The following is a 56,933-nucleotide window of genomic DNA, read 5'->3' as shown; positions in this document are numbered from 1 at the left end:
GTTTTCGACGTGACGGGAGCCGGGGACACGGTCATCGCCACCATCGCCCTGGGCCTCAGTTCCGGGCTCGATCTGCTGAGCGCAAGCATCCTGGCCAACTGCGCCGCAGGCTTGGTCGTGGGACAGGTGGGAGCCGTCGGCGTGAGCCAGGAGGAACTGACCGAGGCACTCGGCGCCTGGACTTCGGTCCACCACGAAAAATGGTGCGACCTCGCGGCCGCACCACCTTCGGAATAAAAACCACCAGGGGGGTTACAGGCTGCACGCTCCGCCACAGCATGGCCCCCCCAGGCCCGTGTAGGCAGTCAGTATCCTTCGCTCCTTGAGCAGACGTTCCTCGCCGAATGGAGGACATGCGTGCTCCCCGGCCAAGGGCGCTAAATCCCACCACAGGGGTATGGCGTAAAAACCCGAGGCAATGGCGTCGCCAGTTCTGGACTCGACGAGAACAAGTTCCATGGAATCCGTCACGGCGACAAGAGGAAACGGGGCAGGAAGATGGATACGGGCCGCGGCCACGCTTTCGCGGATAAAGGTGCCAACCTCGCCCGGACAGAAGAAAAGGGCCAGCAAAGGCTCTCCGGCGGGACCGAAAACCGCGAGGTCGACAACAGCCGACTGGCTCTCGCCGCCGACTTCGTAAACAAGCTCATATTTGGGCAGGACACTCTCACGCGGGTATTTCCTGTCTTCGACCAGCATGCGCGCCAAGGCCTGACGCAGGTCCTCGTAGGTCGTGTCCATGATTTCCCTGCCCGTGAGGTAGTCCGTGATGACACGGTTCAGGCTGACTTCATGCATGTGTACCTCCGGTATTTCATGTCACAACATAAGCCTTCCGACTCGACACGCAAGCCATCGCGACGGGTACGCGTTGACCCGTTGCCAGGCGTGGGGTAGTAACGCCGCAAACCTCTGGAAGGTAGTCATGCAGGACCTGTTCTTCCTCAAATGCGTCGATCACATCCACGGCGGCCTGGCCAACGGGCTGACGCGTTTTTCTGGTCCGAGCCGGGCGGCGATCGTGTATGCCATGCGCAAGGACGGACCTGTACATGTCTACGATCCGCACGACCTGCTGCGGGGCCACGAGCCGCGGCTGCGGGAGCTGTATCTCAAGGACGGGTTCTGGAAGCAGTGCACGAGAGCCGAGACGCGTGAGGAAGCAGTGCACTGCAGGAGCCTCGACCTGACCGGTCTGGTCTCCTATGGCGGCAACTACCGCAACATTTTCCACCAGATGTGGTTCACGGAGCAACACCCGGACATGTGCTCGACCGGGCCCACGCAGTGCTGGCTGGAATACGCCTGCCGACTGCTGTCCCAGGACCTCGGCACGCGCAGCATCCTGGACCTGGAGACCTCAAGCTACGTCTTGCAGGATTTCGCCACACACGCCGTGCGCGACCACATCGTCGACATCCGCAACCTGAGCGTCGGTCCGGACACCGGACTTCGCATTTACCCCCTCCTCGAAGCGATCCTGAGCATTTCCAAGACCCAGGAAGAAGGCAAATGGCCCCACGGGGACCTCATCTTCGTGGAGCCAAGCCACATCGACCGGGTGCACTACCTGGCCACCTTCGGGGAATTCGAGCGGCCGGCCATGAAGGACATCAAACACATCAGAAAGCTGCTGCAGTCCGTGGAAGGGAACCGGCACAAACTGGTCAGCGACGGGCAGCAGATCGTCGGCATCGGCACCGGCCGCATGCCCGACTTTTCCGTGATGGCGGAATTCAGGGGCCGACACGGCTTCATCCGCCTGCAAGACGAGACGGTGTGCAGCTTCGCCGACGGCAGCTACCACTCCTCCACCCGTAAGGCCAACCTGGTGCAATTGGAAGAAGCGCTGCTGGAATTGAACCTCGATTCGAACAAGACGTACTCCATCATGAAGGTCGTCGGCGTGCTGGTCAGCAGCGCCCAGGAAAGAAAACACGGCTGCGCGCTGGTCCTGGACTACGGGAGCCCCCTGGCCAGCATTTCCGGGCAGCACCTGGAATCCCCCCTGGATTTGAAGCGGCACATGGACCTGGAGCTGGCCACGGCGCTGGCCAAGGTCGACGGCGCCCTGCACATCGACATGATGTACCTGAAGCTGAACGCCTTCGCCACGCTTCTCGACGGCCGGGCCGTAGCCGGGGAGAACAGGTCCCGCGGCGCGCGCTTCAACTCGGCCCTCAGGTTCACGGCTGACCACGATCAGGTCATCGTGGTGGTGGTCAGCTCCGACCGCCCCATCTCCGTCATCCAGCACGGAACGGAACTCAAGGCCGCCTGCGATTGGATTCCCAGGTATCAATGCCTCTCCACCCCACCCACTCTCGAAAAGTGGATCGAGGACGCCGTTTCCTGAAACCGGCGTTTCACGCGTACAGGCTGCAGATCAGCAGGCGCAGGGAGCGCGCCAGAGCTTCACATTCAACGGCTGGAATCTTCTCACCGCCTTCGCGGATGTGCAGGATGTCCATGGCCTTGTCCTTCTGCGTGGCAATTTTGGCAAAAATGAGATCAATACCGAGCCGGTAGAGGGAAAGGGACACCGTAGCCAGCAATCCGGGTACGTCCGGTGCCTGGATGGAAAGGACGGTGTGGAAGTCCGAAGCGTCGTTGTCGAAGTCGACGCGCACCAGTTCCGGGTCCAGGGCGAAGACCTTCTTCAGGCGTGGCGGAACCTGCACGGGCAGCCGGTCGAGTTCGGTTTCGTCGCGAAAGAGCCGTTCGAGGGTTGAACGGCAGGCCTGCACGGTTTCGTCGGCATAAAGCGGATCAAGGGGCTCCGTGACCCAAAAAACGTCGACGACGGTCCTGTCGTCCCAGACGCAGAGCTCGGCCGCCAGGACGGACAAGCCGTGCCGGGACAGGGCGGAACAGACGCGGGCGAAAAGTCCGGGCCTGTCCGTGGAGACGAGGGTCAGGCGCAGGGCTTTCGTGCTGGTCTTGTGCTCCCAGGCGAATTGGAACGGCGGGGCATCCTGGCGCCGGGCGAAACTGCGGACGAGTTCAATGTGCTCGACGATGCGCCGGGGACTTGTCTGCATCAGATAGCGTGGGGGCATGAGGCCGAGATAGCGCTCGAACTCGGCAACGGAGAGGTGCCCCGGCCGCTGGGCGCGCAAGGAATCGCGAAGGCGGCTCAGTCGGTGGACGCGGTTGTCCTCGGACAGGAAACCGTATTCGAGCACGCGGCGGGTCTTGAAATACGTTTCGCGCAGCAGGTTCTCGATCCAGGGAGTCCAGGCCTTGGGTCCCGTGGCCATGGAGTCGGCCCAGGTCAGCAGGGTCAGCAGGCGCAGGAGCCGCACATCGCCGAGTTTGGCGGCCAAGCCGTGAATGACGGACTCCTCGCCCAGGTCGCGCCGCGTTGCCGTATGCACAAGCAGCAGATGGTGTTCGACGAGAAAGGCGCACTCTGCGGCAAATGCGGCGTCAAAGCCGAGACGGGCCAGAATGATGCGGGTCATTTCAGCGCCCTTACGGGCGTGGTCGTCGTCCCCCTTGGCGATGTCGTGGAGCAGGGCCGCCCAGCGCAGGCAGGGGGCATCGCCCAAGTCGGCCAGATCGTCGCCGAGGAATTCGTGCCCGGCGTCGAAAGATGCGAGCTGCCTGACTGTTTCGACCAGATGCGGCCCGGCCGGCAGCTTGTGGTATGCGTCGAACTGGACGAGATTTTCGATGCCGCCGAACTCGGGCAGGAAGCTGCGCAGAAAACCCACTTCAAGCATCTGTTCCAACGCACTGGCTGCGGTCGTTCCGCCCAGGATTTCCCCAAAGCGTCCGGCAATGCCCCGTGGCCACCCGGTATCGGGAGCCAACTCGGCCAGGCGGTCCTGAATGATGCGCCGGGTCTGCCAGCCGATGGGCACGCCCGTCTGGGCACTGTGCCGAAAGAGTTCCAGAATGTTGGCCGGGTCGGCCACCAGTACGGAAAAATCGAGCCCCACGTCCCCACTGGCAACCGCGCTTCCGGCGCACAGTGCTTGGGCCTTGCCCAGACAGAGGCGGCAGAGCAGGCTGATTTCGGACATGGCCCTGTGCAGGTCCGACAGGAAACGCTCGACCGCGCACCTGCCGCTGCTCGGGCCATAGCCGAGGGCGCTGGCCAATTCGGGCTGAATCTCCAGGTGCAAGGCGTCGTTCTTGCGCCGGGACAGGCGATGCAGAGCGCTCCTGACACGCGAGAGAAACGCGGCGTCCTGAGCCAGCGCACGACTTTCGGACTCCGACAGAAAGGGCGGATGCTCCCCGTTGCCGCGCCAAACGGCTTCGAGCCAGTGCATGGTCTGCAGGTCCCGTTGCCCTCCCCTGCCCTCTTTGAGATTCGGGGACAGGAGTTGGGAGGTGTCGCCGAAGCGCTGGTGACGCTCCTCGTGCCGCCTGGACAGCCAGTGGACCAACGCGGGACGAACCGGCCGAACCAGATCGCGCTGCACTCGCCGCTGGAACCGCTCGAAATCCTCCGCAACGCCGTAAAGCAGCCGCGCGTCAAGAAGGGAACAGAGCACCTCGTAGTCCGACCCGGCCAGGGAGATGGTTTCGGACACGGTCCTGATGCCATGCCCCACGTCAAAGCCGCTGTCCCAAAGGGGAAGGAATATGGCGGAGGCCAGGGCTTCGGAATCCGCCGCGCCTGGCCCCTTTTCATGGGCTTCAGGCAGGCAGACGAGTACGTCTATGTCCGAAAAGGGATAGAGTTCCCCGCGACCATACCCCCCGACAGCGAGGAGCAAGAAGGGGCCGGCGTCGGGCGCGATAGTCTCGCAGACCCCGCGAATCCAGGCGTCGACCTGAAGGGAAAACCACGCAGGGGAATGCGTATGGTCTGCTTCCCCTGCGCGGTAGGCATCGCGGGCCTGTCGCAATGATTCGATGGTCATGGGGTGAAGGGGCGGGAGGTCGTCCCGCCCCTGCGGCTAGAGGGCCGAAGCGCCGGACTCGCCGGTGCGGATGCGGATGGCGTTGTCGATGGTCGAGACGAAGATCTTGCCGTCGCCGATCTTGCCGGTCTTGGCCGCGGTCTGGATGACGTCGAGGGCCTGGTCGAGGATCTCGTCGTCGATGACGATCTCGATCTTGACCTTGGACACGAAGTCGACCTGATACTCGGCTCCGCGGTACACTTCCTTGTGGCCGCGCTGGCGGCCGAAGCCCTTGACCTCCGTCACGGTCATGCCCTGGATGCCCATGCCCGTCAGGGCTTCCTTGATCTCGTCAAGCTTGTACGGCCTGGTGATTATTTCCACTCGTTTCATGATTCCTCCAAAAGGTTGCCCGTTAGGCCTGATAGGCGGATTCGCTGTGCAGAGCCACGTCCAGACCGGCTTCTTCCTCTTCCTCGGTCACGCGCAGCGACGTGATGGCGCTGACAATTTTCAGCAGAGCATAGGTCACGATGAAAGAAAAGGCCAAGGTCGCCACCACGGACACGAACTGAATCCAGAGCTGGCCGGGGTTGCCGTAGAAAAGGCCGTCTGCGCCGGCGGCGTTGACCGCCTTGGTGGCGAAGAGGCCCGTGGCCAGTGCGCCCCAGATGCCGCCGATGCCGTGAATGCCGACCACGTCGAGACTGTCGTCGAACCCGAAGCGGGATTTGAGGCTCACGCCAAAGTAGCAGAAGATGCCCGCGCCAAGGCCGATGAGCACCGAGGGGATGACGCCGACAAAACCGGCCGCCGGAGTGATGGCCACCAAACCGGCCACGGCGCCAGAGGCCGCGCCCAGGGTCGTGGGCTTGCCGTGAAGCTTCCACTCCACGAAGAGCCAGGCCAGCATGGCCGTGGCCGCCGCCATGTGCGTGGTCACGAAGGCGCTACCGGCCAGCTCGTTGGCGGCCAGGGCGCTGCCGGCGTTGAAGCCGAACCAGCCGAACCACAGCAGGGCCGTTCCGATCATGGTCATGGGCAGGTTGTGCGGCAGGAAGGAGCGCTTACCCCAGCCCTTGCGCTTGCCGATGACCAAGGCCGCGGCCAGGGCGGCGCTGGCGGAACTCATGTGCACGACGGCCCCGCCGGCGAAGTCCAGGGCGCCCATCTTGAACATCCAGCCCCCGCCCCAGACCCAGTGGCACAGCGGGGCGTACACGAACGTGCACCACAGGACGATGAAGATGAGGAAGGCCGAGAAGCGCATGCGCTCGGCAAAGGCGCCGGTGATGAGCGCCGGCGTGATGATGGCGAACATGCACTGGAAGATCATGAAGACCATGTGCGGCAGGTTGGTGGCAATGGACTCGTGAGGCTGCATGCCCACGCCGGACAGGGCCAGGAAGTCCAGCCCGCCGATGAGCCCGTTCAGGTCCGTGCCGAAGGACAGGGAATAGCCCCAGAACATCCAGACCAGAGAAATGACGCCGATGGCGGCGAAACTCTGCATCATGGTGCCAAGGGCGTTCTTGGAACGGGTCATGCCCGCATAGAACAGGGCCAGCCCGGGGGTCATGAACATGACCAGGGCGGAGCAAACGATTATAAAAGCGGTATCGGTCGGATTCACAAAGCACCTCCATTTTTGTCGATACTGAGCAAGGCCGATGCCAACGAAAAAACATATTCAATTACAGCATGATGCCGTTGCTCGGGCTGACCGCGGCCACACGAGAAGATACAATTTCGTGCAGCGATACACAGCAATTTTCCTTTTTTGCAAAACAAACTCCTGGACATGACATCAATCAATGTAACAATGCACATTTTCGTAGCCGAACACGAACTCAAAATTCGACAATACGCATTTCACGCGGGCAGAACACGGAGCGACAACTGCCCACACGAAATAGGGCACCTCGAAATCGTGAAATTCAGAAAGAACGAGTCGGAAAGCTGGAAGATAATGACGAAAGGACAAGCCAAATGTGAACAATTATGTAATACAAAAATGAAAATTTAAATAACATTCTGATCTTATGTAAATAATTATTCTAGACGAAAATGACGTGGCCTAAAATCGCCCAAGAACGAGCCGACAATTACGAATTAAACATTATTGTGAATTACGACTGAATAAACTGGCAATTTCATCGAAAAAAATAACAAATACCGCAGACAAGACCGAGCCAGTGCAAAAAATATCCATAAAAACAAGGAGATAAAAACCTGGCATCCTCCGTGCTTTGTGTGGGTATCAACACTCACCACCACGGAGGACATCATGTACGCGGCAACCAGACAAACATCGACCCTGCTCAGACCAAAAGTCTGGGCTATGACCCTACTCCTGGCAACCATTACCCCGACCCTGGCATTCGCCGAAGGCGAGGCCCTGTCCCAGTCCAACGCAAACCTGCTGTGGACTCTGGTGGCGGCCATCCTGGTCATGTTCATGCAGGCCGGATTCGCGCTGGTGGAGATGGGCTTCGCACGCGCCAAGAACGCCGGCAACATCCTGATGAAGAACCTGCTCGACTTTGCGGCCGGGCAGCCCGCCTTCTTCCTGCTTGGTTTTGGCCTGATGTTCGGGCAGGACATCGGCGGCTTCATCGGATCGAGCGGATTCTTCCTGGCCGGCAACGACCCGACCAGCGACGCGGGGATGTGGAACCTGACCTTCTGGTTTTTCCAGTCCGTGTTCGCGGCCACATCGGCGACCATCATCTCCGGCGGCATCGCCGAGCGCACGAAATTTTCAGCCTACATCATCGTCAGCGTCGTGGTCTCGGCCGTCATCTACCCCATCTCGGGGCACTGGGCCTGGGGCTCCCTGTGGGGCGCGGGCGAGCTCGGCAAGGGCTGGCTTGAAACCATGGGCTTCATCGACTTCGCCGGCTCCACCGTGGTCCACTCGGTTGGCGGCTGGATGGCCCTGGCAGGCGCTCTGGTCCTCGGCCCGCGCATCGGCAAGTACTCCCCCGACGGCAAGGCCAAGGCCATCCCCGGCCACAACATCCCCATGGCCGGCCTGGGCGTGTTCATCCTCTGGTTCGGCTGGTTCGGCTTCAACCCCGGCAGCACCACGGCCGTCAACGGCGCCATCGGCTACATCGCGGTCAACACCAGCCTGGCCGGTTGCATGGGCACTCTAGGCGCCATGATCTACGCGTGGATCAAGCACGGCAAGCCTGACACCTCCATGGCCCTGAACGGCGCCCTGGCCGGGCTGGTGGCCATCACCGCCGGCTGCTACGAAGTCTCCCCCGTCGGATCGCTGGTCATCGGCTTCCTGGCTGGCATCCTGGTCGTCGTGTCCCTGGAATTCATCGACCAGGTCCTGAAGATCGACGACCCGGTCGGCGCATCGTCCGTGCACGGCGTGTGCGGCATGTTCGGCACGATCATGGTCGGCTTCTTCGCGGCCCCCGGCTACGGCTCAAGCATCGGCCTGCTCTACGGCGGCGGCACGGACCTCATCGTCACCCAGATCATCGGCGCGGCGGCGGTCTTCGCCTGGGCGTTCGGCGCAGGCCTGATCCTCTTCTACCTCCTGAAAGTGACCATCGGCATCCGCGTCACGCAGGAAGAGGAACTCAAAGGCCTGGATATCACCGAACACGGCATGGAATCCTACAACGGCTTCCAGATCTTCACCAACGAATAAGGGAGAAACGACCATGAAACTCGTCATCGCATACATCCGGCCCGAGTGCCTGAACGCGGTCAAGCAAGAGCTGTATTCCAGGAAGATCTACAACATGTCCGTGACCAACGTGCTCGGCAGCGGCCGCCAGAAGGGCTTCACCGAAACCTACCGCGGCGTGGTCATGGAAGTGAACCTGCTGAAGAAGGTCCGCCTGGAGATCGGCGTCAACGACGACTTCGCCGAACAGGCCGTGGAAGCCATCAACGCGGGCGCCCGCACCGGCAAGGAAGGGGACGGCGTGATCTTCGTCCTCGAATGCGGCGCCGCCATCCGCATCCGCACCCAGGAGACGGGCCCGGCCGCCATGGGCTAGATCACCATCCGGCATACCAATGAAAAAGGGGAGGCCCAAGACCTCCCCTTTTTCATTGCAGGCAGGCGAAGCCCCCGCCGGACCAGGGGCAGATGCCGCAGGGCACGGTCTGCCCGTAGCAATCCTTCTCGAACGGTCCCGGAAAGCCCTGCACGTGGTCGCACGGGGCCACGCTGCAATCGCCGCAGCGGGCAAATTCCTCTTTGCGGGCCTCGTCGCGAAAACGCGCGAACGCCTCCCCATTCCAAACCGCCACGGGGTCGTCCTGCGGGACCGATCCGAATCGGCGCTGCCGCACGCGGATCTCCTGTCCGGCGGGCCAGGCCGAATAGCTGTGCCAGAGAAAATAGCACGGAGCCAGGGCCCCGTCGCAGGCCACGAACATGCTCGGCTCGCTGACGAAGGGACACTCGCGCGGCTCGCGGGCCGCAATCTCCGGCAGATCCAGACGCACGCCCCTCTCCCGGGCCACCTCGGCTGCGCGGGCAAAGGATGCACGCACCCGCTCCATCCTGTCGAAATCAACGCGCATGACATTGGGCAGACTGAACTGCAGCCCCCGGCGCAGGGCTTCCTCCTTCATGGCCAGGATGATGTCCACCTGGCGCTGCTGCTGCGGCGTGCGGAAGACGGCATAGAAGGCCTGGTACGAATGCGAGACGTCAAGCCCTTCGGCATCGAAGGTTTTTTCCCATTCGCGGTAAAAATCCAGGCACCGCTGGGAAACGGAAACGTAAAGGCTCTGGTCCGCATCGGCCGCGTTGTAGGGCAGGACATGGGAGACGATGACAAATTCGGCAGCGCGATCGGCGCACCAGGCCACCATGTCCGGCAGCGCCGCATGGGTCTGGGCGTTGACCACGGTCTGGGCGCCCAGGGACAGGGGGCGGGAGCCCGGACGCACGGCGGCTTCGTGCATCATGTCGAAAGCGCGGGCCACGCGGCCAAGCTCCGAACCGGCCCTGAAGCGCCCGAGTTCGTCAGGGTCCGGCGAGTCCACGGAAAAGCAGATGCGGTCGAGTCCTGCGCCCATGAGTCGGTCGGCCAGAAGCGGCGTCAGCAGCATCCCGTTGGACTGGAATCCAATGGAACAATCCTGCGGCACCCTGGCCCTGGCGAAGGCGATGAACGACGCCAGTTCCGGGTGGAGCATGGATTCGCCCACGCCGTTCAGGTTCAGTGTATCGAGATGCGGAAAAACCGGGGTCAGGGCCGCGAAAGCCCGACGATCCATGAGGGCGTCGGCGCACTCCCAGCCGGTGGAGTGCTTGACGCACATGGCGCAGCGCAAATTGCACAGGGTGGCAAGCTCCACGTAGAGCTTGCGGGGGGCGGATAACGTCGGTTGCATGGGAGCTTCATTGAACACCGCCGGGGCAGCGTCAATAGCCCAAAATGACACAGAGGCTCACGCGCCGCCGGACACCATCCCATGCACCAGCCCTCCAAGCCGCTCGATCCCGCGGGCCACCTCCTCGGACCACGGGTTGCCGCAGTTGAGGCGCACGTGGCCGGCGAAGCGGTCCTGGGTGGCGAAGATGGTGCCCGGCGCGATGCCGATGCCCTCCTCCCGGGCCCGGTACATGAGTTCGACGGAGTCCACGCCGCGCGGCAACTCGACCCACAGCACGCCGCCGCCCTCGGGCCTGGCCACGCGGGTGCCTTCAGGGAAGGTGCGGCCCACGTGCAGCTGCATGGCCTGGGTCTGCTCGCGCAGGGTCCGGCGCAAGGCGCGCAGGTGGCGGTCGTAGCGACCCTCGCGCAGGTAGGCGGCCACGGTCTCCTGGGTCACGGTGGCCGAGCAGACGTTGGTCGTGGCCTTGACCTCGTAGGCCTCGCGGTAGAAGCGGCCGGGCATGATCCAGCCGATGCGGTAGCCCGGGCACAGCGTCTTGGAAAAGGACGAGCACAGGACCACGAGCCCGTCCTGGTCGTACATCTTGAAAACCGAGGGGCGGGTCGGCCCGAAGTGCAGGTCCCCGGCCACGTCGTCCTCGATGAGGGGAATGCCGCGAGCCGCCAGGAGCCTGACAATCTCGGCCTTGGCATCGTCGGGGGTCAGGGAACCGTCGGGGTTGTTGAAATTGGGCGTGAAGATGCAGGCCCGGATGTCGAAGCGCCCCAGGGCCCGCTCCACGTCGGCGGGCTGCACGCCGTGGCGGGGGTGCGACGGGATCTCGATGGAACGCACGCCCTGGTTCTCCAGGAGCTGCTGGAAGCAGAAGTAGGACGGAGCCTGGATGAGCACGTTGTCGCCGGGCCGGACCAGGCTGCGCACGGCCACATGCAGGGCCTCCAGGGCGCCGCAGGTGATGATGATCTCCTCGGGCCGCACGTCCAGGCCGGCCTGGGCCGCGCGCAGGGACAGCTGGCGGCGCAGCTCCGGGCTGCCCTCCACGGGCAGGTAGGCCACCTGCCGCTTGGGATCCTCCCGCGACAGCCGCGCCGCGACCTTGGCCAACTCGCGGTACGGCAGCAACTCCTCGGACGGGCAGTTGATGCCCAGGGGCAGAAGTTCCCGGTCGCCCACGGTCTCCAGCACCGAGGATATGAGCTCGCTGCGGTTGATGGTGTGGGGCCGCAGCACGGGCCGCGGCGGCCGCGGGGTGGGGGGAAGCTCCTGCACGTCGCGGCGCACGAAGAACCCGGACCGCGGCCGCGACTCGATGACCCCCTTGCGCTCCAGCTCGGCGTAGGCCTGCAGCACCGTGCTGACGGCCACCCGGCTGCGCAGGCTGACATGACGCAACGAGGGCAGCCGCGCCCCCGGCCCGAGGGTGCCCGAGGCGATCTGCTGCATGAGGTTCTGTTCGATCTGACGGTACCTGAAATCTTCCATGGCCGTGTCCTCGTGAGTGACTCGCTTTCTGCCTCCGACGAGGCCGTCTTTCAGCGCAGTGTCCGAATCTTTGGAATAGAAAATCGTTGACGAGATTCAATCAAAGGCATGGATTCCCGCCTTCGCGGGAATGACACCGATTCAGTGCCTTAAGCCACCCCCTGAGCGGAAAAAATACAACATGGCGCCCTGCTTGGACGTCATTCCCGCGAAGGCGGGAATCCATGGCCCTTGCCATCCAGCCGACATCAGGAGCCACGGTCATTCCCGCGAAGGCGGGAATCCATGCCTTTCCATCTTCCCTTCCACCCACCTTGCCGCAGGGTTTGGCTGGTGTCGGGGGCGGCGGCCCGTCGGCTGTCCGACCGAGCCAGGCATCGTTTGACGAACCATTGCTCACCGGACGAAGCTCCGGCGCGTGGACGTGCACGCAATGGTTCGTCTCTACGAGGCCGGCGAGGGAGTTCCGACGGGCCGCCGCCCCCGACACCAGCCAAACCCCCGCTCGATCCCGCGCCCAAGCGCCTCTTCTCTTCATCTCATCTATCCGCTTCTTCGCTTCCCTGCACGTCTCTCAGCCGATCCACCCCCAATCTGTTATGGTCGAAATTTATGCAAACTGTATCTGTACCGCAAACAGTTTTTGGCTAGGTTGGAGCCAAGAGGATAATCGATTATGAACAGCGCCACCCTTTCCACCACCGAACCCGCCGAATCCCCCCTGGCTTCGGCCTTCCGGCAGGCCCTGCCCATCATCCTGGGCTACGTGCCCGTGGGCTTCGCCTACGGCGTGCTGGCCCAGAAATCCGGCCTCTCGGGTCTGAACACCATTCTCATGAGCGTCCTGGTCTTCGCCGGCTCGGCCCAGCTCATCGCCGTAGGCCTCTTCGCCTCAGGCGCCGCGCCCCTGGCCGTGGTGGCCACGACCTTCGTCGTCAACCTGCGCCACCTGCTCATGTCCGCGGCCCTGGCCCCGTTCCTGCGCGCCTGGAGCAAGACCCGCCTGGCCCTCTTCGCCTACCAGATGACGGACGAGACCTTCGCCCTGCACGCGAACCGCTTCGCCAAGGGCGAGACCGGACCGGCCGAAACGTACGGCATCAACGTCATCGCCCAGAGCGCCTGGGTTGGCGGCACGGTCCTGGGGCTGGCGGCCAGCACCCTCATCACCGACATCCGGCCCATCGGCCTGGACTACGCCCTGCCGGCCATGTTCATCGCACTGCTGCTGGGTCAGCTCAAATCCCGGCAGCACCTCCTCGTGGCCACGGCCGCCGGCCTCCTGTCCACGGCCCTCATGTTCGCGGGCCTCGGCCAGAGCCACGTCCTGGCCGCAACCATCATCGCCGCAACCATCGGCCTCGGAGCGCACGCATGGACCAGCAGACGATCCTCCTGACCATCCTCGGCATGATGGCCGTGACCTACATCCCCCGCGCCCTGCCCGTCCTGGCCCTGGCGCGGCGGACCCTGCCGGAGCCCGTCATCCGCTGGCTGGGGTTCATCCCCGTGGCGGTCCTTTCGGCCATGCTGCTGCCCTCGCTGGTGGCCCCGGAAAAAATCCTTGATTTTTCCTTCCGGAACATCTTCCTGTGGGCGGCGATCCCGACCTTCCTCGTCTGCTGGAAGACCAAGAGCTTCGTCGGCGCCGTGGTCACGGGCATGGGCTGCGTGGCCCTGGGCCGACTCTTTTTTACCTGAACCCACAAGGAGCCCACATGAGCTTCCGTTTCACCAACCGCATCCAGAACACCCCGAAATCGTTCATCCGCGAAATCCTGAAAGTCACCCAGGACCCGAGCATCATCTCATTCGCCGGCGGCCTGCCGAACCCGAGCCTCTTCCCCATCGAGGCCCTGCAGGAAGCGGCCCGCGAAACCCTGGCCACGGCCGGGGCGCGCGCCCTGCAGTACTCCACCACCGAAGGCCACGCCGAGCTGCGGGCCTGGATCGCGGCCCGCTACGAGCGTCGGGGCGTGACCGTGCATCCGGACCAGGTGCTCATTACCACAGGCTCCCAGCAGTGTCTGGACCTCCTGGGCAAGCTCTTCATCGAGAACGGCGACGAGGTCATCCTGGAGCGCCCGAGCTACCTGGGCACCATCCAGGCCTTCACCATGTTCGAGCCGCGCTTCGTGACCGTGGACCTGGAGGAGGACGGCCCCAACCTGGAGCAGGCCGAAAGGCTGCTGGCCACGGGCCGCCCCAAGCTCTTCTACGCCGTGCCCAACTTCCAGAACCCCTCGGGGCTGACCTATTCCAAGGCCAAGCGCGAGGCTCTGGGCGCGCTGCTGCGCAAATACCCCGAGACCATCTTCATCGAGGACGACCCCTACGGCGAACTGCGCTTCTCGGGCGAACACCACAAGCCGCTCTACGCCTACACCGAGGGCCGCAGCATCATGCTCGGCTCCTTCTCCAAGATCACGGTGCCGGGTTTCCGCCTGGGCTGGATGGTCGCGCCGCCCGAGATCATCCGTTTGGCGGTCAAGGCCAAGCAGGCCGCGGACCTGCACTCCTCGACCTTCAACCAGTTCATCATCAGCGAATACCTCAAGCGCCACTCCATCGACGACCATATCGCCAAGATCACGGAGCGCTACGGCGCCCAGGCCAAGGCCATGGTCGCGGCCCTGGAGCGCGAGGCCCCGGCCGGAGTGTCCTTCACCCGGCCCGAAGGCGGCATGTTCTCCTGGGTCACCCTGCCGGCCGGCAAAGGCTCGTGCATGGACCTCTTCAACCTGGCCATAGAGCAGAAGGTGGCCTTCGTGCCGGGCATGCCCTTCTACACCGACGGCACCGGCCAAGACACCCTGCGCCTGAACTTCTCCAATGCCTCCGAGGCGACCATCGATGAAGGCATCACCCGCCTTTGCCGGTGCATGAAGGATTTCCTGAACGCCTCCTAGGACGCCTGCCCTGCCACGCAAAACAGGCCCCGGACCAGAATTTGGACCGGGGCCTGTTTTTTTCCCATAGCTCTTCAGGCTTCAAGGCGGTTACGAGATTTCGTCAATACTGATGACGCAACCTCCTCGTTTCCAAGGCACACGCCACGCTGCGTCCACTATGCAAATTCTGAATATTCCTGCGCCACGCATTGCCGCATGAATTCATCGGCCATATACTGAGTCCCCTTCGATTCCGCCTCATATGCTGCCTGAAGGAATCCGGGGGACAGCCCTTCCTTCATCTCCATTACCCTTGAAACCTCCAGCGAGGTCTCAAAACGCCGAGCATGGCAGGATTTGGATGCTTTCTCCCTTCTTTCAGCGTCCAGTTCCTGCCGGGCCATTTCGCCCAGTTGGACAGTGTCGCGGCAGAACCGTACGACTTCATCCTCCAGCGTCTCCAGGCTAACAAGCTCCGAAACATGCCGGTCAAGCAGCTCGGCCAGGGTTACGGGCCGCATGTAGGCAAGCAGTTCCTGATTGAAGTCGTCATTCCGGTCCAATCTGTCGGCAGGGATGTGACGCGACAGCAATGGACGTCCCGAACGGGCGTATTCGTAACGCTGTCGCAGCTCCTGCTGCAGAAAGGGGATATGTTCGCTGGCCATGAAATGAAAACGAATGCCGGATAGGTCTTTGAAGCCGCTCATCGGACTAAGGGTTTTTCGCATCTCTTGCTGGAAGAGTTCGGAGAAGCTGTTTTCCGTAGTCCAGTATCCCGTGCTCTCCGCCGGTCCCCACGGGGCGTTGTCGCCTTTGTAGCGACGTTTGCGCTCGATGGCGCTCTCCACTTGATGCAGTCCGTAATCGCCGATCCACAAGGATGTTTTCGATTCGAACTTCGCGAGGGTCATCTGTTGCAGATGCCCAAAATGGTGATAACCGAGGGACGCCGGAGGGACGGCGGGTATGATGTCATTGCGATACACATGGCGCAAGTGCGGCACCAGGTGGTTCCAGTGCCTGGCAAACTCGATGTCGCCGACGCGAGGGCTGGCGTATGTGTAGAGAGTGACGGGGTTGTCCTTGAATCTCACGTAGATTGCACAAGTCAGAAGCGTGGCCATAGCCCCACCAAGGCTGTGACCGGTAACGAAGATCCTTTTGGACTCGTCTCCTGAATTTTTACGGTGCTTTTTGCAATAGTCCTCAACAACCGGCCACAGATATTCGAAGGCTTGTAAAAACCCATGATGCGCCGAACCAGCGCTCGCAAGCGCTTCCGGACAGGGTTGTCTGATAAATTTGCTGTTCAGAACCATGTCGTGGCTGATCAACCCCTCGGTTCCACGCACGGCAATGAGGATGGTGTCCCTGTTGGTAGCAATGAAGGCTTGGCTGTCCGTAGGATTTTTACTTTTTAATTTGGGTCCGATGAATTGCATGTCATGGTAGTGCCAGGAATAGGGCATCTCGTGCAGCACCATGTCCATCCTGTCCGCGTTCACCCTGTACGGCCTGACGCGCTGGGTGCGGAGATTATCCAGGGTGTACAGGATCGTGTGGTCATAGGGAGCCCTCTCGCCGTTCGGCAGCCCTGATTTGCTTCTGGTGTCGGGCTCCGCATAGGCCAGAGCGGAGAACGCCCCCAGGTTGTTCGCGGTGATGCTGTCCCAGTCATCGGCAGCGCCGACCCGGGAGGTGACCAGGGCGGGGATCCAGCAGAAAAGCGGGGCGAGTTCCAGCAAATAGCTCGTCTGCAGGTTGCTGCATTTTAGGCAACGGCGCTCCTGTTCGGTCAAGAGAAAGCGCATGGCGCAGTGCTGCTTGGGTCTGGTTTCCTCCATTCTATCCTCGATCCGCTCCATCCTGCGGGGCAGGTTGAGGGCGCCGTGGCTGACGCGGTGGTAGTTCCAGCCGGAGCGAGAATCCTCGGGCAACGTCTGTTCGTTCGGGCGCAGACCATTGCCGGCCGATGCCTTGAGGGCTTTGTGTGCGATGATATCCGCCGCCAGGGTCAACTGGTCCCATTCCTCATCGCCGGGGTAACCGTGCGGTCTGTCCCGCGGAAGGGGTTTGAACTCCAAGTATGCCCACCCCCGGTCCATTCGGCACAGGTCAAGGGTAGAGGCACCCTTGGCATAGACATACTCACCAAGAGGCAAGCCATCTGCATCATAAGCCACGATCCGCAGATCCCCGACCTCTTCGCCAGTCTCGGGATGAACAAGATCGGTGATGGGGGTGTTTTCGAAATCTACGATCTTAAGCCGTAGGCAACGCCTTTGAAAACATCGTATCGGGACAATCTGCATGGTGCATCCTCCTCACCCGCTTATTGTTGAAGAAACTCCGGCAATTCCCACACCTCTTCCGAAGCAAGATACGTCAGCTGATCTGGAACAAGGGATTTTGATTTTTTGACATCGTGTTTAAGTCCAGGCTTGCCAAAGGATATGATACTGTACGCATCAAAATTCTCAACAACCCAATGCTTGTCAGTGCTTAATGTAGCTGTAATTTTGTATATTCTTCCTGATGAACGAAATATTCTTTTTGTGCAAGAAACTCCTCTTTCTTTATTTGTGTCAAAAAAGTTTTTACGGAAATATGTAATTACATTTCCAGAAAGTGAAATATTTATCTTTCCATTTTTTTCTAGTTTCAATCCTGTATATGCTGTTGCAGACATATGCGCATGTCCACTTGAGTTAGGATTTTTGCAATCATACGAATAACTTTTTTCAATATATTCCCTGTCTGGATATATTTTTTTATAATGGTATTCAGAAACATCACAGACAAGAAACGACTCGTTTTGCCCATCTTCAAGTTTTTTCTGCTTGGCCTGATTGTCGGAATTGGACTTTTTTTCCTCAAAAAGATAGGCATATGCCAATTCATAATGGCTTGTTTTTTCTTCATTGGCATGCACACCGATGCTCAACGGACCTCGCTCCCAAGTACAGAATGGGTGCCATACCTTGGTAGGAATGTGAGAAACCCATTCCCCTGGTTTTTTTTCCACGTTTCGAAATGATGTCCCGAAAGTCGTGCCCTCGAATCTTCCCGAACCGAAGCTCAACTGCCTGCACATAAAGGAATTGCTGTACCAGGACGCACCTGCATACATCTTGCCCTTCATCTCATCAGGCACGTTGTAGTGCAGAGTGAACATGCCATCGTCGCGCAGCACGATCAGTTGGGTGTCGAACAGGAAGGCCAGCCAAAGCAATGTGAGGATCAGAAGAATTATCCGGACCGGTTTTTTCATCATGCAGTTCCCGCCATAAGTTTCGTCATATTATTGCGCCGGATTTCCACCAAAACCCCTCCAACAGGCCCCTGCGCGTTCTCGTAACTCCCTTTTGGCAAGAGACTTGTCGTGTCTCGGAAACTTTGTTGGCGGCAAGGATGCGTGAACCGGAATGAATGAGAGGCTTAAACTCCAAGTATGCCCACCCCCGGTCCATCCGACACAGGTCGATGGCTTGAGAACCCTTGGCATAGACATGCTCGCCAAGAGGCTCGCCAGCAGCGTCGTAAGCCACGATCTGCAGGTCTCCGACCTCTTCACCGGTCTCGGGATGGACTAGGTCGGTGATGGGCGTGTTTTCGAAATCAACAATCTTGAGCCGAAGGCAACGCCTTTTAAAACATCGTATCGGGACAATCTGCATGGCGTATCCTCCTCACCCGCTTAGTGTTTAAGAAAATCCGGCAATTCCCACACGTCATCAGAAGCAAGATATGCTAGTTGTTCTGGAGTAATTTGAATTAATGTTTGATTTTTTTCTCTTAATTTAGTATTAACTTCTGTTAATATGTACGCATCAGGTATTTTTTTTATCTTCCAAAATAGATTTTTTGACAAAGTTGAGTCAATGAAAACTATTTCATTATCTTTAAAAGTTATATCTTTATTGAGAGACTTAGTGAATACTTTACTATTATCGTAATAGTTCTTTGTTATATACAATATTTTATTTTCAGATAAATTAATATTTATCTTACCAAAATCTTTTAGATTAAAACCAACCGATGGAATTGCAGACATATGAGTAGCTCCTCGAGAATTTGGATTTTTGCACTTATAAGATCGCTTTTTTTCAATATATTTTCTGTCTGGATATATTTTTTTATAGTCAGACTCAGAAACATCACAGACTAGAAACGACTCGTTCACACCATCTTCGATTTGTTTATGATTTGCTGGGATTTCGGAGTCGGATTTTTTTTCATCAAAAAGATAGGCATACGCCAAATCATAAAATTGCGTCCTTTCTTCATTGGCATCCATGCCTATAGTCAACCGCCCGAGTTCCCAAGTACAGAAGGGGTGCCATACCTTGGTAGGAATGTGAGAAACCCATTCCCCGGGCTTTTCTTCCAGATTATCGAATGCATCTCCGTATTCCGTGCCCTCGAACCTTCCCGAACCGAAGCTCAGGTGCCGACACATGAAGGAGTCGCTGTACCATGACGCACCTGTGTACATTTTACCCTTCATCTCGTCGGGCACGTTGTAGTGCAGAGTGAACATGCCGTCGTCGCGCAGCACGATCAGTTGGGTGTCGAACAGGAAGGCCAGCCAAAGCAATGTGAGGATCAGAAGAATTATCCGGATCGGTTTTTTCATCATGCAGTTCCCGCCATAAGTTTCGTCATATTATTGCGCCGGATTTCCACCAAATCCCCTCCAACAGGCCCCTGCGCGTTCTCGTAACTCTCTTTTGGCAAGAGACTTGTCGTGTCTCGGAAACTTTGTTGGCGGCAAGGATGCGTGAACCGAAATGAATGAGAGGCTTAAACTCCAAGTATGCCCACCCCCGGTCCATCCGACACAGGTCGATGGCTTGAGAACCCTTGGCATAGACATGCTCGCCAAGAGGCTCACCAGCAGCGTCGTAAGCCACGATCTGCAGATCTCCGACCTCTTCACCGGTCTCGGGATGGACTAGGTCGGTGATGGGCGTGTTTTCGAAATCAACAATCCTGAGCCGCAGGCAGCGTCTTTCAAAACATCGAATTGGGGCAATCTGCATGATACATCCTCCTCATCCATTCACTGTTGAAGAAAATCCGGCAACGCCCACACGTCGTCAGAGGCAAGATAGCTTAGTTGTCCTGGAGTTATTGTGACCGATGTTTGATTTTTTTCCTTTAACCAAGTATTAACCAAGATTAATACGTATAAATCATCTATTTTCTTTATCTTCCAAAAGAGATGTTCTTTTGATGATGTATCAATATATATTATTTCGTCATCTTTGAAATTTATATTCTTATTATAAGACTTAATAAATGATTTATTATTTTCATAGTAATTTCTTGTAATGTATAAAATTTTATTTCTGGAAAAATTAATATTAATTTTTCCAGAGTCGCTTAAATATAAAGCAACGTATGGAGTTGCAGACACATGAGTTAATCCTTGTGATTTTGGATTATTACATTCATATGATCGCCTTTTTTCGACATATTTTTTGTCAGGAAATATCTTTTCAGAATCGAACTCGGAAATATCACAAACAAGAAACGCCTCGTTTTTTCCATTTTGGAAGTTTTTTTGCTCGGAAGAATTATCTGAATCAATTTTATTCTCAAGAAGATAGGCATATGCCAACTCATAATGCCTTGTTTTCTCTTCATTGGCATGCACCCCTATAGTCAACGGACCAAGCTCCCAACTACAGAAGGGGTGCCATACCTTGGTTGGAATGCGAGAAACCCACACCCCTGGTTTTTCTTCCACGTTTCTAAATGACGTGCCGAAAGTCGTGCCTTCGAACCTTCCCGAACCGAAGCTCAGGTGTCGGCACATGAAGGAGTCGCTGTACCATGACGCACCTGTGTACATTTTACCCTTCATCTCATCAGGCACGTTGTAGTGCAGAGTGAACATGCCGTCGTCGCGCAGCACGATCAGTTGGGTGTCGAACAGGAAGGCCAGCCAAAGCAATGTGAGGATCAGAAGAATTATCCGGATCGGCTTTTTCATCATGCAGTTCCCGCCATAAGTTTCGTCATATTATTGCGCCGGATTTCCACCAAAACCCCTCCAACAGGCCCCTGCGCGTTCTCGTAACTCCCTTTTGGTAAGAGGCTTGTCGTGTCTCGGAAACTTTGTTGGCGGCAAGGATGCGTGAACCGGAATGAATGAGAGGCTTAAACTCCAAGTATGCCCACCCCCGGTCCATTCGGCACAGGTCAAGGGTAGAGGCACCCTTGGCATAGACATGCTCACCAAGAGGCAAGCCATCTGCATCATAAGCCACGACCCGCAGATCCCCGACCTCTTCGCCAGTCTCGGGATGAACAAGCTCGGTGATGGGCGTGTTTTCGAAATCGACGATCTTAAGCCGAAGACAGCGCCTTTTAAAACATCGTATCGGGACAATCTGCATGATACATCCTCCTCACCCGCTTACTGTTGAAGAAAATCCGGCAATTCCCACGCATCTTCCGAGGCAAGATAGGTCAGCTGCTCCTGAGTCAATTCGGCTGTTATTTTGAATTCAGGATCATTCTGTCCTAGATTTCCAGCTGACATCAAAAAATCTCCATTATTTTTTAATACTCTCCAGTATTTTCCGTTACAAAATGTGTTTACGTCATAAATTGTTCCATTATTATATTTAATAGTCTTATCTACTGATCTTATTACTTCTTTATATTTGTTAATAATATATCTTGTGAAGTAAATAGTCTTATCTTTTGAAAAATTAATTATTATACTTCCGGAATTAATTCGATAAAAACCGACAGAAGGAATTTCTGATATGTATTTTGCGCCACTGGAATTTGGATTCTTGCAACGGTATGAATTTTTTTGCGAATATAGTTTTTTTCTGGATAGTCTTGATATATTCTTTTATAATCAAATTCAGAAATATCGCAGACAAGAAAAGATTCGTTCTGACTGTCTTCGAATTTTTCCTGCTCGGCGGCATTTTCGGAATCCGACTTTTTCTCCTCAAAAAGATAGGCATACGCCAAATCATAAAATTGCGTCCTTTCTTCATTGGCATCCATGCCTATGGTCATCCGACCGAGTTCCCAAGTACAGAAGGGGTGCCATACCTTGGTAGGAATGTGAGAAACCCATTTCCCGGGCTTTTCTTCCACGTTATCGAATGCATCTCCGTATTCCGTACCCTCGAACCTTCCCGAACCGAAGCTCAGGTGTCGACACATGAAGGAGTCGCTGTACCATGACGCACCTGTGTACATTTTACCCTTCATCTCGTCGGGCACATTGTAGTGCAGGGTGAACATGCCGTCGTCGCGCAGCACGATCAGTTGAGTGTCGAACAGGAAGGACAGGAGAAGGAGCCCAAGCACCGTCAGGCAGACCCTGGTTCGCGTGATCATCGTGATTCCCCCTTCAGTTGAACCAGCATGCGCAGTTGATCGAGGGCCGCGACGGGGTCCTGCGAGGCGTCCCGCATGGCGTCCCTGACAGCGCGGTCGTTCTGGGCGCCGAAGGGCATGGTCAGACACAGGCGCAGGAAGATGAATATGTGCGTTTCATCGGCAAGACCGTACCTCATGGCCGCATCCACATATTCGCCGACCGCCGTTTGCAGCGAGCCATAATGCTCCGCCGCCAGTGCTGCCGTAACGGGCGCTTGTTCCTTGAGATCCTGGGAAAGGTTGTAGATGAGAGCGGCCCGGTTTTCCTGCACCATGCCTCCCAGATGCTCCTCCCGCACTTCCCACCAGGGCCATCCCTTGGCCGGCCGGTATAAGTCCGCCAACTCGCGCTCCGTGCGCCCGGACAGGACCGGGCTCGGGACATCCAGCCACGCCCGCTCCCCGTCATGATTGCGGATGGGGATGAACAGACGCGCGGCAGGCCCGAGAAACCAGCCCAGTTCCTGGTCGCTGAAGGCCGGGAGCATCTTCTCCAACCCACCTGGGTCCTGAAATCTGAAGAACGATTTCTTGCCCGAAGGCAGAAGGACTTCGCACAGGCTCCGCCAGTGGCCGCAATGCGTCTGCTCGCTTGCCGCCGTGACGGCAAAAAATCCCCAGGCCGAATGCTCGGCAAGGAGATGGGTCTCGAGTCTGGAACCCGCCCCAATCCGGCTCAGGCAAGGCATCGCAGCCCAAAGCGATGCGTACGGCGTATCTTTCAACACGGGGTGAAAGGCGTCGGCACCCTTCCAGGAAAAATAGTCCTCAAGCATCTGCGGGGTCGAATCGATGGCGACAATGGCGTCAATGTGCAGGCCGCGTTGCCGGGCGTCGGCGAACGCGACGGCAAGGTCGGACGACGCGAGTTTGCGGAAATTGCAGAGACCGTTCTTGTCCGGCATGGTCATTTCTCCTTCTGGGACGTCGCGCATGCGGTACACAAAGGCATGCACGTCCGGCTGGACTCTGACGAAGCATCCGTCAGGCCTAGAAGATCATCCTCGCCGAGGCGCGAAACCTCCTCGATTTCAGGGAGACGCGCATCCCCTGGCAGCAAGGGCCTCGCTCCGGAACCTAATCCCGGACTGCCTCCGGAATTGAGTCTGATCTTCGCCCCGTTGATGGTCACGCCCGACGGGTCGATCTTGATGAAGCTGCCGCCGGCCATGATGGTCAGTTCCGTGCCGGCTTCGAGGACCGTCTTGTTGTCGGATCTGAGGTGCGTTTCGGCCCCTGTCCGGACCAGCCATTTTTCGGTTATCGTGCGATGGCTGTTGCCCCTGACCGTCAGGTGGTCGTCCGACAGCAGTTCGACCTTGCGGTCCTTGTGCACGGTCTGGTGATCCTCGCCATTGACGAGCGAGTAGGAGAAATTGTCGATGGTGCGGTGCTGGTCGTGCAGGATGTGCTCCTTCCAGTCGTTCTTGACGTGGACGTTCACGTCCTTTTCCGCATGGGCGTAGATTTCCTCCTGGCCCTTTTTGTCCTCGATGCGCAGTTCGTTGAAGCCGCGTGGTTCGCCCTCCGCTCCAGGCGTGGACATGGACTTGAAGACCGTGCGCGTCTTGTTTGCGGGCAGGGGGTACGGTACCGGGTTGCGGGAGTTGTAGACCCGGCCGGTGATGACGGGCCTGTCCGGGTCGCCCTCCAGGAAGGTGACCAGCACTTCCTGGCCGACGCGGGGGACGGCCATGGTGCCGAACTGACCTCCGGCCCAGCCCTGGGATACGCGGATCCAGCAGGTGGTGTTCTCGTCGCGTCTGCCCAAACGGTCCCAGTGGAACTGCACCTTCGCCCGGCCGTACTGGTCCGGGAAGATCTCCTCGCCCTCGGGCCCGGTCACGATGGCCGTCTGCACTCCGTAGATGGGTTTCCTGGGATGGTCCGAGGCAGGGATGAACCGGGTCGTGTTCCGGATGGCCCGCACGCTTGCTGAGTACGTCATGCCCCGGTCCGGGGCCTCGTGCTCCAGGACCTGGGGCTGTTCGCCCCGGTGCTCCACGCGGACCACCCACCATTTCGCATTGAATTCCGAACGGCGGTGTTCGAAAAGTTCGAACACGTATCCCGGCGTCATCCGGGAGACATCCGTCGTGATGTCGACCCAGGCGCTCATGCTGAAGGTGCGCATGAGTTCGAGATCGACATAGCGTTTGCCGTCCTCCTGCAGCTGGTACAGATGCGGGTAACGGTACCGCTCGAGGTTCATGCCCACAGGGACGGGCACCTTGGCCGGATCGGTCTCGGAAAGACTGACCTGCAGATCCAGACGCGTCTTCTCGAAGTTCCATTCCCTGAAGGTGAAGGAGTCGCTGCGGATGGCTTGCCCCATTTCGATGCTGCGCACGGTGGCCGTGTCCGTCTCGGTCCCGGCGCCGGGATGGAAGCGCAGCAGGCTTTCCCCTTCGATCCGGGGGCCGTCAGGCATGTCCGAGAAGCAGAGCACATGACGGTCCCTGAAATGTTCGAAGTAGAAGTAGAGGCCTTCTTCCTCGCACAGGCGGGAGATGAAATGCAGGTGCGTTTCCCCATACTGCACGCAGTACTCGCGCGGCGCGTAGTCGAAGAAGCACTTGAAGGCGTAGGAGTCGCCCGTGAAGTTCTGCTCCCTGAGGATATGCTCGATGATCCGGGTCACGCTCATGTTCTGGAATATCCGGTGATCCGTGACCTGATTCAGGAAATGGAGCCGAGGGACGAGCAGGCAGCGGTAGTGGGTGCGCTGGTTGGAGGTGTGCAGCTGCATGAAGCGCCGGATGACGCCGTGCACATGCCGCACGCCGCCGCTTTTGTCCCGGATGGACAGGCAGGCAGTCTGGCCCAGGATCGCGGCGAAATCCAGGTTATCCAGATCATGGACGAGTTCGATCTCGAACTCGTAGGGGCGATGCGCTTCCTCAAAGCCGGAGAAGGCATAGACCCTGAAGCCGCTTGCGGCCGGAGTCTTGAACGTGAACCACGGGCTGTCTGCTGCCGGATGCCTCATTGAACCTCCCAGTGCCGTGCGCGGCACGAGTCTTCAGCCCACTGTGCATGCATCGCAACGTCATGGAAATTCGGGGACATGCGTACGCTGTGCGGGAGGAATCTGGAGACAAGGAATCAGCGACAGGCCGGAACCTTTACGGCATAGGCGCCCGGAGGACGCGTTCGCCAAACGTGCGCATGGCCAGGACGCGAACAGGTGCGGGGCAATTTCCGATAAGCGCGGTCGAGATGGGAATGCCGGCGAAACGTGTTTGAATTCCGCGTCCTGCAGGGTATACATGCAGGACGACACCTTTTCATCCTGGGGAGCCCGTCATGCATCCTTACGTCCGTCCACTTCTGGTCCTGGCCACCCTGCTGCTCGCCGCCTGCAGCCAGGAAGCCCCCAAGCAGCCCGAACTCCGCGACATCAAGGCCGGCACTCTGCGCCTGGCCCTGACCGATGCCCGGGAGTGCGTCAGCCTCCCCGGCCAGGTCCAGTCGCGCAACAGCGTCACCCTGGCCAGCAAGCTGAGTGGCACCGTGGTCGAGGTCCTGGCCCGGGAAGGCGACGCCCTGCAGGCGGGCCAGCCCATCCTGCGCATCGACGACGCGGAGTTGCGCCAGCGGGAACAGAGCGTGCGCTCCTCGGCCGGACAGGCCGGACTGGAGGCCAAGGCCCTGGCCGCGCGCAAGGCCCAGGCCAAGGCCAGCCTGGACCGCCTGCAGAAGCTCCTGGACCAGAGCGCCGTGAGCCGCGACGACGTGGACCGCGCCCGGGCCGAGTACGAAGCCTTGTCCAACCAGGAGAAGGCCATGGCCGCCCAGTCTTCCGCGTCGGGTTTCCAGGGCGCCGAGATCCGAGAACTCATGCGCTACAGCACCGTGACCTCGCCCCTGAACGGTGTGTTGAGCAGGCGTCACGCGGACCTGGGCGCCTTCGTGCAGGCCGGGGCGCCCCTGGCCGAAGTCGACGACCTGACGAGCGGCTTCGAGCTCACGGCCCAGGCCGACGAGACGCTCCTGGGTCGCGTCGAAACGGGCATGACCGTGGTCGCCCTCATCCCGGCCCTGTCCCCCGCACCCTTCCTGACCACCCTTTCTGCCGTGATCGGCCAGGTCGACCCCGGCAGCCGTTCCTTCCGCGTCAAGGCGGCCCTCAAATCCGCCCCGCGGCCCGGCATGTTCGGCAAGATCTGCGTGCCCGTGGCCGAAGGGCCCAAGCTCCTGGTGCCGGGGTCCTGCATCCGGCGGCGCGGCGAGCTGACCACGGCCCTCATCGTGGACGGGGATTCCGTGCTGCGCCTGCGCCTGGTCAAGACCGGCGGGGTCTACCAGAAGGCCGACATCGAGGGGCAGACCTTCATTCTCCAGACCGGCACGGACCGGCCCGGAGCGATGCCGGCAGGGGGTCTGGTGGAGGTGCTCTCGGGCCTGGCCCCCGGCGACGAGGTGGTCACGGACGCGCCGGACGTGGCGCGCGAAGGCGACCACCTGGTGCGGGGCTGACCATGTCCCACAACCACGACCTCCTGACGCGTCTCACGGCCGGCTTCGTCGACTCCAAGCTCGTACCGCTCATCGTCGCCTTCTCCATTTTCCTGGGCGTCTTCGCCGTGCTGCGCACCCCGAGCGAGGAGGAGCCGCAGATCATCGTGCCCATGATCGACATCATGGTGCGGATGCCCGGCGCCATGCCCGAGGAGATCGAGAAGCGCGTCGTCGGGCCCATGGAAAAGCTGCTGTGGGAGATTCCGGGCGTGGAGTACGTCTATTCGACCTGCATGGACGGCGAGGCCCTGACGATCGTGCGCTTTTTGGTCGGCGAGGATGTGGAGAAGAGCCTCATCAAGGCTTACAGCAAGCTGTACCAGCACCTGGACTGGATTCCGCCGGGCTGTTCCCAGCCGATTTTGAAGCCCCGCTCCATCGACGACGTGCCCGTCCTGGCCGTGGCCTTCATCGGCGAGGCCCACGACGGCCGCGCCCTGCGCATGGTCGCGGCCGAGGCGGCCGAAAGCCTGCGGGCCCTGCCGGGCGTGTCGGAAGTGACGGTCACGGGCGGCCGCAAACGCACCCTGACAGTGGATGTCAGCCCCGAGCGCCTGCGCGCCCTGAACTTGGACAGCGTGGACGTGGCCGGGGCCATCGCGGGCCAGAACCAGGCCGACCAGAGCGGCCTGGTGACCCGTGCCGGGGCGTCGAGCCTGGTGCGTCTGGACAACTCCCTGCGCACGCCCGCCGACGTGGCCGCCACGGTCGTGGCCGTGCGCGACGGCCGGCCCGTGACCCTGGGCAGCGTGGCCGAGGTGCGCGACGCCACGGCCGAACCCGAGGACTACGTGCTCTTCGCGCCGGGCCCGCGGGCCGAGGCCAAGGGCATCCGGGCGGAAGCGGGACGGCTTCAGCCCGCCGTGACCCTGACCGTGGCCAAGCGTCCGGGCATCAACGCCACGGACCTGTGCCGCAAGGCCATGCAGACCATCGAGAGCCTGCGCGGCACGGTCATCCCGGACGACATCCAGGCCGTAATCGTGCGCGACTACGGCGAGACGGCCAAGCACAAGTCCGACGAACTGCTCCTGCACCTGGCCATCGCGGCCCTGTCCGTGGGCGCCATCGTGGCGTATTTCCTGGGGTACCGGGCCAGCGCCGTGGTCATGGTCGCCGTGCCCGTGACCCTGGCCGTGACGCTCGCCACCTACTGGCTCATGGGCTACACCCTGAACCGCGTCACCCTCTTCGCCCTCATCTTCTGCATCGGCATCCTCGTGGACGACCCCATCGTCGACGTGGAGAACATCGTGCGCCACGTGCGCCTGCCCGGCTCGGCCGGCCGCCCCTTCACCCAGGTCATCATCGAGGCCGTGAGCGAGGTCCGCGCGCCCCTGGTCCTGGCCACTTTCACGGTCATCGCGGCCATCATGCCCATGGCCTTCGTCGGCGGCCTCATGGGACCGTACATGCGGCCCATGCCGGTCGGCGCGAGCATGGCCATGCTCCTGTCCATGGCCGTGGCCTTCGTCATCACGCCCTGGCTGGCCCGACGGGTGCTGAAGCCCTCGGACAGCCACGAACCCGAAATCCACGACGACCCCTTCACCCGCGGCTACATCTGGCTCATGCGCCACCTCATCGAGCGCCCGGCCTTCCGCTGGACCTTCCTGGCCGTCGTGGCCGGTCTGCTGGCCCTGGCCGTGGCCCTCTTCCCGCTGAAGGCCGTGCTCGTGAAGATGCTGCCCTTCGACAACAAGAGCGAGTTCGAGATCGTCGTGGACATGCCCGACGGCACGAGCCTCGAATCCACGGCCGCGGCGGCCGAGGCCCTGTCGCGCCGCATTCTGGAACAGCCCGAGGTCACGGACGTGCAACTCTACGTCGGCACGGCCTCGCCCTTCTCCTTCAACGGTCTGGTCCGCCACTACTACCTGCGGCAAGGGCCGAACGTGGCCCAGATCCAGGTCAACCTGGTGGGCCGCGGCGACCGGGACGCGTCGAGCCACGAGATCGCCGGCCGCGTGCGCGGGCTCGTCACGCCCGTGGCCAAGGCGCACGGGGCGCGCATCAAGGTGGTGGAGGTGCCGCCCGGCCCGCCCGTGCTGCAGACCCTGGTGGCCGAAATCTACGGGCCCACGCCCGAGAGCAGGCTGGCCGTGGCCCGGCAGGTCAAGGATATTTTCACGGAAACGCCGAGCGTGGTGGATGTGGATTGGTTCGTGAACGACCCGCGCCCCGAGACGCGCGTGCGCCTGGACCCGGACAAGGCCCTGCAGAGCGGCGTCAGCCCCGACCGGGCGCGGCAGGTCCTGGCCGCGTCGGTGGCGGGCACGCAGGCCGGCATCCTGCACGACCCGACGGCCCGCGAGGACGTGCCCATCGTGGTCCGCCTGCCCCTGGCCAGACGCTCAAGCCCCGCCGACCTGGAAACCCTGCCCGTGCGCGGCGGAGACGGCATGGTCTCCCTGGGGCAGGTCGCGGCCTTGAGCGAAGCCGTGACACCCGGCTTCATCTACCACAAGAACATGCTGCCCGTGGTCTACGTCACGGCCGACATGGCCGGCGACGAGGAAAGCCCGGTCTACGGCATGGCCCGCGTGGACAAGGCCCTGGACGAGCTTGCGGCGACGGGACGGGGTGCTTGGCAGGCCGGCGACACGCGGGTGCTCAGGCGCCTCTACACCGCCGGGCCCGACACGACCCACGACATCGCCATGAAGTGGGACGGCGAGTGGCAGATCACCTACGAGGTCTTCCGGGACATGGGCGTGGCCTTCGCCGTGGTTTTGGTCCTCATCGCCATCCTGGTGGTCGGCTGGTTCGGGTCCTACACCACGCCGCTGGCCATCATGATTCCCATCCCGCTCTCGCTCATCGGCATCATCCCGGCCCACGCCGTTTCCGGCGCCTTCTTCACGGCCACGTCCATGATCGGCTTCATCGCCGGCGCGGGCATCGTGGTGCGCAACTCCATCATCCTGGTGGACTTCATCGTCATGCGCCGCGAACAGGGCGAGACCCTGGAGGACGCCGTGGTCGAGGCCGGGGCCGTACGCTTCCGGCCCATGGTCCTGACGGCCCTGTCCGTGGTGGCCGGGGCCTTCGTCATCCTCTTCGACCCCATCTTCCAGGGCCTGGCCATTTCGCTGCTGGCCGGGGAAGTGGCGGCGACCCTCTTCTCGCGCATGGTCGTGCCGGTGATGTACTATCTGGATCAGCGCAGGGGGGTGTGAGAAAAGAACGGCATGGCCCTTGTGGGGGGCATGCCGCCTGGGCATTCCTTCGAGGAAGAACGGGGCCGAGCACGCAAGAGGTACAGGAAAGGACGTCAGCGCCCGTAATGATAGCGGCAGGCGATGACGAAGAGATCATCCCCGTCCACGCAGTACACCAGCCGATTGGCCTGGTCGATGCGGCGGGACCAGAACCCGGCCAGGTTTTCCTTGAGGGGTTCGGGCTTGCCGATGCCGTCGAAGGGTTCGCGCATGCAGTCCCTGATCAGCGCGTTCACCCGCTTGAGGGCCTTGCGGTCCTGCTGCTGCCAGAACTGGTAGTCTTCCCAGGCGGCCAGGGTCCAGACCAGGCGCCTAGGCATCGGTCAGGCCGTGCTCAACGACCTTGCCCTGCCGGTACTCCTCGATGGACCTGGCCAGATGCGCGGCATTGGCCGGAGAACTGAGCAGATGCACGGTCTCCATGAGGCTGTTGAAGGTGCTGAGCGACATGACCACCGCGTCCGGGGCGTCCCGCCGGGAAATGACCGCGTAATCGGCATCCTCGACCACCTGGTCGATGACCGCCTTCAAGCTGTTCCGCGCCTCGGAAAAATTGACGACCCGCATGACGCCCTCCTTTTGTACGATTTATTGTACAAATATATGTCTCATCAAGCTCCTTGGCAAGATGCCCCCCCCTCAAGGCAACGACTCGCCCCCCCCTCTCTACAGCCCCCGGTAGCGCTGCACGCCCATGACCTGGTGGAAATCTTCGAATCGCTGAGTCTGCACCGCCCCCTTCTTGTCAGCCCAGCCCAGATCCCTGAAGCGCGAGCCCTGGATCTGGACGAGGACGCGCGTGCCGCCGGGACCCAGAACCAGAGTCTCATAGGCGCGGACCACCTCCCGCAGCTTCGCCTTCTCCACGGCCGCGACCAGCCGCTCCAAACCGTCGAAGGCAGCGTTGCCCAGGCGCAGGTCCGTCTCGTACCAGCCGAACTCCTCGTCCAGGGTGTCCGGGGTCTTGGTCAGCGAGGCCAGCACGCCCTGGCGCACGCTCTCGAACTCTTCGTCCGTCACGCCGCGCAGCTGCGACAGGGCCTTGAAGTAGAACGACTCGAAGCGGTCCGCCAGGTCGGCTGTGCCCGCCACCGGGCTCTGCACCCCAAAGCCGATGCCCGCCCCGTGGGCGAACATGACCGGGAAGCTCGTGGCCACGTAGCCGAGCTGCTCCTCGGTCCGCAGCCGGCTGTAGAAGCGCGTGGACAGCAGGCCCTCCAGCAGGAGCATGCGCGCCCTGGATTCGGGGCCAACGGCCGGGTCCAAAAACATTTCGACCAGGGCGCTGTCCTCCAGCACGCTGTCCCGGCGGTAGTCGGCCACGACACCCCGCACGGGCAGGATGCGCGCGGCCTCGACCGGCTTGCCGGCCTCAGGCCCGATGAATGGCGCGACGGAATCCGCCACCGCCAGCACATCATCCTGCGTGACGTTGCCGAAACCGAAGACCGTGAAGCGCAGGTCGCGGCGCATGGCGGCCATGTAGGCCTTCAGGCCGTCCAGGGTCACGCCCCTGGTCGCCTCCTCCACGGCCCGGTGGTCCCAGGACGGGACCTTGAGCAGGCCGCGCATGGCCCCCATGGCCTGGCCGAAGAGCCCCTGCTTCTCCATGTTGGCCAGGCTTCTGAGCTGCTCGGCCCTGGCCAGTTCAAAATCCTCGGCCGTGACGTCCTGCTCCAGGAAACCGAGCACGCGGGGCAGCAGGTCGGCCTGGTGCTGGCTGAAGCCGTCGATGCGGATCAGGACGCCCTCGTCGCCGGAAACCGAAAGGTTCAGTCCCGCTTCCTGGGCCTGATAGCGAAGGCCGGCCTGCCTTTGGTCCCAGAGCTCCAGGAGCACGCCCTGCATGGCCGTCTGCTCCAGGGTCCCGGCGATGTGCGCCGACTGCAGCCTGGTCATGAGGATGGCCCGGGGCTCGCGCCGGAACTGCGACTGGCCCTGCCAGACCGTCAATCCTGGCCGGTCGGCCAGCTTGCGGGGACCTTTGCCGCCATCGCGGTGCACAAGGGAGAAATCGTCGGGAACGAAGGGATTGAGGTCCGGCAGGGCCAGCTTCATGCCCTGCCCCAGCTCCGCCCAACGCGCCGTGTCGGCCGCGGCGACGGGGCGCACGCTGTAGGGTGTCTGATAGAAGAAGGCCTCGCGGTCCGTCGGCTGGTCCGGCCCTACGTGGAAAATGCGGGCATTGGCCGGCGTGAGCATCCCCACCAGCTCCCTGACCGCCGCGGCGTCATAGGAATCCAGCCGGTAGGGACCGTAATTGACGTCCTCCACCGGGTGGCGGAGCATGGTCCCCGCGGCCTCGGCCACGTAGTCGAAGCCGCTCGTCAGGGGCGCGAAGCGGAACTCCATGGACATCATGTTCCCAAGCTGGTCGACGTACTCCTGTCCGATGCCCCTGGACCGCAGCATGTCGAGATAGGCGAAAACCGTGGCCAGGATCTCGTCGCGCCGCCGGTCGCCCTCCTCCGTCAGCTGCAGAAAGAGGGACATGGTCACGCCATTGCGCAGGGACGTCGTGTCCCCGCCGGCGGAAAGCCCCAGGACGAGGCCGCGGCCGCGCAGGTTCGCCACCAGGGAATTGTCCGTCTCGGTGCCGAGAACAGCGGCCGCAACCTGCAGGGGCTTGGTGGACGGGTCGTCGAACTTTTTGGGGAGCACGAACTCGATGGTCATGCTGCGGGTCTCGCGCACGGGGCGCACGCCGAAGATCACGCCGCGCTCGGCGTCCGTGACCGGCGGGACCGACGGCTCACGCACCTGCGCCCCCCGGTCGGGGATGACGGCCAGCTCGGCCCGGGCCAGACGCTCCAGCGCGTCCAGGCTCTGGGGCCCGTAGAGCACGCCTTTCATCAGGTTGGCTGAATACCAGGTGTGGTGGAAACGGACCAGTTCGTCGTGCAGACGGCTGCCCGGCTTGTCCGACAGGGTTTCGAGATTGCCGCCCGTGAAGCGCGTGGCCGGATGGGCCGGGTTGAGGGTCGAGAGGGTCAGCATGGCGATTCGCCGGCCGTCGCTGTGCTTCTTGGACTCCATCTCGGCGTTGACGGCGCTGCGCTCCTTGTCGGCGTAGACCGGGTCGAGCAGGGGCCGGGCCAGGGTGTCGGCCATGCGGCGCAGGGCCTCGGGAAAGGCCGGCGTGTCGACTTCCATCATGTAGGTCGTGGAGGTGTAGCCCGTGGCCGCGTTGGTCTGGCCGCCGTTTCTGGTGATGAAGGACTGGTACTCCTCGGCCCCGGGATAGGACTCGGAGCCCAGGAAGAGCATGTGCTCAAGGTAGTGGGCCAGGCCAGGCTGGGAGTCGGGGTCGTCGAGGCTGCCCACGGGCAGGGCCAGGGCGGCGGCGGCCTTGGAGGCGCGCTCGTCGTGGACCAGCAGGACCGTGAGGCCCGAGTCCAGGGTCAGGGCGCGGTAGGCGCGGTAATCTGTGTCGGAGACGCGCACCTGGGCCGCCAGGGCCTGGGTCGCGACGAGCAGAAAGAGCATGACGAAGCGGAATATGCGCATGGCTGCACCTCGGGTGGTCGTGTGGAAAACGGGCGTCGCCGCCTCGCGCGACGAGTCCGGACGACGAAAGGTTAGGGTATAACCGTTCGGGGCGGCGTCAAGGGCTAGTCCGAAAGAGCCAGCCGCGCCCCGAGTCCGGCCAGAAGGCCGCCGCCCAGACGCTTGAGCCACAGCGCGGCCCGGCCGGTGCCGGCCAGGCGGCGGTGAACGGCTCCAGCCGCCACGGCCACGAACAGACACCACAGGGTGCCCGTGGCCACGAAGGTCAGGCCGAGCATCAGGAAGGCCAGGCCAGGATGGGTCGCACCGGGGGCGATGAACTGCGGTATGAGGGCCAGGAAGAAGAGGGCCACCTTGGGGTTCAGCACGTTGGTAGCCACGCCCTGGAGGTAGATGCGGCCCAGGGTCCGGGGCGCCGTTTCGAGCTTCCCGGGGCCTTCGGGCCGAGACAGCAGCATGGTCAGGCCGAGCCAGACCAGGTAGGCGGCGCCGGCCCATTTGACGATCTGGTAGGCCGTGGCCGAGGCGGCGACGATGGCCGTCAGCCCCACGGCGCCGAGCAGGGTGTGGACCACGGCGCCGCTGCCGATGCCTAAGGCCGAGACCATGCCCGCCCCGCGCCCCTGGGAGACGCTGCGGCCAAGGATGTAGAGGGTGTCAGGGCCGGGATAGAGGTTCAGCGTCACGGCCGTGAGCAGAAAGAGCGGATAGTGGACGATGTCGAACATGGGTTCCCCCTGCCGAAGAAGGCTTGCCCCGGAGCGGACCTGCGTGTAGCCCGTGCCCATGAACGCCTTCCTCAAGCTCCTGAAAGATTCTCCCGGCGGCCCGGTCTTCAACCCCTGGCACCAGCGCGACCCGCTGAACGACGCCTCGAACCGGGCGCCCGCCGTACGTCGAGAGCAGCTCGCCTCCTACCTCGGAGAGCGCCGAAAGGCCACCATCATTCTCCTGGCCGAGGCCCTGGGCTACCAGGGCGGCCACTTCACGGGCATCGCCATGACCTCCGAGCGCCTGCTCTTGGGTCACCTGCGCCACAAGGGGCTGGGCCCGGAGATGGTCTTCCAGGCCGCGCCGCGCCGCACCAGCCGCGAGGACGTCCGCCCCGACGGCTTCACGGAGCCCACGGCGACCATCGTCTGGGGCGCCATGCGCGAACTGGGCGTGGACCCGCGCGACGTCATCCTGTGGAACGCCTTCCCCTGGCACCCCTACAAGCCGGGCATGGGGCTCCTGAGCAACCGCACGCCCACGGAAGACGAGGTGCTGCTGGGCAAGCCCGTGCTCCTGGCCCTGAAAGCCTTCGCCCCCCAGGCCGAAATACTGGCCGTGGGACAGAAGTCGGCGGCGCTGCTGGCGAACATGGGCATCACCGCCCCGGCCCTGCGGCACCCGGCCAACGGCGGGGCCGGGCAGTTCCGGGAGCAGTTCGCCCGCATCGTGAAAAAATCGGGGCGAATGAACGGCATGCGTTGACACGGCCCCTCGCCCTCGGGATATGGTGCGGGAAAATTCACCCCGGAGGCGAACATGAAATACCAGAGCCCATACACCCCCGACTTCAGCAAACGCGACCCCCTGCCCGGCGTGGCCGAGGAATTCCCCGGCCGCTGGTCCCCGCGCTCCTTCGTCAGGTCGCCCATCCCGGCCGAGGATCTGGCCGTCATCTTCGACGCGGCCCGCTGGGCGCCGTCCGCCTACAACGAACAGCCCTGGCGCATCCTGACCTCCACCCCCGAGACCTTCGACACGTTCCTGGGCCTGCTGGTCGACGCCAACCAGAAATGGGCGAAAAACGTCTCCCTCATCGGGTTCATGGTGGCCAGGAAGAACTTCACCCACAACGGCAAGCCCAACTCCACGGCCGTGTTCGACTGCGGCTCAGCCTGGATGTCCCTGACCATGCAGGCCCGCAAACTCGGTCTCTACACCCACGGCATGGCCGGCATCAGAAGGGACGCCATCTACGAGGCCTTCGGCATCGACCGGGAGGAATACGAGGTCGTGGCCGGCTTCACCATCGGCATCCTGGACCTGAAGGAGAAGCTCGACAAGCCCTATTCCGACTGGGAGGGGCCGTCGCCGCGCAAACCCCTGCCGGAAGTCTGGAAGCAGGGAGCCTGGTAAAAGAACGGGCCGCGCTCCACCTGGAACGCGGCCCTTTTTCGTGCGCAGGGACGGCCGTCAGGCCCCGAAGATCTTCTTGCGGAACATGAAGAAGGCCGCGCCGAGGATGCACAGGCCGGCCCAGACGTAGTCCATGCTGGGCTTCTCCTTCATGTAGATGATGGAAAAGGGGATGAAGACCGACAGGGCGATGCACTCCTGCAGGATCTTGAGCTGCCCGACGTTCATGACCTGGTGCCCGATGCGGTTGGCCGGGACCTGCAGCAGGTACTCCAGCAGGGCGATGCCCCAACTGGCGAAGGCCGCGATGACCCACGGCGTGTGGGACAGGTTGCGCAGGTGCCCGTACCAGGCGAAGGTCATGAAGATGTTGCTCAGGGACAGCAGAATGATGGTGGTCAGATAGAAACGCATGGCGCCCGCCTCGGCCCGGACCGGGCCGCAATCGTGGAAGAATGGATGCGGCTGGGTGTAGCAGGGCCCCGGGAAAAAACAAGACGTCCGCCAAAAAAATAAACTCTTTTATTCCAAGAAGCTACATCAGCCCATCGGCCATCCTGTACGCATTCTCACGACCTCCGCAGAAAAATGGACTCGTCGAGCCTCCCGAACGGGTCGAAAGCCGCCTTGCGGGCGAAGTGCACGGCCAGGAAGGCCGAGACCGTGGCCGCCGTAAAGATCGCGATCATGATCATGATCTGGTAGCCGATGGCCACGGCCGGGGATGACCCGCCCAGGATCTGGCCTGTCATCATGCCCGGCAGGGAGACGATGCCCATGGTCGCCACGGTGCCCAGCTGCGGGCCCACGGCCGCGCGCAGGGCGCTGCGCAGGAAGGGCCGCACGGCCTCGGCCTCGCTGGCCCCCAGGGTCAGGTACTGGATGTGCATGTCGCGGTTGGCGCGCAGGTCCGAGAAGAAGCGGTCCAGGGCGACCACGTTGCTGCGCAGGATGTTGCCGAGCACCATGCCCATGAGCGGCACGAGATAGCGGGCCGAGCCCAGGGTGGCGGGGTCGAAGACCAGCAGGAACCCGGCCAGGGTCAAGAAGGACGTCAGCAGGTGGGCCGGCAGGACCGCCCGCAGGCTCCTGCGCCACGACAGGCCGCTCTGGCGCAGGATGGAGCCCGTGGCCACGACGATCATGACCAGCACCCAGGCCACGTTGAGGGCCAGCATGTCCAGGCGGAAGACCCATTCCAGATACACGGCCACCAGCCCGAGCTGCACGGCCATGCGCAGCATGGACACGATCAGGTCGCGGGTCAGCCTGAGCTGCAGGTGGCGGAAGATGGCCACCGGGAAAACGAGCATGACGGAGAAGATGATCAGGGCCGGAATGGAAATGGCCATGGTTTCGCTCATGGGAGCCTCCGGAGCTTTCCGGCTTCGAGGGCGATCTCGGCGAAGCCGAAGTCGAGCCACTGCCGGTTGTGGGTCACGGCCAGGACGGTGCGCGTCGTGTCCCCGGCGAAATAGCGTACCACGGCCTCCAGGGACTCCTGATCCAGGCTGGAGGTGACCTCGTCCAGCAGGCAGAAGGAGCGCTCAAGCTGCAGGCCCTGGATGATGGTCAGGCGCTGCTGTTCCCCTCCCGACAACCGCCCGTAGGGGCTCGAGCGCAAGGCCGGGTCCAGGCCCATGGCCTCCATGAGGCGGTCCTGCACGGCCCGGTCCGCGCGGCGGGCGCGGTTGGCGGCGAAGGTGAAGGGCAGGTCCAGGTACTGTCCGGCCGAGCCGTCGAAAGGCAGCGGCTTCTGCCCGATGTAGAGAAAGCGGGCGCGGTGGGCGGCCTGGTCCGCGGCGGTCACCGTGCGGCCGTCCCAGAGCACCTCGCCCTCGTCCACGGGCTCAAACAGCAGGGCGACCTTGAGGATGGTCGATTTTCCCGCCCCGGACGGTCCCGTCAGCACCAGGTGTTCCCCCGGAGTAACGGCCAGGTCGACCCGGTCAAGGATGACCCGCCCGCCCCGGCGCACGGTCACATTGCGAAGTTCCAGCATGTTCTCTCCATGAAATGACGAATCGATGACCCAACATTGCAGGCACGCTGCGGAAGATCAAGGCCGGGATCTCCCGCCCTGCCACAGCGTCATTCCCGCGCAGGCGGGAATCCATCTTCGGACGGAACGAAACCAGGGGCATGAGCCCCGCCTGCGAAATACCCCCTACGCCTTCCCCTCCAGCAATTCCAGCAGCACCGAGCCCAGCGCGGGACCGTCGTGGTCGGCGTGGGCGTAGCGCACCCGGGCCACGGGCTTGCCTGTGCGCAGCACGCGCGCGATGTCGATGGGCGTGCCCGAGACCACGGCGTCGCAGGGCACGGCGGCGATGGTCGCCTCCAGGTCGCGAATCTGCCCCGGGCCGTACCCCATGGCCGGCAGCACGGGGCCGATCCCCGGATACGCGGCGAAGGTCTCGCCCAGACTGCCGGCGAGCCAGGGCCTGGGGTCCACCAGCTCGGCCGCCCCGCATTGCCGAGCGGCCAGAAAGCCCGCCCCGTGGGGCATGCCGCCGTGGGTCAGGGTAGGGCCGTCCTCGACCACCAGGACGCGACGCCCCCGGATCAGTTCCGGACGGTCCACGGTCAGGGGCGACCTGGCCAGGACAATGCGCGCCCCCGGGTTGCAGGCCAGGATGTTCGCGCGCACGGCCTCGACCTGATCCGGCCGGGCCGTGTCGACCTTGTTGATGACGGCCACGTCGCACATGCGCATGTTCGTCTCGCCGGGGTGGTAGAGCAGTTCGTGCCCGGCGCGGTGCGGGTCGAAGACCGTGACGTGCAGGGCGGGCCTGTAGAACGGCGTGTCGTTGTTGCCGCCGTCCCAGACGAGGACGTCCGCCTCGGCCTCGGCCTGCGCCAGAATCCTGGCGTAATCCACGCCGGCGTAGACCACCACGCCCATGTCCAGGATGGGCTCGTACTCCTCCCGCTCCTCGATGGTGCAGCGATGAAGGTCCAGATCGGCGTGGGAGGCGAAACGCTGCACTGCCTGGGCACGCAGGTCGCCGTAGGGCATGGGGTGGCGCACGATGACCACCCGGCGCCCATCCTCCAGAAGCACGCGGGCGATCTCGCGGCTGACCTGCGACTTGCCGCAGCCCGTGCGCACGGCGCATACGGCCACCACCGGTTTGGCCGTCGGCAGCATGGTGTAGGTGGCCCCGGCGATCATGAAGTCCGCGCCCAAGGCCGTGACCAGGGAGGCCTTGTGCATGACCTCGTTGTGGGTGATGTCGGAATAGGAGAAGACCACGAGGTCGACGGCGAACTCCCTGACGAGGCGCGAGAGCTCCGTGTCGGCGAAGATCGGTATGCCCTCGGGGTACATGTCCCCGGCCAATTCCGGGGGGTAGGCCCGGCCGTCGATGTCCGGAATCTGCGTGGCCGTGAAGCAGACCACCCGGTAGCGCGGGTTGCCGCGGAAATAGATGTTGAAGTTGTGGAAATCGCGGCCGGCCGCGCCCATGATGATGACCTTTTCGACCATGGCAACCTCCATGCCCAAGCCTGTCCGACAAAATGGAAATAAAATATCAATATTGGAAATATAATATTCCAAACAAGGGATCGCGTCGTCTCCCTCTATTTTCAAGACATTATCGCCAATATGGAAACAAATGATTCCATACGGACGGCGTGCTGTGCACCGCCCACTGATTGGCGCCAGCAGGAAAGGAACCACGCCTCCCCGCAAACCCTTGCCGTTTGTGCATCGATCTTTTTTCTGCCCGGCTTTGCCTGCCTCTTCGCTTTGTGGTAAGGTTTTTGCCATTAGGCCCGTATCGTTCCCCTCAACCCAGGCACAAGACGCAGCGCAAGGAGCTCGAACATGATCGTCGGCGTTCTCAAGGAAATCAAGACGCAGGAAAACCGGGTCTGCATGACCCCGGCCGGTGTGGAAGTCATGAAGCAGCACGGGCACACCGTGCTGGTGGAAAAGACGGCCGGTGTGGGCAGTGGCTTCGCTGACGCCGACTATGAGGCCGCCGGGGCAAAGATCGTCGCCGCGCCTGCGGACATCTACGGCCGGTCCGACATGGTCATGCACGTCAAGGAGCCCCAGCCTTCCGAATACGGTCTGGTCCGCCCCGGGCAGATCGTCTTCACCTATTTCCACTTCGCGGCCGACGAGAAGCTGACCCGCGAGTTCATGCGGACCGGCTCCGTGGCCATCGCCTACGAGACGGTCACCGGCCCGAACGGCGTCGGCCTGCCGCTGTTGACACCCATGAGCGAGGTGGCCGGACGCATGGCCGCCCAGGAAGCCGCCAAGTACAACGAGCGCGTCCACGGCGGCCGCGGCATCCTGCTGGGCGGCGTGACCGGCGTGGCCCCGGCCAACGTCCTGGTCCTCGGCGGCGGCATCGTCGGCACCAACGCGGCCATGATGGCCGCCGGCCTGGGCGCCCGCGTCCACATCCTGGACATGAACCTCGACCGCCTGCGCTACCTCTCGGAGATCATGCCCAAGAATGTCACGCCGCTGATGAGTTCCCCGGCCAAGATCCGCGAACTGGCCAAGGAGGCCGACGCGGTCATCGGCGCGGTCCTCGTGGTCGGCGCCAAGGCGCCCAAGCTCGTGACCCGCGAGATGTTCAAGGACATGAAGCCGGGCTGCGTGCTCGTGGACGTGGCCATCGACCAGGGCGGCTGCTTCGAGACGTCGAAGCCCACCACGCACACGGACCCGATCTACGAGGTGGACGGCATCATCCACTACTGCGTGGCCAACATGCCCGGCGCCGTGCCCATCACCTCGACCATGGCCCTGACCAACGCCACCCTGCCCTACGCCCTGCAGATCGCGGACAAGGGCTGGCAGGCCGCCTGCAAGGAAAACCCGGGGCTCAAGAACGGCCTGAACATGGTCGGCGACAAGATCACCTTCAAGGGCGTGGCCGACGCCTTCGGCCTGCCCTACACGCCGGCCGAATCCTGCCTCTAGGCGCGGAAGAAACCCGCCTTTCGAAAGGCCGCTCCTTCACCGGGGCGGCCTTTTTGTCTTCCTGCGCACCGCGCTCATCCCTCGACGAAGCCCCGGCGTTGACGGTATGGACGGGGCACGGACGCCGCCGCACCCTTCCGGCCGACCCCAACCAACGACAAGGAGGCTCCCATGCGCCTCGCACTGCTCTGCATCATTCTCCTGCTCTCCACGCCGGTCCTGGCCGCGCAACAGGTGGAGATCATCGAACTGCGCCACCGCACGGTCGAGGACGTCCTGCCCGTGCTGGAGCCCCTCGTCGAGCCGGGCGGGGCGCTGTCGGGCATGAACGGACATCTCATCGTGCGCACCTCGCCCGCCAACCTTCAGGAGCTGCGGAAGGTGCTGGCCGTCATCGACCAACCCGCCCGCCAGCTGCTCATCCGCGTCAGCCAGAGCCGCGAGACGAGCGGCGCGAGGCGATCCCTGGGCGTGTCCGGCGCAGTCGAGGTCGGCGACAACGTACGTATCGTCGCGCCGGGAGGGAACATGCCCGGCGGAACCGGGGTGGAGGTGCGCAGCGGCGGGTCGGCCGCCGGAGTGTACGGGCAGGACGTCCGGCGCAGCGCCTCGAGCGGCGCGGACCAGTTCGTGCGGGTCATGGACGGGGGCGAGGCCTTCATTCGGGTCGGCCGGTCCCTGGCCGTGCCCTTCCGCCGCGTAGAGATGCGGCCGGGCGGCGTCAGGGCCAACAAGGGCGTGGTCTACGTCGACATCGGACAGGGATTTTCCGCCGTACCGCGCCTGTCGGGCGACCGCGTGACCATCGAGATCAGCCCGCAGTTCGACAGCCTCGCAGGCCACGGCCGCGACGTGGACACCCAGAGCCTGTCGACCACGGTCACGGGGCGACTGGGGGAATGGATCGAACTCGGCGGCGGCGCCAGCCGAACGGACGAAAGCACGGGAAGCGCCACGGGCGCAGAGGCGCAGGCAACACGCGACACCCGCAGCGTCTGGCTGCTGGTCGAGGAGGTGCGCTGAACCAGGGGCGCTCCGGCCCTCCCCGCACCCTCAGCCCTGGAGAGGAATCTGCAGCTCGACCTGGTTGTCCGCGCTGCCCTCGTCAATCCAGTCCAGGTAGACCTCGCGGCCGACGGGCTGCAGCGCCTCCCCCCTTTGCAGGGCCTGCGGCGTGAAAGCGCTCCAGGCCGGCCCGATCCCCTTCATGGGCCCGCGGTACACGGTGCTCAGGCATTCGTGGGCGGCAACCTCCGCGCACGCGAAAGCGCCCTGACCGCGGCAGGCGTCAACCGAAAAACCGACCTTCATGGTGAACTCCCTGTCGGGAGAGCCGTCGCACCCTTCGTAGGTGAAGACGCAGGGACCGGTCACGGCCATGCCCCGGCTCTCGGCTTCGGCCAGAAGCATGGGGATGATCTTTTCGGCGTAGGCCGGGACATCGGGGATGGTCAGGGTCGTGACGGCCTCGATGGCAGTGTATGCCGGGATGCGCTTGCGCTCGATCTGCATGGGCCCTCCTTGGGGGTCAGTGTTTCCGGGTTCAGTCAAAGGCGGCCACGATGGCGTCGAGCTGCGCCGCGATGCGCGAGGCGATGTCCGCGGTCTGGTCCGGCCGCAGGGGCAGCAGGGCGGCAAAGCCGGGCCTGATGGGCGGCGGGCCGCACTCGCCGCTGCATCCCAGGCCCATGGCATGGACAATGAGGTCCGCCAGATGCAGGACGCCGGGCAGCATGGGATCCGACGCCTTGAGGGGGTCGTGATGGAAGCCTGCTGCCTGGCTCAGGGATCTGGGCATGCCCCAGCCCTCCAGGAGATGACGGCCCATGGTCCCATGGTCCACGCCGAAAAAGAGGACCTCCTCGTCCATGAGCGGCCGGCCGTGCCGGAGGCCGCTGTTGATGCAGTACCGGGAGCGCTCCGGGAAGGCCGTGAAGAAGTACAGCCGGCCGATGTCGTGCAGCAGGCCCGCGACAAAGGCCTGCTCCGGCTCCACGGCCTTCGTGGCTTCGGCCAGGGCCTTGCTGGCCAGGGCGCAGGCCAGGCAATGTTCGAGAAAGGTGCGCATGTCGACCACGGACGCAGGAATCACCCCGAACTGCTCGACCATCAGCAGGCTCGAGGCCAGCATGCCCACCTCCTTCTGCCCTACGATGGTCACGGCCCGCGAAACGGTTTCGACCTTGCCGTGGCAGCCGTAAAGGGGGGAGTTGACCAGGCGCAGGAGGCGCGCCGTGAGCCCAGGGCTCTGCCCGATGATGGACACGATCTTCCGGCTGGAGGGTTCGGGGGTGGAGAGTTCCCGGTTCAGTTGGAAGGCCACGGCCGAGAGCTGCGGCGGCTCGAAGCTGTCCAGGCAGAAGGTCGGCAGCTCTTCGGGGGACGGGGTGTCCCCCACGGGCTTCCGGCATTCCCGCAACAGCGCCGGCAGCCCCTTTTCCATGCGCTGCGCCTCGGCCTCGACGCGCAGGCCGAGCAGGACGGGTCCGGGGGAAATGGCCATATCGTGGCCCGCATAGTACTTGCGCGCCCGCTCGGTGGCCTTGGCCAGCAGCGAGGGGTTGAGGGGCGCATGCTCCCCGACGACGGACACGGTCGAAACTCCGCGCTGGCGCAAGGCCTCGATGGCGCTCCCGTTCAGGGTCGCGCCGCGCGGGTAGAGGACGCGTCCCGTACCGTCAGTGATGTCCGCCGCCAGGGTCTCGCCTGGCGTGACGCGATCGATGAGCTTCTCCATGCCGTCCCTCCATGCGCAGACAACGAATCTCCGACCATTTCCTCATCTATGCGGCGGGGCAAAAAAACGCAACCGCAAGGCGTTCGTGACCACGAAGACCGAGCTCATGGCCATGGCCGTCCCGGCCAGCATGGGGCTCATGGTCGGCCCGCCGAAGAGGTGCAGGACGCCGGCCGCCACAGGGATGCCGATGGTATTGAAGGCGAAGGCCCAGAACAGGTTCTGGCGGATGTTGCGCATGACCGCGCGGCTTAAGGAAAGGGCCGTGAGCACGCCCGAAAGGTCCTCGCGCATGAGCACCACGTCGCCCGACTCCATGGCCACGTCCATGCCCGAACCCATGGCCACGCCCAGGTCGGCCCGGGCCAGGGCCGGGGCGTCGTTGATGCCGTCGCCGACCATGCCGACCACCCGGCCTTCCTGCTGCAAGGCCTCGATCTCCTCGGCCTTGCGGTCGGGCAGCACCCCGGCCACGACCCGCTCGATGCCGAGTTTCCCGGCCACGGCGCGGGCCGCGCGTTCGGAGTCGCCCGTCAGGAGCACGACCTCCATCCCCAGGTCCCGCAACCGCTTCACCGCCGAGGCGGATTCGGACCGGATCTGGTCGCTGATGGCCAGCAGGCCGGCCAGGCGTCCATCCACGGCCACATGCACCACCGTGGCCCCCTGCCCTTCCAGACGCGCGCGGTCCTCGGCCGCCGCGGCCGGGTCGATGCCGAGGGTGCGCATCATCAGCTCGTTGCCGATGGCCACCCGCCGGCCGTCGGCCTCGGCGCTCACGCCCTGTCCGGGCACGGCCGAAAAGCCCGAGGCCTTGGGCACGGCCCCGCCCGCAGCGGCCACCACGGCCCGGGCCAGGGGGTGCTCGGACTGGGCCTCCACGGCCGCGGCCAGCCGCACCAGGCCGTCACGTTCGAAACCCGAGTCGGGAGTCGTCCAGACCTCGGCCAGCACGGGCTTGCCCACGGTCAGGGTCCCGGTCTTGTCGAAGACCAGGGTATCCAGTTCCCCGGCCCGCTGCAGGGCTCGGCCGGACTTGATGAGAACGCCCAGCTGCGCGCCGCGCCCCGTGCCGACCATGATGGACGTCGGTGTGGCCAGCCCCATGGCGCAGGGGCAGGCGATGACCAGCACCGAAATGGCGATGCGCAGGGCGAAGACGAAGGGCTCGTCGCTGAAGAGATGCCAGGCCAGGCCCGAAACAAGGGCCAGGGCCATGACCACGGGCACGAAATAGTAGCTGATGGTGTCGGCCAGGCTGGCGATGGGCGCCTTGGAGCCTTGGGCGTCGCGCACCAGGCGCACGATGCGGGCAAGCATCGTGTCCTCGCCCACGAGCGCAGCGCGCATGACGAAGGAGCCCGTGGTGTTCAGGGTGCCGCCGAAGACCGTGTCGCCGGGTGCGCGGCGCACGGGCAGGGGTTCGCCCGTGAGCATGGACTCGTCCACGTGGCTCTCCCCCTCGGCCACCTCGCCGTCCACGGGCAGCCGTCCGCCGGGGCGGATGCGCAGCAGGTCGCCGGGTTCGATCTCCTCCACCGGGATCTCGCGCTCGGACTCGCCGTCCACCAGGAAGGCCGTGTCCGGGGCCAGGGCCATGAGGGCACGCACCGCTCCCGTGGTGCGGGACACGGAGCGGGCCTCGAAGAACTTGCCGAGCGATATCATGGCGATGAGCACGGCCGCCGACTCGTAGTAGAGGTCCATGGCCCGGGCCATGGCGTCCACCCCGAGCCAGATCTCCACCGTGTTCCACAGGGAGTAGACCAGGGCCGCGCCCGTGCCCACGGCCACCAGGGAATCCATGTTCGGGGCGCGGCGGGCCAGAGCCGGGAAGCCCACGAGATAGAAGCTGCGCCCGCTCCAGACCACGGGCAGGGTCAGCAGGAGCTGAACCAGGGCGAAGGCGCCGGGCGCATGCATGGGGTCGAGCCAATGCGGCAGGGGCAGGCCCCACATGTGGCCCATGGACAGGACCAGCAGCGGCATGGCGAAGGCCATGGCCCACACGACGCCACGCCTCTTCTCGGCCAGGCGGGCGGCGATGCGCGCCTCCTCCTCCCCCGCCTTCTCCCGGCGCGGCAGGTCCGTGCTGAAGCCCGCGTCATGGATGGCCTGGCGCAGGGCGCGCTGGGACACCTTCGACGGGTCGAAGACGAACCGCCCGCTCTCGGCCCCGAGGTTGACCGCGGCCTCCTTCACGCCGTCCATGCCGGCCGCGATGCGCTCGATGCGCGACGAGCAGGCCGCGCAGTGCATGCCGCCGATGCGCAGTTCAAGCACCGTCTCGGCGGCCGGCTCCTCCACGCTGAAGCCCATGTCGCGCACGCGCCCCAGGATTTCGTCCAGTTTCACGCCGCCCGCGTCGTAACGCAGGTCCATCTCGCCCGTGGCCAGGTTGACGGAGATCCCCTCCACGCCGGGCATGCCCCCGACCACCTTCTCGATGCGCGACGAACAGGCAGCACAGTGCATTCCCCCGACGGTCAGACGTTTCGCTTCGCTACCCATGCGCACCTCCCAGCCTTTATTCCAATTTTTTCAGGATGTTTTCCATTCTGCAGCGCGGACGAAACGTACCCGCCCTACGTACATGATTGACTGATCAATCCCGATGGACTAGCAACTCTTTCTACAAAAATCCATGTCCGAAATTCTTCGGAGCATCATCGCGTTGAGACAAACGAATTGGTTGTTCAACCAGGAGCCTGTACTGCATCGGCTCCGCAACTTCGGAGGAAGTATGTCCGTTGATGCCACCATGCATGTCGCGCGCCCGAGCCGCCGGGATGCATACCTCGACTGGATCCAGATGCTCACGGGCGTCGGTCTGGTCCTGTTCATGGCCTTCCACACCCTGCTCACCTCGTCCATCATCTTCGGCGCGGGGGCCCTGGACGGCGTCGCCGGCTTCCTGGAGACCCTGCACCTCGACACCCTGGCCCACATCTTCGTTCCCATCCTCTTCTTCACCCACTTCGTCGTGGCCGCCCGCAAGATCCCCTTCAGAAGCGAAGGTCAGACCGCCATCTGGCGCGACGCCAAGCTCCTGCGACACCGCGACACGTGGCTGTGGATCGTGCAGGCCGTTTCGGCCATGATCATCCTCGTTCTGGGCGCCATCCACATGTGGACCAACATCAACGACGCGGCCATCCTGGCAGCCACGTCCACGGCCCGCGTGCAGAGCGGCGGCTGGACGCTCTTCTACCTGCTGCTGGTGCCGCTCGTGCAGCTGCATATCTTCATCGGCGTGTACCGCATCGGCGTGAAGTGGGGGTTCATCACCGACGCCCTGCGCCCCAAGGCCGTGAAGATCCTGACCATCGTCTTCGGCTGCGTCACCGCCCTGGCCCTCATCGCCCTGGCCCGCTACGCCACCATGACCGTCTAATTTCAGGGAGTTGCCATGTACACCCATACTTCTGATCTGTTGGTCATCGGCGCCGGACTCTCGGGCGAACGAGTGGCCGTGGAGTCGGCCCTGGCCGGGTTCGACGTCGTCTGCCTGTCCATCGTGCCGGCCAGGCGCTCCCACTCCTCCGCGGCCCAGGGCGGCATGCAGGCCGCCATCGGCAACTGCGCCATGGGCGAGGGGGATAATCCAGATGTGCACTTCCTGGACACGGTCAAGGGCTCGGACTGGGGCTGCGACCAGGAAGTGGCCCGCATGTTCGCCGACACCGCGCCCATCGAGATGCGCCGCCTGGCCCACTGGGGAGTGCCGTGGAACCGCGTCGTGCCGGGCAAGTCCTTCTATTTCAAGGGCGGCGAGAAGTTCGAGAAATTCGAGAAGCCCGAGAAGGAGGGCCTCATCACGGCCCGCTCCTTCGGCGGCACGGCCAAATGGCGCACCTGCTACACCTCCGACGGCACGGGCCACGCCGTCATGTGCACCATGGACAACAAGTGCGCGGAACTCGGCATCACGGTCCTGGACCGCAAGGAGGCCATCTCCCTCATCCATGACGGCGAGAAGTGCATGGGCGCGGTGGTCCGCTGCCTGCGCACGGGCAAGCTCGAGGTCTTCCTGGCCAAGGCCACGGTCGTCTGCACCGGCGGCTACGGGCGGCTCTACACGGCCACGACCAACGCCGTCATCTGCGACGGCGCGGGCAACGCCATCGCCCAGGAGACGGGCCTGGTGCCCATCGGCAACCCCGAGTCCATCCAGTTCCACCCCACGGGCATCGTGCCTACGGACATCCTCGTGACCGAAGGCTGCCGCGGCGACGGCGGCACGCTCCTCGATGTGAACGAGGAGCGCTTCATGCACATCTACGAGCCCGAGAAGGCCGAACTGGCCTCCCGCGACGTGGTCGCCCGGCGCATGACCGAACACATGCGCGCAGGCAAGGGCGTGCAGTCGGCCTACGGCGAGCACCTCTGGCTCGACATCCGCCACCTGGGCGACAAGCACATCTCCACCAAGCTCCGCGAGGTCGACGAGATCTGCAAGAACTTCCTCGGCGTGGACGCCCGCACCCAGCTCATCCCGGTCCGCCCGACTCAGCACTACACCATGTCCGGCATCCGCACGGACAAGACCGGCGCGGCCTATGGCCTGAGAGGCCTCTTCTCGGCCGGCGAGGCGGCCTGCTGGGACATGCACGGCTTCAACCGCCTGGGCGGCAACTCCCTGGCCGAAACCGTGGTAGCCGGAGGCATCATCGGCAAGTGCATCGTCGAATACCTGAGGGGCTGCGAGACGACCTACAGCACGGCCGCCATCAATGCCGAAGTCAAGCGCCAGCAGCAGCGCATCGACGACCTCATCGCCGGGCGCCTGGGCAGGGAGAACGTCTACAGGGTCCGCTCCGAGATGCAGGAGGCCCTCATGAAGGGCTGCTTCGTCTTCCGCAACGAAAAGGACCTGCTGGCCTGCATCGAGACCCTGCAGGGCGTGTACGAGCGCGCCGGCAGGATCGGCCTGGTCTCGAACGGCCTGGGCGCCAACCACGAGCTGGCCGCGGCCCTCAAGCTGCGCGGCCAGGTGCGCCTGGCCCTGTGCATCGCCGCCGGGGCCCTGGCCCGCAAGGAAAGCCGCGGCAGCCACAACCGCGAGGACTACCCCGCCCGCGACGACCAGAACTGGCTCAACAGGACCCTGGCCTACTGGCCCGAAGGCGCCGACATGCCCGTGCTCAAGTACGAGGACGCCACCCCGTACTTCGAGATCCCCCCGGGCGAACGCGGCTACGGCGGGGGCAAGATCATCCAGGCCGATCCCGCACTGATCGCGGCCAAGACCATCAAGGGCAAATAAGGAGCACGCCATGGGCAGAATGCTGACCTTCGAAATATTCCGCTACAATCCCGAGGAAAAAGGAACCGAGCCGCGCATGCAGACCTACCGGCTGGAGGAGACGGCGAACATGACCCTGTTCATCGTCCTCAACCGCCTGCGCGAGGAACAGGACCCGAGCCTCATCTTCGACTTCTGCTGCCGGGCCGGCATCTGCGGGTCCTGCGGCATGGTCGTCAACGGCCGCCCGCGCCTGGCCTGCCAGACCAAGACCAAGGACCTGCCGGACCACATCGTCCTGCTGCCCCTGCCGGTCTTCAAGCTTGTCGGCGACCTGTCCGTGGACACGGGCGTCTGGTTCCGCGAGATGTACCAGAAGACCGAATCCTGGGTGCACACCCGAAAGGTCTTCGACCCCGCCAAGGAGGAGGAACGCATGGACAACGCCGTGGCCGAGCAGATCTACGAGCTCGAACGCTGCGTGGAATGCGGCTGCTGCATCGCGGCCTGCGGCACGGCCCGCATGCGCGACGATTTCCTCGGCGCCGCGGCCCTGAACCGCGTGGCCCGCTTCGTCGTCGACCCGCGTGACGAGCGCACCGACAAGGAGTACTTCGAGATCATCGGCAACGACTACGGCATCTTCGGCTGCATGGGCTTACTCGCCTGCGAGGACGTCTGCCCCAAGCACCTGCCCCTGCAGAACCAGCTCGGCTTCCTGCGGCGCAAGATGGGCATCACCGCCATCAGGAACCTCTTCGGGAAATAGGCCATGCGCACCATCGACGCTTCACTGATCATCGACACCGTGGCCCGGATGTGCATCGACTCCAACCGCCACCTGCCCGCGGACGTGCGCGACAGCTTCGCGCGCAGCGCGGCCCGCGAGGAATCCCCGGCGGCCAGGGAGGTCTTCCGCCAGCTGACGGAAAACTACGAACTGGCCGAGCAGACCGGCCTGCCGCTGTGCCAGGACACGGGCCTGGCCGTGTTCTTCGTCGACGTCGGCGAGGACCTGCGCGTTGCGGGCATGAACATCCGCGAAGCCATCAACGAAGGCGTGCGCAGGGGCTACGCCGAAGGCTTCCTGCGCAAGTCCGCCTGCGACCCGCTGACCCGCGCCAATACCAAGGACAATACCCCGGCCGTCATCCACTTCGACATCGTGCCCGGCGACAAACTGAAAGTCGCCTTCATGGCCAAGGGCGGCGGCAGCGAGAACATGTCCCGCGTGACCATGCTCGCCCCGGCCCAGGGCTGGCCCGGCATCAAAAAATTCGTCATCGAGCGCGTGGCCGAGGCCGGCCCCAACCCCTGCCCTCCAACCATCGTCGGCATCGGCATCGGCGGCACCTTCGACTACGCGCCCATCCTGGCCAAAAAGGCCCTGCTGCGAAAGCTCGACGACGTGAACCCGGACCCCAAGCTGGCCGCCATGGAAAACGAACTCCTCGAAGCCCTGAACAAACTCGGCATCGGCCCCATGGGCCTGGGCGGCAAGACCACGTGCCTTGGCGTCAAGATCGCCATGAGCCCCTGCCACATCGCGAGCCTCCCCCTGGCCGTGAACATCCAGTGCCATTCCTCCAGACACCGGGAGGTGGAACTCTGATGGCCGAACACGCGCTGCAGACCCCGCTCAACGACGCGGACATACTCAAACTCAGGGCCGGCGACGTGGTCCGGCTGACGGGCACCATCTACACGGCCCGCGACGCCGCCCACAAGCGCCTCTGCGACCTGCTCGACAAGGGCGAAACCCTGCCCTTCGACCTGCAGGGCTCCGTCATCTACTACGTAGGCCCCAGCCCCGCGCCCCCCGGCCGCCCCATCGGCGCCGCCGGCCCCACCACCAGCTACCGCATGGACACCTACGCCCCGCGCCTGCACGCCCTGGGCTGCAAGGCCTCCGTGGGCAAGGGCAAGAGAAGCGACGCCGTCAAGCAGGCCCTCGCGGACCACAAGGCCGTTTACTTCGGCGCCACGGGCGGGGCCGGGGCCCTGCTGTCCAAATGCATCACGGCGGCCAAAGTCATCGCCTTCGACGAACTGGGGCCCGAAGCCATCCGCGATCTGACCGTGGAAGACTTTCCGCTGTTGGTCATCAACGACTGCCACGGGGGTGAGCTGTACGTGCAGCCCGACCGGGCGGCGGCCGGGCTGGAATAGGCAGGGGAGGAGGGGGAATGCGGGGCGCTGCCCCGCGCCCCGCAAGGGGCTCGCCCCTTGACCCGGTTATTGTTGGGGGGCGAGAAGGTTGAAGCTTTTGCGTGGACGTCTGATTATCCGAATGTCAGTATGTTCGCACCCGCGCCCCGCCAATGCGTCATTCCCGTGAAGGCGGGAATCCATCTTCATGCGGGGGCAAGACGAAAGGCATGGATCCCCGCCTGCGCGGGGATGACATCAAGGAGAAACAACGGGTTGCACACGGGCGTCAAATAGTTCGAACCTCATAAGGAGGTTCGAACCCACGCCACAGCATAAACAGGCTCGCACCCGCGCCCTACCAACGCGTCATTCCCGCGAAGGCGGGAATCCATCTTCATGCGGGGGCAAGACGAAAGGCATGGATCCCCGCCTGCGCGGGGATGACATCAAGGAGAAACAACGGGTTGCACACGGGCGTCAAATAGTTCGAACCTCATAAGGAGGTTCGAACCCACGCCACAGCATAAACAGGCTCGCACCCGCGCCCTACCAACGCGTCATTCCCGCGAAGGCGGGAATCCATCTTCATGCGGGGGCAAGACGAAAGGCATGGATCCCCGCCTGCGCGGGGATGACATCAAGGAGAAACAACGGGTTGCACACGGGCGTCAAATAGTTCGAACCTCATAAGGAGGCTCGAACCCACGCCACCGCATAAACAGGCTCGCACCCGCGCCCTACCAACGCGTCATTCCCGCGAAGGCGGGAATCCATCTTCATGCGGGGGCAAGACGAAAGGCATGGATCCCCGCCTGCGCGGGGATGACATCAAGGAGAAACAACGGGTTGCACACGGGCGTCAAATAGTTCGAGCCTCATAAGGAGGTTCGAACCCACGCCACCGCATAAACAGGCTCGCACCCGCGCCCTACCAACGCGTCATTCCCGCGAAGGCGGGAATCCATCTTCCTCTTGGACGCACCTCTGGTGAACCCGGGCCATGACGTTTATTATTTTTATTCGTGTTAGGCGCAAAACGAGACACGAACGCACGTCCCATGCGAATATGTGCACCATTGTAGGGGCGAAAAATTTTTCGCCCCTACGGTGCGGGATACGCACGGCTGGCCCCCCCTGGCCCGATCACCGAAATTGTCAACGCCGCCCATGCGGCATCACATTGGAGGACAACATGGCTCTTTTCACCCCCCAGGAAGCGCTGGATTACCATTCCGAAGTCCGTCCCGGCAAAATCGAGGTCGTGCCGGTCAAGCCCTATTCCACCCAGAAGCACCTGACCATGGCCTACAGCCCGGGCGTGGCCGAGTCCTGCCTGGCCATCGCCAAGGACCCGGACCTGACCTACAAGTACACCGGCCGCGGCAACCTCGTGGCCGTGGTTTCCAACGGCACCGCCGTCCTGGGCCTGGGCAACATCGGCGCCCACGCCGGCAAGCCCGTCATGGAAGGCAAGGGCCTCCTGTTCAAGATTTTCGCCGACGTCGACGTCTATGACATCAACCTCGACGTGACCGACCCCGACAAGCTCTGCGAAATCGTCAAGGCCCTTGAGCCGACCTTCGGCGGCATCAACCTCGAAGATATCAAGTCCCCGGAATGCTTCTACATCGAGGACAAGCTCAAGAAGGAAATGGGCATCCCGGTCTTCCATGACGACCAGCACGGCACGGCCATCATCTCCGCCGCCGGCCTGCTCAACGCACTCGAGATCACGGGCAAAAAGATCGAGGACCTGCGCATGGTGGTTTCCGGAGCCGGCGCCGCCGCCATCTCCTGCACCCGCCTCTACGTGGCGCTGGGCATGAAGCTCGAAAACATCGCCATGTTCGACTCCCGCGGCCACATGCACCTGGGCCGCACGGACCTGAACGAGCAGAAGCGCGAATTCGCCACCAAGAAGGCCTACGGCTCCCTGGCCGAAGCCATGGTCGGCGCCGACGTCTTCCTGGGCCTGTCCAAGGCCGGCGTGGTCAGCAAGGACATGGTCAAAGGCATGGCCAAGGACCCCATCATCTTCGCCTGCGCCAACCCGGTCCCGGAAATCTCCTACACCGACGCCAAGGAAGCCCGCCCCGACGCCATCATGGCCACGGGCCGCTCGGACTACCCCAACCAGATCAACAACGTCCTGGGCTTCCCCTTCATCTTCCGCGGCGCCCTCGACGTCATGGCCACCAACATCAACGAGGAAATGAAAATGGCCGCGGCCAAGGCCCTGGCCGACCTGGCCAAGCAGCCGGTGCCGGACTATGTCCTCGAAGCCTACGGGGTGGACAAGCTGGAATTCGGCATCGACTACATCATCCCCAAACCCGTTGACCTGCGCCTCATCGAGTTCGAGTCCGCCGCCGTGGCCCAGGCCGCCATGGACACGGGCGTGGCCCGCAAGCCCATCGCCGACATGGACGCCTACAAGGCCTCACTGCGGGAAAGGATCACCAAGTCCCGCGAACGCCTCGACGCCTTCGTGAAGAGCTATCCGCAGATCTTCTAGACAGGCCAGGAAACACAAAACGAACCGCCCCGTCAGCGCAAGCCGGCGGGGCGGTGTTGTCTAAGGGGATGGCGGCCGCAGTGGTGGAGCATGAAACGCACGCTTGTCACTGCGAAAATCGATGAACGTTCACCGCAGCTTGAAATGCACCGGCAGGATGGCCTGGCAGGCCACGGGCACGCCTCGGGCCGTGGCCGGACGGAAGCGGGAGCGTAGCACGGCCTCGCGGGCGGACTCGTCCAGACCGTAGCCTGGAGTCTGAAGGACATCGACGGCCGCGACCTCGCCGGCCGCATCGAGGGTGATCCTCAGCACCACGGTCCCTTCCTTGCCCAATCGGCGGGCCTCGCGCGGGTACTCGGGCATGGCCATGCGCGCGATCACGGGCCCGCCGGGGGTCCCGAAGCTGAGCAGCCCGCCCTCGCCCCCTCCTTGGCCGCGTCCCTCGCCGCCAGGCCCCCCGCCTGCACCGGGGCCGCTCCCTTTGGCCGGTACGCCGTCGCCTCCCGCAGCGGCTGCGCCTGCGCCGCTGCCCGAGGAGTCGCCAGTCCCTGCGCCTGGAACGGTTCCTGCCGCCACGGCGGCAGGTTCTCCCGAAGATTCCTGAGCGTCAGGTCCTGGGAGCGATTCATTTTCTGGGAGGGAGGATTCCGACGGCTCGGAGCGAACGGGTTCCGGCTGGGGGGGCGCTGTTTCCTTGGGGGCAAGCGCTTTGGGTGCGACAGGCCTTGGCTTGGGGGAGGATGAGGCGGCGGGGCGGACATCAGGCTGTCTGGGTGCGACGTGCCCCATGGGTTGCGCCTTGGACGCATCACCCGAATTCTCGGCGCCAAGTAGGGGCAGCAGATCGGACAAGCGGCCCGCGAGCGCGTCCGTTTCGCCATTGCCGGGGGCGGCCCCGGCTTTTTCCCCCGCCCCGGCTCCCCGGCCGTCACGGACTCCCCCTCCGCCGGAAATTCCGGCGAGTTCCAGAGACAGCAGTCGGGGGCCGGTCATGCCCCACCAGGGAGAAAACCACAGCCTGACCGCGCCCAAAATCGCGACGTGCAACAGCACGGCAGAAAACACGGCCAAAAGAAAATGCCCCGGCGGAACCCGTCGCCAGAAATTGTCGGGGCCTGCGATGCCGGAGGCGCCATTTTTCCCGTGGACGCCCCAGTGGGCTTGACCTATGTTTTCGGTCGCCTGCCCGTCCATGGCGCGCAGGAACTCACACTGCGGGGATTCCCCCTGCGCATCAAGGACATCATCGTGGACCAACAGCTCATCATCGCCGCGGGCCGGGAAAAATCGCTGTTCCGGCGTCATCCGTGGATCTTTTCCGGTGCGGTGGCCGCTGTCAAGGGCCGCCCCAAATCAGGGCAGACCGTCGACGTTCTCGGACAAAACGGCCAGTGGCTGGCCCGGGCCGCCTTTTCGCCCAAATCCCAGATCCAGGGCCGGGTCTGGACCTTCGATGCGGACGAACGGATCGATGCCGAATTCTTCCTGCGCCGCATCGGCCAGTCCGCCGCCAGACGCCGGAGCCTCGAAACAGAAAGCGACGCCCTGCGCCTCGTACAATCGGAATCCGACGGCCTGCCGGGCCTCATCCTGGACCGCTACGCCGCGGTCCTCGTCTTCCAGCTCCTGACGGCCGGTGCCGAATTCTGGCGGGCGGAGATCATCGCGGCGTTGCGCACCCTGTTTCCGGACGACGCGATTCTGGAACGCTCCGACGTGGACGTGCGGGCCAAGGAGGGACTGGCCGAGCGGATCGAAGCCGTGCACGGCGAAATCCCGGAACTGGTCGAAATCCGCGAGAACGGCGTGCGCCTCCTGGTCGATGTCCGGAGCGGCCACAAGACCGGCTTCTACCTCGACCAGCGCGACAGCCGCCTGGCCGTGGGCCGGGCCGCGGCCGGGGCCGAAGTCCTGAACTGCTTCTCCTACACCGGCGGCTTCGGCCTGGCCGCGCTTCGGGGCGGGGCAAAAAACGTCACCCAGCTCGACGCCTCGGCCCCGGCCCTGGACCTGGCCGTCCGCAACCGCGACCTGAACGGCTTCGCCCCCGAATCCATGACCACGGTCTGCGGCGACGCCTTCCAAATTCTTCGCGCCTGGCGCAAGGAAGGCCGCACCTTCGACCTCATCGTCCTGGACCCGCCAAAGTTCGTCGACTCCAAGGCCAGCCTCACCCGCGCGGCCCGCGGCTACAAGGACGTCAACCTCTGCGCCTTCCACCTCCTGCGCCCCGGCGGCCGCCTCTTCACCTTCTCCTGCTCGGGCCTGATGGAGGACGCCCTGTTCCAGAAAATCGTGGCAGACGCGGCCCTGGACGCAGGGAGCACAGGGCGGATCGTGCGCAGACTGACGCAGGCCCAGGACCATCCGGTGGCCCTGGCCTTTCCGGAAGGGGCGTACCTGAAGGGGCTCGAAATCGAGGTCGAGTGAGAGGGCTACCAGGAGGTAGGGGGCTTGCGCCGGGTGTGGAAGACACGAAGGACGTGCACTTCATCCGCCAGGACTCTGTATGGGATGAGCAAGGCATACCTTTCGATAACCAGCTCCCGTGTGCCGGGTACTCTCCCCGGCCGTCCCAGGCTGGGGAAATCCGTCAAAGTCGCCACCTTGGTCACGACGCAATCAAACAGGTTCACAGCCGAATCCGGATCATCCGCCGCGATGTATTCCGCCTCGACATTCAAATTCGCCAGGGCCTTGCGCAGCCATCTAACGCGCATTGCCGCCCCATTTTTCGCGCATGGCCTCGATCTCCTGATCGCTCGCAAAATCGCCGGCATCCGCTTCTCCCAGCGCCTGAGAAATCTCGTTCACCTGCCACGACTCCCGCTCGAGAAATTCCATGATGGCCTGCCCGGCAAGAAATGACTTCGTTCTGCCGGTCGCCTTGGCCAAATCCCCCAAACGATCCATGGCTTCATCAGGTAGCCGCATGGACATGACGCTCATAACTCCTCCTCGGCAGATAAAAATGGCTGAGGATACAATGTATACATCGTACTACACACAGAAATCAGCTATGACTCTTGCCGTGCAGAGTCAAGGCCGACTCTTACGAAACCAGAATGGCCTTCAAATCCTTCAGCAGCAGAAAAAGGTGGTACGGATCGGTCACGCTCGGCTCGAAATCCCAGGAAGCATACCATGCCCGGGCCTGCTCGTCCTTGGCATGCACGAGAATCGCCCTGATCCCCGCGATGTCCGCCGCCTGGAGGGTCCGTAACAAGGCGTCCTTCAGGAGCGCCCGCCCAAGGCCTTTGCGCTGAAACTCCGCATCCACCGCCAGCCTGGCCAGAATCATGACCGGCACGGGATGCCGCGCCAGCCCTTTGCAAACCCTGCCTGGCGCATCCGCGGGCGACACGCTCCCGACGGCAAGGGAATAGAAGCCGACCACCCGCCCCTGTGCGATGCTGACATACGTCTGGGCGCTGCCGGCCTTCTGACTGAGCAACGCGTACCGCTGCAGGAACTGATTGAGCGCGGGCTGGCCGCAGTCGAATCGGTCAATGTCGTCGCCGGGACGCAGCTTGCGCACGGGTTCGAACATCAGCCGAGTACCCCGGCATCGACGATGAGGCTGCGAAGCCTGGCCTTGGTCTGCACAGGCCTGTCGAGGGCTTTCTCGAAGGCCGCCCACTGCTCCTCCCCAATCTCAAAATGGCGTCGCTCGGAAAGAGCCTGGTTTGCGGCGTTGACGCCCGCCTCCAGCAGAAACTCGCTCACGCTCTTATGACTGGCCTGCGCGGCCTCCTGCAGCAACTGCTTCACGGAAATGCTCGCTCGAACATCGATCCTTTCAGTCTTGGACATGGTCGTGGTTGCCATAACGCCTCCAAAGTTTGCCTCCTTATAATGTACCGACAACGTCATGACAACCCATGGCCCAAAAGGGGTCAAATCTTCCTTTGACTCAACCAGCCAT

At 63.1% G+C, this 56,933-nt stretch carries 50 protein-coding genes (1 of these 50 running past the window's edge); 20 read left to right on the top strand and 30 right to left on the bottom strand.

The genetic code is table 11. The features are described from left to right. Positions 1-237: the 3' portion of a bifunctional heptose 7-phosphate kinase/heptose 1-phosphate adenyltransferase gene (locus ACYQ3G_RS06250; RefSeq protein WP_459823779.1), read on the top strand. Its footprint begins 783 nt before the window's first position; 237 of the gene's 1,020 nt are visible here — the last part of the coding sequence; its start codon lies beyond the left edge, outside the window; its stop codon occupies positions 235-237. 15 nt (positions 238-252) lie between these two features. Here the strand turns inward: ACYQ3G_RS06250 and ACYQ3G_RS06245 are convergent, their stop codons facing one another. Next, positions 253-801 carry a type I restriction enzyme HsdR N-terminal domain-containing protein gene (locus tag ACYQ3G_RS06245; protein ID WP_459823777.1) on the bottom strand — a complete coding sequence of 183 codons (549 nt, stop codon included), beginning with the start codon at positions 799-801 and terminating at the stop codon, positions 253-255. Positions 802-928: 127 nt separating this feature from the next. On the opposite strand from ACYQ3G_RS06245, the gene ACYQ3G_RS06240 reads away from it, so the two are divergent. Then, positions 929-2,359 (top strand): DNA integrity scanning protein DisA nucleotide-binding domain protein, encoded by a 1,431-nt coding sequence (locus ACYQ3G_RS06240; protein WP_459823774.1) that lies wholly within the window; start codon positions 929-931, stop codon positions 2,357-2,359. A 10-nt stretch (positions 2,360-2,369) separates the two neighbouring features. Here the strand turns inward: ACYQ3G_RS06240 and ACYQ3G_RS06235 are convergent, their stop codons facing one another. Genes ACYQ3G_RS06235 through ACYQ3G_RS06225 form a run of 3 tightly spaced genes read right to left on the bottom strand, consistent with a single transcriptional unit; the run spans position 2,370 to position 6,495 of the window. Beyond that, entirely contained in the window at positions 2,370-4,880 is a 2,511-nt protein-coding gene (locus tag ACYQ3G_RS06235; RefSeq protein WP_459823771.1) for a [protein-PII] uridylyltransferase family protein, read from the bottom strand. Positions 4,881-4,916: 36 nt separating this feature from the next. Beyond that, positions 4,917-5,255, bottom strand: a complete 339-nt coding sequence (locus ACYQ3G_RS06230) for a P-II family nitrogen regulator (RefSeq protein ID WP_028576263.1) — start codon at positions 5,253-5,255, stop codon at positions 4,917-4,919. Positions 5,256-5,277: 22 nt separating this feature from the next. Beyond that, positions 5,278-6,495: an ammonium transporter gene (locus ACYQ3G_RS06225; protein ID WP_459823767.1), complete on the bottom strand. Its 1,218-nt coding sequence runs from the start codon at positions 6,493-6,495 to the stop codon at positions 5,278-5,280. Between the two features lie 654 nt (positions 6,496-7,149). On the opposite strand from ACYQ3G_RS06225, the gene ACYQ3G_RS06220 reads away from it, so the two are divergent. Both ACYQ3G_RS06220 and ACYQ3G_RS06215 read left to right on the top strand, forming a co-directional pair. Then, positions 7,150-8,532, top strand: a complete 1,383-nt coding sequence (locus ACYQ3G_RS06220) for an ammonium transporter (protein ID WP_459823764.1) — start codon at positions 7,150-7,152, stop codon at positions 8,530-8,532. A 13-nt stretch (positions 8,533-8,545) separates the two neighbouring features. Continuing rightward, entirely contained in the window at positions 8,546-8,887 is a 342-nt protein-coding gene (locus ACYQ3G_RS06215) for a P-II family nitrogen regulator (protein ID WP_028576266.1), read from the top strand. Positions 8,888-8,939: 52 nt separating this feature from the next. Here ACYQ3G_RS06215 and ACYQ3G_RS06210 read toward each other — a convergent pair whose 3' ends face one another. Together ACYQ3G_RS06210 and ACYQ3G_RS06205 are read right to left on the bottom strand one after the other, a co-directional pair. Beyond that, on the bottom strand, positions 8,940-10,238 hold the full coding sequence (locus ACYQ3G_RS06210) for a radical SAM/SPASM family putative metalloenzyme maturase (RefSeq protein WP_459823761.1): 1,299 nt from the start codon (positions 10,236-10,238) through the stop codon (positions 8,940-8,942). A 57-nt stretch (positions 10,239-10,295) separates the two neighbouring features. Next, positions 10,296-11,726 carry an aminotransferase-like domain-containing protein gene (locus ACYQ3G_RS06205; protein WP_459823758.1) on the bottom strand — a complete coding sequence of 477 codons (1,431 nt, stop codon included), beginning with the start codon at positions 11,724-11,726 and terminating at the stop codon, positions 10,296-10,298. A 676-nt stretch (positions 11,727-12,402) separates the two neighbouring features. Here ACYQ3G_RS06205 and ACYQ3G_RS06200 point away from each other — a divergent pair. The 3 genes from ACYQ3G_RS06200 to ACYQ3G_RS06190 are packed head-to-tail and all read left to right on the top strand — an operon-like array spanning position 12,403 to position 14,635. Continuing rightward, a complete protein-coding gene (locus tag ACYQ3G_RS06200) occupies positions 12,403-13,125 on the top strand; it encodes an AzlC family ABC transporter permease (protein WP_459823756.1) in 723 nt (240 codons plus the stop codon). Continuing rightward, positions 13,101-13,427, top strand: a complete 327-nt coding sequence (locus ACYQ3G_RS06195) for an AzlD domain-containing protein (RefSeq protein ID WP_028576270.1) — start codon at positions 13,101-13,103, stop codon at positions 13,425-13,427. The genes ACYQ3G_RS06200 and ACYQ3G_RS06195 overlap by 25 nt, the downstream gene beginning before the upstream one ends. Positions 13,428-13,444: 17 nt before the next feature. Beyond that, on the top strand, positions 13,445-14,635 hold the full coding sequence (locus ACYQ3G_RS06190) for an aminotransferase-like domain-containing protein (RefSeq protein ID WP_459823752.1): 1,191 nt from the start codon (positions 13,445-13,447) through the stop codon (positions 14,633-14,635). A gap of 158 nt (positions 14,636-14,793) precedes the next feature. Here the strand turns inward: ACYQ3G_RS06190 and ACYQ3G_RS06185 are convergent, their stop codons facing one another. The 8 genes from ACYQ3G_RS06185 to ACYQ3G_RS06150 all read right to left on the bottom strand — a co-directional run bounded on the left by ACYQ3G_RS06185 (position 14,794) and on the right by ACYQ3G_RS06150 (position 25,022). Then, a complete protein-coding gene (locus ACYQ3G_RS06185; protein ID WP_459823750.1) occupies positions 14,794-16,932 on the bottom strand; it encodes a lipase family protein in 2,139 nt (712 codons plus the stop codon). A 20-nt stretch (positions 16,933-16,952) separates the two neighbouring features. Continuing rightward, the gene (locus tag ACYQ3G_RS06180; protein WP_459823747.1) at positions 16,953-17,891 is read right to left on the bottom strand and encodes a hypothetical protein; all 939 of its coding nucleotides are present in this window, start codon (positions 17,889-17,891) and stop codon (positions 16,953-16,955) included. A 426-nt stretch (positions 17,892-18,317) separates the two neighbouring features. Beyond that, complete coding sequence (locus ACYQ3G_RS06175) at positions 18,318-19,256, bottom strand: hypothetical protein (RefSeq protein ID WP_459823746.1); 939 nt, start codon at positions 19,254-19,256, stop codon at positions 18,318-18,320. 25 nt (positions 19,257-19,281) lie between these two features. Beyond that, complete coding sequence (locus tag ACYQ3G_RS06170) at positions 19,282-19,662, bottom strand: hypothetical protein (protein ID WP_459823744.1); 381 nt, start codon at positions 19,660-19,662, stop codon at positions 19,282-19,284. A gap of 20 nt (positions 19,663-19,682) precedes the next feature. Then, positions 19,683-20,618: a hypothetical protein gene (locus tag ACYQ3G_RS06165; RefSeq protein ID WP_459823742.1), complete on the bottom strand. Its 936-nt coding sequence runs from the start codon at positions 20,616-20,618 to the stop codon at positions 19,683-19,685. Between the two features lie 731 nt (positions 20,619-21,349). Continuing rightward, positions 21,350-21,991, bottom strand: a complete 642-nt coding sequence (locus ACYQ3G_RS06160; protein ID WP_459823739.1) for a hypothetical protein — start codon at positions 21,989-21,991, stop codon at positions 21,350-21,352. Then, positions 21,988-22,938, bottom strand: coding sequence for a DUF4123 domain-containing protein (locus tag ACYQ3G_RS06155; protein ID WP_459823737.1), 951 nt, complete (start codon positions 22,936-22,938; stop codon positions 21,988-21,990). The genes ACYQ3G_RS06160 and ACYQ3G_RS06155 overlap by 4 nt, the downstream gene beginning before the upstream one ends. A 2-nt stretch (positions 22,939-22,940) precedes the next feature. Next, complete coding sequence (locus ACYQ3G_RS06150) at positions 22,941-25,022, bottom strand: type VI secretion system Vgr family protein (protein ID WP_459823735.1); 2,082 nt, start codon at positions 25,020-25,022, stop codon at positions 22,941-22,943. Between the two features lie 317 nt (positions 25,023-25,339). On the opposite strand from ACYQ3G_RS06150, the gene ACYQ3G_RS06145 reads away from it, so the two are divergent. Together ACYQ3G_RS06145 and ACYQ3G_RS06140 are read left to right on the top strand one after the other, a co-directional pair. Beyond that, on the top strand, positions 25,340-26,512 hold the full coding sequence (locus ACYQ3G_RS06145; RefSeq protein ID WP_459823732.1) for an efflux RND transporter periplasmic adaptor subunit: 1,173 nt from the start codon (positions 25,340-25,342) through the stop codon (positions 26,510-26,512). A 2-nt stretch (positions 26,513-26,514) separates the two neighbouring features. Further along, positions 26,515-29,733, top strand: coding sequence for an efflux RND transporter permease subunit (locus ACYQ3G_RS06140; protein ID WP_459823729.1), 3,219 nt, complete (start codon positions 26,515-26,517; stop codon positions 29,731-29,733). 95 nt (positions 29,734-29,828) lie between these two features. On the opposite strand, the gene ACYQ3G_RS06135 is transcribed toward ACYQ3G_RS06140, so the two are convergent. From ACYQ3G_RS06135 to ACYQ3G_RS06120, 4 genes are all read right to left on the bottom strand, one after another. Then, positions 29,829-30,095, bottom strand: a complete 267-nt coding sequence (locus tag ACYQ3G_RS06135; RefSeq protein WP_459823726.1) for a Txe/YoeB family addiction module toxin — start codon at positions 30,093-30,095, stop codon at positions 29,829-29,831. Beyond that, positions 30,088-30,342, bottom strand: a complete 255-nt coding sequence (locus ACYQ3G_RS06130) for a type II toxin-antitoxin system Phd/YefM family antitoxin (RefSeq protein ID WP_459823723.1) — start codon at positions 30,340-30,342, stop codon at positions 30,088-30,090. Before ACYQ3G_RS06130 ends, ACYQ3G_RS06135 begins: the two co-directional genes overlap by 8 nt. 99 nt (positions 30,343-30,441) lie before the next feature. After that, a complete protein-coding gene (gene ptrA, locus ACYQ3G_RS06125) occupies positions 30,442-33,282 on the bottom strand; it encodes a pitrilysin (RefSeq protein WP_459823720.1) in 2,841 nt (946 codons plus the stop codon). Between the two features lie 104 nt (positions 33,283-33,386). Beyond that, complete coding sequence (locus ACYQ3G_RS06120; RefSeq protein WP_459823717.1) at positions 33,387-34,070, bottom strand: LysE family translocator; 684 nt, start codon at positions 34,068-34,070, stop codon at positions 33,387-33,389. On the opposite strand from ACYQ3G_RS06120, the gene ACYQ3G_RS06115 reads away from it, so the two are divergent. Further along, entirely contained in the window at positions 34,069-34,758 is a 690-nt protein-coding gene (locus ACYQ3G_RS06115; protein WP_459823714.1) for a uracil-DNA glycosylase, read from the top strand. The two genes, ACYQ3G_RS06120 and ACYQ3G_RS06115, sit on opposite strands and share 2 nt — an antisense overlap. 54 nt (positions 34,759-34,812) lie before the next feature. After that, positions 34,813-35,409: a nitroreductase family protein gene (locus tag ACYQ3G_RS06110; RefSeq protein WP_459823712.1), complete on the top strand. Its 597-nt coding sequence runs from the start codon at positions 34,813-34,815 to the stop codon at positions 35,407-35,409. Positions 35,410-35,466: 57 nt separating this feature from the next. On the opposite strand, the gene ACYQ3G_RS06105 is transcribed toward ACYQ3G_RS06110, so the two are convergent. The 4 genes from ACYQ3G_RS06105 to ACYQ3G_RS06090 all read right to left on the bottom strand — a co-directional run bounded on the left by ACYQ3G_RS06105 (position 35,467) and on the right by ACYQ3G_RS06090 (position 38,899). Then, positions 35,467-35,823 carry a DMT family protein gene (locus tag ACYQ3G_RS06105; protein WP_028576284.1) on the bottom strand — a complete coding sequence of 119 codons (357 nt, stop codon included), beginning with the start codon at positions 35,821-35,823 and terminating at the stop codon, positions 35,467-35,469. Positions 35,824-35,978: 155 nt separating this feature from the next. Further along, positions 35,979-36,773 (bottom strand): ABC transporter permease, encoded by a 795-nt coding sequence (locus ACYQ3G_RS06100; RefSeq protein WP_459823709.1) that lies wholly within the window; start codon positions 36,771-36,773, stop codon positions 35,979-35,981. Then, positions 36,770-37,411, bottom strand: a complete 642-nt coding sequence (locus ACYQ3G_RS06095) for an ABC transporter ATP-binding protein (protein WP_459823707.1) — start codon at positions 37,409-37,411, stop codon at positions 36,770-36,772. Before ACYQ3G_RS06095 ends, ACYQ3G_RS06100 begins: the two co-directional genes overlap by 4 nt. Before the next feature lie 165 nt (positions 37,412-37,576). Continuing rightward, on the bottom strand, positions 37,577-38,899 hold the full coding sequence (locus tag ACYQ3G_RS06090; protein WP_459823705.1) for a cyclic 2,3-diphosphoglycerate synthase: 1,323 nt from the start codon (positions 38,897-38,899) through the stop codon (positions 37,577-37,579). 342 nt (positions 38,900-39,241) lie between these two features. Here ACYQ3G_RS06090 and ald point away from each other — a divergent pair, with 342 nt between their 5' ends. After that, on the top strand, positions 39,242-40,357 hold the full coding sequence (gene ald / locus ACYQ3G_RS06085; RefSeq protein WP_459823702.1) for an alanine dehydrogenase: 1,116 nt from the start codon (positions 39,242-39,244) through the stop codon (positions 40,355-40,357). Positions 40,358-40,528: 171 nt separating this feature from the next. Then, a complete protein-coding gene (locus ACYQ3G_RS06080) occupies positions 40,529-41,380 on the top strand; it encodes a secretin N-terminal domain-containing protein (protein ID WP_459823699.1) in 852 nt (283 codons plus the stop codon). A 30-nt stretch (positions 41,381-41,410) separates the two neighbouring features. On the opposite strand, the gene ACYQ3G_RS06075 is transcribed toward ACYQ3G_RS06080, so the two are convergent. Genes ACYQ3G_RS06075 through ACYQ3G_RS06065 form a run of 3 tightly spaced genes read right to left on the bottom strand, consistent with a single transcriptional unit; the run spans position 41,411 to position 45,605 of the window. Then, the gene (locus tag ACYQ3G_RS06075; RefSeq protein WP_028576289.1) at positions 41,411-41,869 is read right to left on the bottom strand and encodes a GyrI-like domain-containing protein; all 459 of its coding nucleotides are present in this window, start codon (positions 41,867-41,869) and stop codon (positions 41,411-41,413) included. A 31-nt stretch (positions 41,870-41,900) separates the two neighbouring features. Further along, entirely contained in the window at positions 41,901-43,094 is a 1,194-nt protein-coding gene (locus tag ACYQ3G_RS06070; protein WP_459823696.1) for an HDOD domain-containing protein, read from the bottom strand. Between the two features lie 42 nt (positions 43,095-43,136). Beyond that, positions 43,137-45,605: a heavy metal translocating P-type ATPase gene (locus ACYQ3G_RS06065; RefSeq protein ID WP_459823693.1), complete on the bottom strand. Its 2,469-nt coding sequence runs from the start codon at positions 45,603-45,605 to the stop codon at positions 43,137-43,139. A gap of 232 nt (positions 45,606-45,837) precedes the next feature. Between ACYQ3G_RS06065 and ACYQ3G_RS06060 the strand changes: the two genes are divergently transcribed. The 6 genes from ACYQ3G_RS06060 (at position 45,838) to ACYQ3G_RS06035 (ending at position 53,005) form a co-directional block, all read left to right on the top strand. Beyond that, a complete protein-coding gene (locus ACYQ3G_RS06060) occupies positions 45,838-46,488 on the top strand; it encodes a succinate dehydrogenase/fumarate reductase transmembrane subunit (protein WP_459823690.1) in 651 nt (216 codons plus the stop codon). A 15-nt stretch (positions 46,489-46,503) separates the two neighbouring features. Then, positions 46,504-48,360 carry a fumarate reductase flavoprotein subunit gene (locus ACYQ3G_RS06055; protein WP_459823688.1) on the top strand — a complete coding sequence of 619 codons (1,857 nt, stop codon included), beginning with the start codon at positions 46,504-46,506 and terminating at the stop codon, positions 48,358-48,360. A 10-nt stretch (positions 48,361-48,370) separates the two neighbouring features. Beyond that, positions 48,371-49,108 carry a fumarate reductase iron-sulfur subunit gene (locus tag ACYQ3G_RS06050; RefSeq protein WP_028576294.1) on the top strand — a complete coding sequence of 246 codons (738 nt, stop codon included), beginning with the start codon at positions 48,371-48,373 and terminating at the stop codon, positions 49,106-49,108. A gap of 3 nt (positions 49,109-49,111) precedes the next feature. Beyond that, positions 49,112-49,951: a fumarate hydratase gene (locus tag ACYQ3G_RS06045; protein WP_459823684.1), complete on the top strand. Its 840-nt coding sequence runs from the start codon at positions 49,112-49,114 to the stop codon at positions 49,949-49,951. Next, positions 49,951-50,508: a Fe-S-containing hydro-lyase gene (locus tag ACYQ3G_RS06040; protein WP_459823681.1), complete on the top strand. Its 558-nt coding sequence runs from the start codon at positions 49,951-49,953 to the stop codon at positions 50,506-50,508. Before ACYQ3G_RS06045 ends, ACYQ3G_RS06040 begins: the two co-directional genes overlap by 1 nt. Positions 50,509-51,682: 1,174 nt before the next feature. Next, complete coding sequence (locus ACYQ3G_RS06035; RefSeq protein ID WP_459823678.1) at positions 51,683-53,005, top strand: malic enzyme-like NAD(P)-binding protein; 1,323 nt, start codon at positions 51,683-51,685, stop codon at positions 53,003-53,005. A 129-nt stretch (positions 53,006-53,134) separates the two neighbouring features. Here ACYQ3G_RS06035 and ACYQ3G_RS06030 read toward each other — a convergent pair whose 3' ends face one another. Next, the gene (locus ACYQ3G_RS06030) at positions 53,135-53,584 is read right to left on the bottom strand and encodes an energy transducer TonB (protein WP_459823675.1); all 450 of its coding nucleotides are present in this window, start codon (positions 53,582-53,584) and stop codon (positions 53,135-53,137) included. 567 nt (positions 53,585-54,151) lie between these two features. Between ACYQ3G_RS06030 and ACYQ3G_RS06025 the strand changes: the two genes are divergently transcribed. Next, the gene (locus ACYQ3G_RS06025) at positions 54,152-55,438 is read left to right on the top strand and encodes a class I SAM-dependent rRNA methyltransferase (protein WP_459823672.1); all 1,287 of its coding nucleotides are present in this window, start codon (positions 54,152-54,154) and stop codon (positions 55,436-55,438) included. A gap of 5 nt (positions 55,439-55,443) precedes the next feature. On the opposite strand, the gene ACYQ3G_RS06020 is transcribed toward ACYQ3G_RS06025, so the two are convergent. From ACYQ3G_RS06020 to ACYQ3G_RS06005, 4 genes are all read right to left on the bottom strand, one after another. Continuing rightward, positions 55,444-55,728 carry a type II toxin-antitoxin system RelE/ParE family toxin gene (locus ACYQ3G_RS06020; RefSeq protein ID WP_459823669.1) on the bottom strand — a complete coding sequence of 95 codons (285 nt, stop codon included), beginning with the start codon at positions 55,726-55,728 and terminating at the stop codon, positions 55,444-55,446. Beyond that, positions 55,718-55,957: a CopG family ribbon-helix-helix protein gene (locus tag ACYQ3G_RS06015; protein WP_459823666.1), complete on the bottom strand. Its 240-nt coding sequence runs from the start codon at positions 55,955-55,957 to the stop codon at positions 55,718-55,720. The genes ACYQ3G_RS06020 and ACYQ3G_RS06015 overlap by 11 nt, the downstream gene beginning before the upstream one ends. Before the next feature lie 103 nt (positions 55,958-56,060). Then, positions 56,061-56,558: a GNAT family N-acetyltransferase gene (locus ACYQ3G_RS06010; protein ID WP_459823664.1), complete on the bottom strand. Its 498-nt coding sequence runs from the start codon at positions 56,556-56,558 to the stop codon at positions 56,061-56,063. After that, complete coding sequence (locus ACYQ3G_RS06005; RefSeq protein WP_459823661.1) at positions 56,558-56,836, bottom strand: type II toxin-antitoxin system TacA family antitoxin; 279 nt, start codon at positions 56,834-56,836, stop codon at positions 56,558-56,560. The genes ACYQ3G_RS06010 and ACYQ3G_RS06005 overlap by 1 nt, the downstream gene beginning before the upstream one ends. Between the last annotated feature and the right edge of the window lie 97 nt (positions 56,837-56,933).

Source organism: Desulfomicrobium salsuginis (assembly GCF_054657795.1).
The sequence above is the reverse complement of the archived record's forward strand: the minus strand, read 5'-3'. Positions and strand labels throughout refer to the sequence as shown.

Coding starts and splice junctions, on each gene's coding strand:
- ACYQ3G_RS06215 (WP_028576266.1), top strand. CDS start 8,546: ATGAAACTCGTCATCGCATACATCCGGCCCGAGTGCCTGAACGCGGTC.
- ACYQ3G_RS06230 (WP_028576263.1), bottom strand. CDS start 5,255: ATGAAACGAGTGGAAATAATCACCAGGCCGTACAAGCTTGACGAGATC.
- ACYQ3G_RS06145 (WP_459823732.1), top strand. CDS start 25,340: ATGCATCCTTACGTCCGTCCACTTCTGGTCCTGGCCACCCTGCTGCTC.
- ACYQ3G_RS06035 (WP_459823678.1), top strand. CDS start 51,683: ATGGCTCTTTTCACCCCCCAGGAAGCGCTGGATTACCATTCCGAAGTC.
- ACYQ3G_RS06015 (WP_459823666.1), bottom strand. CDS start 55,957: ATGAGCGTCATGTCCATGCGGCTACCTGATGAAGCCATGGATCGTTTG.
- ACYQ3G_RS06045 (WP_459823684.1), top strand. CDS start 49,112: ATGCGCACCATCGACGCTTCACTGATCATCGACACCGTGGCCCGGATG.
- ACYQ3G_RS06140 (WP_459823729.1), top strand. CDS start 26,515: ATGTCCCACAACCACGACCTCCTGACGCGTCTCACGGCCGGCTTCGTC.
- ACYQ3G_RS06120 (WP_459823717.1), bottom strand. CDS start 34,070: ATGGGCACGGGCTACACGCAGGTCCGCTCCGGGGCAAGCCTTCTTCGG.
- ACYQ3G_RS06050 (WP_028576294.1), top strand. CDS start 48,371: ATGGGCAGAATGCTGACCTTCGAAATATTCCGCTACAATCCCGAGGAA.
- ACYQ3G_RS06100 (WP_459823709.1), bottom strand. CDS start 36,773: ATGAGCGAAACCATGGCCATTTCCATTCCGGCCCTGATCATCTTCTCC.
- ACYQ3G_RS06020 (WP_459823669.1), bottom strand. CDS start 55,728: ATGCGCGTTAGATGGCTGCGCAAGGCCCTGGCGAATTTGAATGTCGAG.
- ACYQ3G_RS06195 (WP_028576270.1), top strand. CDS start 13,101: ATGGACCAGCAGACGATCCTCCTGACCATCCTCGGCATGATGGCCGTG.
- ald (WP_459823702.1), top strand. CDS start 39,242: ATGATCGTCGGCGTTCTCAAGGAAATCAAGACGCAGGAAAACCGGGTC.
- ACYQ3G_RS06080 (WP_459823699.1), top strand. CDS start 40,529: ATGCGCCTCGCACTGCTCTGCATCATTCTCCTGCTCTCCACGCCGGTC.
- ACYQ3G_RS06060 (WP_459823690.1), top strand. CDS start 45,838: ATGTCCGTTGATGCCACCATGCATGTCGCGCGCCCGAGCCGCCGGGAT.
- ACYQ3G_RS06165 (WP_459823742.1), bottom strand. CDS start 20,618: ATGAAAAAGCCGATCCGGATAATTCTTCTGATCCTCACATTGCTTTGG.
- ACYQ3G_RS06005 (WP_459823661.1), bottom strand. CDS start 56,836: ATGGCAACCACGACCATGTCCAAGACTGAAAGGATCGATGTTCGAGCG.
- ACYQ3G_RS06170 (WP_459823744.1), bottom strand. CDS start 19,662: ATGCAGATTGCCCCAATTCGATGTTTTGAAAGACGCTGCCTGCGGCTC.
- ptrA (WP_459823720.1), bottom strand. CDS start 33,282: ATGCGCATATTCCGCTTCGTCATGCTCTTTCTGCTCGTCGCGACCCAG.
- ACYQ3G_RS06055 (WP_459823688.1), top strand. CDS start 46,504: ATGTACACCCATACTTCTGATCTGTTGGTCATCGGCGCCGGACTCTCG.
- ACYQ3G_RS06115 (WP_459823714.1), top strand. CDS start 34,069: ATGAACGCCTTCCTCAAGCTCCTGAAAGATTCTCCCGGCGGCCCGGTC.
- ACYQ3G_RS06235 (WP_459823771.1), bottom strand. CDS start 4,880: ATGACCATCGAATCATTGCGACAGGCCCGCGATGCCTACCGCGCAGGG.
- ACYQ3G_RS06150 (WP_459823735.1), bottom strand. CDS start 25,022: ATGAGGCATCCGGCAGCAGACAGCCCGTGGTTCACGTTCAAGACTCCG.
- ACYQ3G_RS06010 (WP_459823664.1), bottom strand. CDS start 56,558: ATGTTCGAACCCGTGCGCAAGCTGCGTCCCGGCGACGACATTGACCGA.
- ACYQ3G_RS06070 (WP_459823696.1), bottom strand. CDS start 43,094: ATGGAGAAGCTCATCGATCGCGTCACGCCAGGCGAGACCCTGGCGGCG.
- ACYQ3G_RS06110 (WP_459823712.1), top strand. CDS start 34,813: ATGAAATACCAGAGCCCATACACCCCCGACTTCAGCAAACGCGACCCC.
- ACYQ3G_RS06155 (WP_459823737.1), bottom strand. CDS start 22,938: ATGCCGGACAAGAACGGTCTCTGCAATTTCCGCAAACTCGCGTCGTCC.
- ACYQ3G_RS06205 (WP_459823758.1), bottom strand. CDS start 11,726: ATGGAAGATTTCAGGTACCGTCAGATCGAACAGAACCTCATGCAGCAG.
- ACYQ3G_RS06240 (WP_459823774.1), top strand. CDS start 929: ATGCAGGACCTGTTCTTCCTCAAATGCGTCGATCACATCCACGGCGGC.
- ACYQ3G_RS06135 (WP_459823726.1), bottom strand. CDS start 30,095: ATGCCTAGGCGCCTGGTCTGGACCCTGGCCGCCTGGGAAGACTACCAG.
- ACYQ3G_RS06175 (WP_459823746.1), bottom strand. CDS start 19,256: ATGAAAAAACCGATCCGGATAATTCTTCTGATCCTCACATTGCTTTGG.
- ACYQ3G_RS06095 (WP_459823707.1), bottom strand. CDS start 37,411: ATGCTGGAACTTCGCAATGTGACCGTGCGCCGGGGCGGGCGGGTCATC.
- ACYQ3G_RS06185 (WP_459823750.1), bottom strand. CDS start 16,932: ATGCAGATTGTCCCGATACGATGTTTTCAAAGGCGTTGCCTACGGCTT.
- ACYQ3G_RS06130 (WP_459823723.1), bottom strand. CDS start 30,342: ATGCGGGTCGTCAATTTTTCCGAGGCGCGGAACAGCTTGAAGGCGGTC.
- ACYQ3G_RS06160 (WP_459823739.1), bottom strand. CDS start 21,991: ATGATCACGCGAACCAGGGTCTGCCTGACGGTGCTTGGGCTCCTTCTC.
- ACYQ3G_RS06105 (WP_028576284.1), bottom strand. CDS start 35,823: ATGCGTTTCTATCTGACCACCATCATTCTGCTGTCCCTGAGCAACATC.
- ACYQ3G_RS06190 (WP_459823752.1), top strand. CDS start 13,445: ATGAGCTTCCGTTTCACCAACCGCATCCAGAACACCCCGAAATCGTTC.
- ACYQ3G_RS06200 (WP_459823756.1), top strand. CDS start 12,403: ATGAACAGCGCCACCCTTTCCACCACCGAACCCGCCGAATCCCCCCTG.
- ACYQ3G_RS06210 (WP_459823761.1), bottom strand. CDS start 10,238: ATGCAACCGACGTTATCCGCCCCCCGCAAGCTCTACGTGGAGCTTGCC.
- ACYQ3G_RS06245 (WP_459823777.1), bottom strand. CDS start 801: ATGCATGAAGTCAGCCTGAACCGTGTCATCACGGACTACCTCACGGGC.
- ACYQ3G_RS06065 (WP_459823693.1), bottom strand. CDS start 45,605: ATGGGTAGCGAAGCGAAACGTCTGACCGTCGGGGGAATGCACTGTGCT.
- ACYQ3G_RS06220 (WP_459823764.1), top strand. CDS start 7,150: ATGTACGCGGCAACCAGACAAACATCGACCCTGCTCAGACCAAAAGTC.
- ACYQ3G_RS06090 (WP_459823705.1), bottom strand. CDS start 38,899: ATGGTCGAAAAGGTCATCATCATGGGCGCGGCCGGCCGCGATTTCCAC.
- ACYQ3G_RS06180 (WP_459823747.1), bottom strand. CDS start 17,891: ATGAAAAAACCGGTCCGGATAATTCTTCTGATCCTCACATTGCTTTGG.
- ACYQ3G_RS06075 (WP_028576289.1), bottom strand. CDS start 41,869: ATGCAGATCGAGCGCAAGCGCATCCCGGCATACACTGCCATCGAGGCC.
- ACYQ3G_RS06040 (WP_459823681.1), top strand. CDS start 49,951: ATGGCCGAACACGCGCTGCAGACCCCGCTCAACGACGCGGACATACTC.